This window comes from Faecalibacterium prausnitzii (genome assembly GCF_003287495.1).
In the GTDB taxonomy this organism is placed as follows: Bacteria; Bacillota; Clostridia; order Oscillospirales; family Ruminococcaceae; genus Faecalibacterium; species Faecalibacterium prausnitzii_I.
Genome location: NZ_PRLE01000007.1, coordinates 56,420 through 114,090 on the forward strand (window position 1 = coordinate 56,420; position 57,671 = coordinate 114,090).

Sequence of the window (57,671 nt, forward strand, 5' to 3'; positions counted from 1 at the left end):
ACGCCCAGAAGGATGACTACCTGAACAAGATCGACACCAAGGCCCGGCAGCTCAAACAGCTGTCCGATAACCTGTTTGAGTATGCCCTTGTCACCCGGGACACTGTCGTTACATTGGACCCGCCAGCTTACTTCTCCCGCATTTTCGAGGAACCGCTGGCTGAGATGGTGGATACATTGCAGCAGCGTGGCTTTGCCTGCGCGCTGGACCTTGGCAGTGAGGACCTGATGCTGACGGTCAAGATGCAGTATATCCGCCGTGTTTTTGATAACATCACGTCCAATGCCATCAAGTATGCCGACCCCGGCCGGGAGATCTCCGTTACCTTTCGAAAGGAAGAAAAGTGGGTGGGCCTGCGTTTTGCAAACCATGTGCTGCCCGGCCAGCACCGGGAGGAAAGCACCCAGGTGGGCTTGACCAGCATTGAGACCATGATGGAAAAGATGAACGCGGTCTGCCGGGTGGAGCAGGGGACAGAGCAGTTTGCGATCACGCTGCTGTTTCCCATCACCTGAGAGCGCCGGAAACGGGTGTCAGCGCGGTTTCTGACGCGCTTTCATAAATTGTTCACGATTCTTAAGCCAAATTTAAGAAAATCCTCGGGAATTTCTGAAGAAAAGCCTGCTATAATTCCGTTGTATCATATAGAGGGGCATTTTGGAAGCCCCATCCCCCCGAAAAAAACCCAGGAGGCCAATGTTTATGCTATTTAGAAAAAAGCCAGCGGAGGAACGCTCCCCGCAAGAACTGGAAATCGCGCTACAGGAAGCGGAAATGCCGCAAAAGGGCCTGAAGCCATTCCTGCACAAAAATGGGAAGAAGCTGGTGGCCGTTCTGGTCATCGCGGCCATCCTCGTTGTGCTGCTGGTGCCCAAGGGCCAGAAGAAAGCGGTCAACGCGGAGACCGCGTATACCCAGGTGACGCCCGAAAACCGGGACATCACCAATGTGTACAGCGAATCAGGCGTGCTGAACGCCGCCAACAGCTACACCGTCAAGGCGACGGTCAAGGGCGATGTCCTGACCGCGGATTTTGAGGTGGGCGATGTGGTGGAAAAGGGCGCGGTCCTTTACACCATCGACAGCTCCGATGTCGTCAGCGGCGTGGAAAAGGCAGAGCTGAACCTCGGCCAGGCCCAGCGCAGCTACGATGACGCTGTGGACGCCCAGTACATCCGCACCGACATTGCCGGCACCGTCGCTTCCTTTAAAGTGCGGGTAGGCGATGTGGTCAACGCAGGGCAGGAAGTCGCCACCATCCGGGACGACACCACCCTGCTGCTGGAGCTGGAGTTCCCGGCGGCGGACGCCGCCAACTTTGCCGTGGGCCAGAGCGCGGAGGTGCTGCTGGACAGTACCTTTGAGGCCATCACCGGCAGCGTGCAGTCCGTCTCCGGTGCGGATACCCTCAGCAGCGGCAACCTGCTGGTCCGCACCGTGACCATCGCGGTCCGCAACACCGGCAACCTGACCGCTTCCCAGGCGGCCACTGCCACCATCAACGGCGTCAGCGCCCTGTCTTCCGCCCGGTTCAGCTACCAGCGTGAGCAGAGCGTTACCGCCCAGAACAGCGGCACCGTCTCCGCTCTCTGCGTCAAGGAGGGAGCTCAGGTCAGCGCCGACACGGCCCTGCTCCAGCTCTCTGGCAATAACCTGACCAAGCAGGTGCTCAACGCCTCCGACAACCTGCGCAGCGCCGAGCTCTCTGTGGAAGACACCCAGAAGCAGGTGGACGATTACACCATCACCGCCCCCATCAGCGGCACGATCATTTCCAAGGATGTCAAGGTGGGTGATACCGTGGGCACCAGCACGGCAACGGCCGATACCATGTGCGTCATCTACGATATGAGCTACCTGGAAATGACCCTGAACGTGGACGAGCTGGACATCCTCAACATCAAGGAGGGCCAGAAAGCCACCATTACCGCCGATGCCGTTTCCGGCCAGACCTTTGAGGGCGTTGTTACCAGCATCTCCAAGGCAGGCACCACCACCGGCGGTACCACCACGTACCCCGTTACCATCCGCATCGACGAGATGGGCGACCTGCTGCCCGGCATGAACGCCACGGCAGAGATCGTGACCGAGAGCGCCGACAATGTTCTCTCGGTGCCCAATGCGGCCATCACCCGCGGCAATTACGTCCTTGTAACCAAGGATTCGCCCAGCGCCGCCAACGCGGATGACAGCATGACCGCTCCGGACGGCTACGTTTACGTCAAGGTGGAGACCGGTGTCAGCGATGATGACTACATTGCCATCACCAGCGGCCTGACCGCGGAAGACACCGTGGCCTATGATTCCAGCTACAGCACCACCACCCTCGCCGGGGATGTACAACTGGTGATGGACGGCGGTGATATGGGCGGCGGCCCCGGCGGTGCTCCTGGCGGTGGCGGCCCGGGAGGTGGCCAGTAATGAGTGCACTCATTGAGTTTGACAACGTGTGCAAGTATTACCAGATGGGTGACACGACGGTCAAGGCTGCCGACCATATCTCCATGAAGATCAACAAAGGCGAGTTCGTGGCCATCGTCGGCCAGTCCGGCTCGGGCAAATCCACCTGTATGAACATCATCGGCTGCCTGGACGTGCCCACGGCGGGCACCTATCGGCTCAATGGCCGGGATGTGGGCAAGATGAACAAGAACGAGCTGGCCGAGATCCGCAACGAGATGCTGGGCTTCATCTTCCAGCAGTATAACCTGCTGCCCAAGCTCAGCCTGCTGGAAAACGTGGAAGTGCCGCTGGTGTACGCGGGCGTCCCCCTGGCTGAGCGCAAGCGCCGCGCGACCGCCTCTCTTGAGCGGGTAGGGCTGGGCGATAAGCTCAAGAACAAGCCCAACCAGCTTTCCGGCGGCCAGCAGCAGCGTGTCTCCATTGCACGTGCTCTGGCGGGTAATCCGGCGGTCATTCTGGCCGACGAGCCCACCGGCGCGCTGGACAGCCACACCGGCCGCGAGGTGCTGGGGATGCTGCAGGAGCTGCACCGGCAGGGGAACACCGTGGTGCTCATCACCCACGACAACTCCATTGCGGTGCAGGCCCAGCGGATCATCCGGCTGGAGGATGGGCGTGTCGTCTACGACGGCGACGCCCACGCCCCGGAGGCGGTGGTCCAGCCCAACCTGGTCATCCCGGATCCGGTAAAACCACAGAATGAAACCAAACAGGAGGGCAGCGTATGATCTACGAAACCTTCCGTGAAGCCATCCAGAACATCTGGAGCAATAAATTCCGTACATTCCTTACCATGCTGGGCATCATCATTGGCGTGATGGCTGTTATGGTCATTGTGGGTCTGGGCAACGGTATGACCACCAGCATCCAGAACGAGTTTGCCGATATGGGCACCAACCTCCTGACCGTGCAGATCATGGGCTACGGCTCCCGTTCTGTCAAAGTCAAGGACTTCTATGAACTGGTGGAAAAAAACTCGGATGTCCTCGGGGCTGTTTCGCCCTCCATCAGTATGAGCGGAACAGTCAAAGTCGGTACGGACGATGACAGTTACAGCAGCACCTCCGTCAAAGGCGTCAGCGAAGTGTATCTGAACATGGGAGGCTACACCATCGCGCAGGGCCGTCCCCTGAACTACGTGGACATGGACGCCAACAAAAAGGTCTGCATTGTAGGCGATTACATCAGCCGGGTGGGCTATGGCGGCGACGCCATTGGCCAGAGCATCAAGATCGGCAGAGAGTGGTACACCATTGTGGGCGTGCTGGAAGCCAAGATCGACGACCCCTCCAATCAGGAGGGCAGCAGCGACGACTGCATTTTTGTGCCCTACACCACGGCCATGCGTGTCTCTGGCATCAGCACGGCCAGTTCTTACGCGGTCCTTGTGTCCGATGAGGAGAATATCTCCAAGGGCAAGGCCATCATTGAGAATGGCCTGCAGGAGCTGCTTCACTCGGATAGCGGCTATATGGTCATCAGCCTGAGCGAGATGCTGGATATGATGACGAGCATGGTCAACATGGTGGTCACGGTCCTGACGGCCATTGCGGCCATCTCGCTGCTGGTCGGCGGCATCGGCATCATGAACATCATGATGGTCTCTGTTACCGAGCGCACCCGTGAAATCGGCATCCGCAAGGCACTGGGTGCCAAGGAAAGAACGATCCTGAGCCTGTTTGTGGTGGAGGCGGGCACAACGTCTGCTCTGGGCGGTATCATTGGCATTGGCCTGGGGTACATCGTCTCAACCATTGTCACCAAGGTCCTGGCCGTCATCATGACCGATATGCCCATTACGGTCACCCCCACCGCCGGCTCCATTGCCGTGGCCTTTGGCATCTCGGTGGGCATTGGCGTGATGTTTGGCTACCTGCCTGCAAAACGTGCCGCACGCCTCAACCCCATTGAAGCTCTGAGATATGATTAACGCGCCCTCTCAGGCGCTCACGCGCCAGTTTTCCCCTTGGGAGAACCAAGCATACTGATTAAGGAGTGAAACTATGAAGAAACGCATTCTTGCGCTGCTGTTGGCGGTCTGCGTGGCCTGCTCCATGCTCATCCTGCCCGCCTCGGCCAGCGGCTCCAACACGGCAGTCCAGACAGCCGTTACGCTGGGCGGCCTGACCTCCGACCAGACGGCAAACCTGGCCGCACCGCTTACCCGTGGCGCGCTGACCAAACTGATGGTGGCGTTCTCCGCCTACCGGGAAAGCGCCAAGACCCAGGGCTCCACGGGTACCCTCTTTTCGGACGTGGGCAGCGGCTCCGCCTATGCGCCCTACGTCCGCATTGCGGTCCAGCAGGGCTGGATCAGCGGCTATACGGACGGCAGCTTCCGCCCGGACAATGCTGTCACGCTGGAAGAAGCCTGCACCGCGGTCCTCAAGCTGCTGGGCTATGACGTGACCACCCTCAGCGGTACGTTCCCGGCCGCACAGCTCAACAAGGCAAACGAGCTGGGCCTGCGGGACAACCTGACCAAGACCCAGGGCGAGGGGATGACGCTGGAAGACGGCGCTGTCCTGCTCTACAATGCTCTGACGGCCACCACCGCGGAGGGCAAAGTCTATGCCTCTTCGCTGGGTTTTACCGTGAACAACGGCGTGGTGGATGTCTCTTCCATCCTGCTCAGCAATGTCAAGGGCCCCTTTGTGGCGGGCCTGGGCACCCAGCTGCCCTTTGCACCCACGGCGGTCTACCGCAACGATACCGTGACCACGGACGCCACCCTCAACGCCTATGACGTTTACTACTACAACGAGACGGCCCAGACGGTATGGATCTACACCCGCAAGGCCGCAGGCCGCATCACGGCCGTGGCTCCCTCGGCCAATGCCCCCACTTCTGTTACCGTGGCAGGCACCGAGTACACCATCGCTTCCTCCTCTGTGGCGGCACAGCTCTCCGCTCTGAACGGCGGCGGCGTGGGCCAGGTGGTCACCCTGCTGCTGGGCATGAACGATGAAGCGGTTTCCGTTCTGACGGGCGACGCCGCCAACGAGGTGTTCTACGGCGTGGTCCAGACCACCAGCCGCAGCCTGGTGGAGAACAGCGGCCCGGATGTGCAGCAGACCGTGGCCGTTGCCTGCACCGATGGCGTGACCCGCAGCGTGAACGTGGACAAACAGTTCAACTATCCGGCAGGCAAGCTGGTGGCCATCACCGTGGATGAAAACGGTGAGAGCATCCAGAGCCTTGAGACCAAATCCACCAGCGGCACCGTCAACGCCGAGGGCACCGCCCTGGACAATACGGCCCTGGCCAGTAACGTGGAAATTCTGGACACGACTTCGGAGGGTTTGGCTGGGGCAGTTCGCCCCAGCCGCCTATCGGGGGTCACTCTGAGCGGCACGGACGTCAAATATTATACCACCAATGAAAAAGGCGAGATCGACCGCCTCATCCTCAGCGACGTGACGGGCGATCTGTGGGAGTACGCGGCACTGGATGGCATCCAGGCAGCCACCGATTATGCGGGCAGCAAGATCGACGAGAAAATCAACGAGAAAGTTTCCTCTTCCTCTTCGACAAGCTCGTCTCTGGCAGGCATGACCACGACCACCGAGGATGACGACCAGAAAGCCAAGCAGACCGCGCTGGATGTGCGCAACATCCTGCTGCCCAGCACCAGCGATGTGCTGTATGGTCTGGTGGATGGCAGCATCGTCAGCACCACCTGGAACCAGCTCACCGGCAGCACCGACCGGCTGGCTGCCTACGTGCTGAAAAAGGTGGGCGACAATGTAGGCGGCGTGGCAGGCAATATCATTGATTACTTTGCCTCCGGTGCCAACTATGTCTGCTATGTCAACGGCAAGCAGGTCACCTATACCACTTCGGTCAAGTACCCGGTCATCGCGGGCGGCGTGGCCATTGGCAAATCCGCCGACGGCAAAAAAGTCAACGCGATGGTCCAGCTTTCCCCGGTGGTGGTGGATAAGCTGGGCGCCGGCTGGGTCATGAAAGGTGATACCCGCTATGAGACCGCCGACGACATCCAGGTCTATCTGTGGAACCAGGGAACTTATTACAAAGTTTCTCTGGCCGACCTCAATACCCAGGATTACAAACTGATCGGCTGGTACGATAACCAGGGCCATTCCGCAGGCAATAAGATCCGCCTGCTGGTAGCCGTGCGCACCAACTAAAAGCGAAACAGAACCAAAGCCCCTGCGCAGGAGTTTCTCTTGCGCAGGGGCTTTTTGGCATTGGGGAGCTTGAGCGAGCGACAACCACCAGCTCCGCTGGTGGAATAAAAACGGCTTTAGCGCTCGACAAAGAGAAACCTCCCCGTAGAATAGAGTGTGGGCTTGCCAACCACATTCTAGGAACAGGGAGGTTTCTCTTTGAAATCTTTACTTTGCCGCTGACGATCTCGGAGGCCGGCAGATCGTTCAGGATGCGGAGCGCAAGGAGAGCCGAAAATCCGCATGACACGGACGGTTAGTAGCAGCTAATGTGCAACAAGCACAAAAATAATTCAATAACATTGGTAAGTAGTAGATTAAAAAATGATGTTAAAGTATTGACAATTTGCTCCGCACGGCGCTATAATGCAGGTACAGTAATTGATTAACACTTTTAATCAATTAAAGATTTTTTACCGGATGAGATTTGAAGCTTGATAAAAAATGACGAATCTCAAACAAAAAACGATTGCTTGCTTGAAGAACGAATTGATTAACACTTTTAACTAAAAGGAGAAAATGATTATGAAGTACTTCCTGGACAGCGCAAAACTCGATGAGATCAAGCTCGCTTACAACACCTTTGGCATTGACGGCGTTACCACCAACCCCCGCCACATCATGCTGAGCGGCAAGCCGTTCCTGACGGCCATTACCGACATCGCCAACTGGATCAAGGAAGAGGGCCTGGAGGGCTACGAGAAGTTCCCCGTCTCCGTGGAGATCAACCCCCATCTGGACGACACTGAAGAGATGATCGCCGCCGCAAAGAAAGTCTCCGCCATCAGCGAGAACTTCGTCATCAAGATCCCCTGCACCGAGGCTGGTGTGGCTGCTGCCCGCCGCCTGGAGAAAGAGGGCATCCGCACCAACGTGACGCTGGTGTTCAGCCCGGCACAGGCCATCTGGCCCGCAAAGAACGGCTCCCTCTTCGTTTCTCCGTTCCTGGGCTGGAAAGAGGCCAACGGTGAGGACTGCAAGCAGTACATCAAGGACATCGTGGATATCTATAAGAACTACGGCTTCTACGGCAAGACCCAGATCATCTGCGCAGCCATCCGCACCCCCAAGCAGATCGTGGACTGCGCGGTGGCAGGTGCCGACATCGTTACCACCGGCCTGGCCGTCTATCAGGACGCCATCAAGCACGCTTACACCCGCCAGGGCATTGAGACGTTCATCAATGCATGGGATAACACCGTGACGGAGTAAGCGGAACACAAAGCAGCGAGTGAGCAGGAGCAAAAGGAGAAGCACTATGAAAATCGGCTTTATCGGTCTGGGCATCATGGGCGAGTCCATGTGCGAAAACATTGTCAAGAAGCATGACGACACCGTCTACTGCTTCGATTTCATCCCCGCAAAAGTGGAGCTGCTGGCCTCCAAGGGCGCGGTTCCCTGCAAGGACTCGGTGGAGCTGGCCGAGAAGTCCGACGTCATCATCTCGATGGTGCCCAAATCCGAGCACTCCATGAGCGTGTACAAGACCATCCTCCCGGTGCTGGGCGCGGGAAAGACCTGCATTGATATGTCCACCATCGATCCCAGCGTCTCGGTGGAGATCAGCAAGATGGTCAAGGCCACGGGCGCTGCATTCATGGACGCTCCTGTCGTCAAGAGCAAGCCCGCCGCCATTGCCGGCAAGCTGGGCATCTACATGGGCGGCGACGAAGCCACCTGCGAGGCCATGCGCCCCATCCTCGCTTACATGGGCGAGAACATCATCCGGATGGGTGATAACGGCAAGGGCCTGGTCATGAAGATCTGCCACAACGCACTGGTCACGCAGATCCAGAACGGCGTCAACGAGACCCTTTCTCTGGCACAGCTCAACGGTATTTCGGTGGAAGACTATGCAACGGCTATCTCCTACGGCGGCGGCCAGAACTTCTATCTGGACGGCCAGTGGCAGAAGCTGCGGGATGAGGACTATACCACCGCGTTCTCTCTGGCCAACGCCGCCAAAGATGTGGGCATCTGCATGAACCTGGCGAAAGAGTGCGGCCTGGACATGCCCGGTGAGGCAAACGTCAAGAAAGTTTACGACAAGGGCATGGAAGCCGGAATGGGCGGCGACGACTGGCGCTCGACCTTTAAACTGGTCCGGGGCCACTGATAAAAGGGGAGTGCAGTGATGGAAAATCGGTTAGAGCATCTGAATCAGGTCAACGATGTCCCGGTGCACAGCGTGCTGGATCCGGAATTCGTCTCCTATGGCCGGGTGGTCACGGGCTATGATTTCAGTGAGATGATCGCCTACATGGAGCAGAACACCCCCATCCCGGAAAATGGCAACACCTATGTTGCAAGCGTGCCCGAGATGGAAGCCCTGGCCGTGAGTGCCGAGGTGCAGAAAAAATTCTACGGCGACATGCCCATTGAAGTGGGCTACTGCAATGGCCGCAATACCACCTGGAACGGCTTTGAGTATCACAAGGGCAGCGAGATCAATGTGGCTGTCACGGATTTCATGCTGATTTTGGGCCATGTGTGGCAGATCGAGGACAACACCTACCGGTTTGAGAACGCAAAAGTCTTCTTTGTGCCCAAGGGCACGGCGGTGGAGATGTACCAGACCACGCTGCATCTCTCGCCCTGCCGGGTCTGCGATGCAGGCTTCAAGGGCGTGGTCATCCTGCCGCGGGGCACGAACACCCCGCTGGACGAGAAGACCCCTAACGGCGACCCGGAGAGCAAGCTGCTGCTCCAGCGAAATAAGTGGGTCATTGCACACCCGGAGCGGGAGCCGCTCATCAAGCAGGGCGCTTACCCCGGCCTGCTGGGCGAGAACAAGGAGCTCCACTATTAAAGGGCCGAATGGCTGAGAAAGGGCAACCATGGAGATCATTTGCAAAGACCGGGTCTTTACCCTGAAAAACGGCGGCGATGTGCTGCTGCATACCGACGCCAACACCCCGATGGTTTATGTCGGCTACGGCGAAGAGCGTGTGGAGATGTACCGCGGCAACTTCAAGCTGGAAGATCACCTGCTGGAGCGCCGCCCCCTGACCCTGACTTCTGCCCGGGTGACAGAGCAGGGAATAGAGCTGGATCTTGAGGGCCAGCTCAAGCTGCTGGTCACCGAGAAAGAGGGCGCTGTCACCCTGACGGTGGCGGAAAAAGCCGAGGGCATCAACCGCTTTTGGCTGCATGTGGAAGCGGCCGAGGACGAGCATGTCTACGGCTGCGGCGAGCAGATGAGTTACTTTGATCTGCGGGGCCGCCACTTCCCGCTGTGGTCCAGCGAGCCGGGTGTTGGCCGCGACAAAACGACCTACGTTACCTGGCGCAGCGACGTGGAAAACGGCGGTGCGGGCGGTGATTATTACAACACCAATTACCCGCAGCCGACCTACGTTTCCAGCCGCCATTATTACCTCCACATGGATACCACGGCTTACGGGGATTTCGATTTCCGCAACCCGCGCTACCATGAGCTGCAGTGCTGGAATGTGCCGGGCTTTATCCGCATCGAAGCCGCCCCCACATTCGTGGAGCTGCTGGAAAAGCTGACCGCGTTCCTGGGCCGCCAGCCGGAGCTGCCGGAGTGGATCTACAACGGCCTCATCATCGGTGCCCAGGGCGGCAACGAGCGTAGCTTTGGCATCGTGGACAAGAGCCTGGAGCACGGAATCAAGGTCTCCGGCCTGTGGTGCCAGGACTGGTGCGGCAAGCGGGTGACGAGCTTTGGCAAGCGCCTGCAGTGGGACTGGCATTTCCACAAGGAAATGTACCCCGACCTGCCCAAACACATTGAAGAACTCCACGCCCGGGGCATCAAGTTCCTGGGTTACGTCAACCCCTACCTCGTCAACGATGGCGAGCTCTACGCCGAGGGCAAAAAGCGGGGCGTCTTCGCCAAAAAGGCGGATGGCTCCGATTACCTGGTGGACTTTGGCGAGTTCTACTGCGGCGTGGTGGATTTCACCAACCCCGAGGCCTACAACTGGTTCAAAGATGAGGTCATCAAAAAGTATACGCTGGACATTGGCATCGACGGCTGGATGGCAGACTTTGGCGAGTATCTCCCCACCGACGATCTGGTGCTGGCAAACGGCGTCAGCCCGATGATCGAGCACAACCACTGGCCGGTGCTGTGGGCAAAATGCAACTACGACGCCGTCAAAGAGAGCGGCAAGCTGGGGCAGGTGGTCTACTTCATGCGGGCCGGCGGCACGGGCAGCCAGAAATACTGCACCCTGCTGTGGGCCGGTGACCAGAGCGTGGATTTCAGCCGCCACGACGGCCTGTGCACCGTCATCTGCGCGGCACTGAGCTCCGGCATGGTCGGCTGCGGCCTCAACCACTGCGACATCGGCGGCTACACCTCGCTGTTTGACAACTGCCGCACCAAGGAGGTCTTCCTCCGGTGGGCGGAGATGGCAGCCTTTATGCCCGTGATGCGCACCCACGAAGGCAACCGCCCCGACACCAATTTCCAGTATTACGACGATGACGACTGCATGAAGCAGCTGGCACGTCTGGTGGATATCTACACCATGCTGGCACCCTACACCAAAACGCTGGTGGCGGAAAACGCCGCCAAGGGCACCCCGGTCATGCGGCCCCTCTTCCTCCAGTACGAGGACGACCCCCGCAGCTATACCGAGCAGTTCGAGTACCTCTACGGTCCGGACCTGCTGGTGGCTCCGGTGTGGCAGAGCGGCAAGACGGAGTGGGAGGTCTACCTGCCCAGCGACGAGTGGACCCATCTGTGGACGGGCGAACACTACGCCAAGGGGACCCATATCGTTCCGGCGGAACTGGGCGATACCCCGGTGTTCTGCCGCAAGGGTTCCCAGTGGGCGGAGCTGTTTGACAGCATCCGTGCAAAGTACGGGAAGTAAGCTATGCGGAATCAGATCCTGTTTTACATCGTCATTCTGCTGACGAACATCATCCACGGCATCACGGGCTTCGCGGGCACCATCTTAGCCATGCCGCCCAGCCTGATGCTGGTGGGCTACGATATCGCAAAGCCAATTTTAAATGTGCTGGCCATCTTCTCCGGCGTGTATGTTTTTGTGGGCAACTACAAAAAGATCGCCTGGAAAGAGCTGGCCAAGATCGTGGTGGTCATGGCACTGGGCATCTTTGGTGCCGTGTTCATCAAAGGGCTGTTCGTTGGCAAAGAGCACCTGCTCTACAAACTGCTGGGCCTGCTGGTCATCGGGCTTTCGGTACAGGGCTTTTACAAGCTCGTACACAAGCCGGACGCCAAAACAGAACCGCCTGCGGAGGAGCAGGGAAGCAAAGGCAATGTCGGCACCTATGCACTGCTGGTGCTGGCCGGTATCATCCACGGGCTGTTCGTCAGCGGCGGCCCGCTGCTCACCGGTTACATGACCAAGCGCATCAAAGACAAAACCGTCTTCCGCGCTACCATTTCCACAGTGTGGGTCTTCCTCAACACCCTCGTCTTCCTGGAGGATGTCCAGGCGGGGCTGTGGGTACCCTCCACGGTGAAAATGCTGGCCATCTCGGTGCCGTTCCTGCTGGCGGGCATGTTCATCGGCAGCAAGCTGGTGGCCCGCATGAGCCAGCTGGTCTTTATGAAGCTGACCTATATTCTGTTGTTTATTTCGGGGCTTTCGCTTCTGGTGAAGTGACCCCCCGTGAAAAGCGCAAACCGAACATCTACAAACAAGAAAAAGAGAAATGTGAAGGAGAACACTACTATGAAACGTCGTGAATTTCTGTCCATGAGCGCTGTTCTGGCTGCTTCCGGTATCCTGGCAGGCTGTGCCGCTTCCAATGCAGGCAGCACCAGCACCGCGGCTTCCACGGCTGGCTCTACCGCGGCTTCCGAGGAGCCCAGCAACGGCGGCGAGACCATTAAGATCATCTGCCCCTACGGCGTCGGCGGCACCGCTGATATCGTGGCCCGCAAATATGGACAGGTGGCAAACCAGACCCAGAAGAAGTACAACTTCATCGTGGAGAACATGACCGGCGGCGACGGTTTCGCCGCAGCCACCTACTTTGCTGATGACAGTACCTCCGTGGCAAAAGAGCTGCTGGTCTTTGGCTATGGCGTCTGCTACCGCCATGATCTGGGCAAAGAGTTCGGCACCGAGGAAGTGGATTTTGACCGTGATGCCATGTATCCCATCGGCACCATTGATGACCGTACCTGGATCGTGTACACCACGCCCGACCAGACGCTGGCTTCCATTCTGGAAAAGGCCAAGAACGGCGGCATCAAGATGTCCGGCGGCAACCCCCTGTCCGACTGCCATCTGTCCTGGGGTTCCCTGATCGCCATGGAGGGCGGCAAGGTATCCGTGGTTCCGTATGACGGCGGTGCAAACCAGAAAAAGGGCCTGACCGACGGCGAGGTCGATGTCTTCGTCGGCACCACCCAGGCTGCCAAGGACGAGGTCGAGGCTGGTACCCTGATCCCCATTCTGGCCATGAACGACCGCGCGTTCGAGGGCTTCGTCACGCCGTCCGGCCCCATTACCGTCCCCACCTGCGCAGGCGATTCCAAGGCTCCGGAACTGAACCCGGCCAACGATTATGAGTCCTGCATCCTGCCCGCTGGCGGCGTGCTGGCAGCCCACAAGGGCGCCGACCAGACATTCATCGACGAGATGATTGAGATCACCAAGGATGTCTGGAATGAACCCGAGTTCAATGAGTGGATCGCTTCCATCCTGTTGAACCGCTTTGAAGTTTATGGCGACGAGGCAGAGGCTTTTATCAATGAGGCTTGCGAGAAAGCCATCAATGCTTACAAGAACCTGAGCGGTCAGGCCTAAACCTGAAGCATAGAAATAAGTGCCGCATCGGTCACGTTTCGCATGAACCTTGTGCTGACGGGCTGCCGGTGCAGCTCGTCGGCACTTTTTATTAATTGGCAAAGAAACTTGGGAAACCGATGTCGGTTTACCGTACGAAAGGAGAACGAATTTCGATGAAGAAATTCAAGATCAAGACCAATCTGGTCTCGGGCGTTATTATGGGAGTGGCCGCACTGCTCCTCATTATCCTGCTGCCCAGTCAGGTCCGCGTGCCGGCCTTTGATTCCGGTGCCCCCAGTCCCCGCATCATCCCCGGTATCTGCCTGGCGATTATGCTGGTTTCGTCCATCGCCCTCATCATCCAGAGCCTTGTCCTCAAGCAGGAAAAGATCGTGGAATTCGACTGGGCAAAAGAAAAGCCCGCCATCCTCCTCATTCTTGGCATGTGCGTGTATATCGGCCTGATGCTCTGCATTGGCTATGTGCTGGCGTCTCTGATCGTTTTCCCACTGGCGCTGTTCTACGTGGGCGAGCGCAAGCCCGGCCCCTACATCGTGGTTTTGGTTTCGGCCTTTGCCATCTTCCTGCTGTTCAAGAACGTCTTTAACATTTCGCTGCCCGCTCTGGGCCTGTTGGGAGGGATCATCTGATGTCGGATTTTGCATTGATTTCGCAGGCTATCCCGCAGGTGTTCACTGTTTACAACATGCTGCTCATCTTCGGCGGCCTGATCCTGGGCATGGTCATTGGCTGTGTGCCCGGCCTGAGCGTTACCCTGGGCATCATCCTGATGCTGCCCCTGACCTATACGTTCGATGACCCGGCTTCCGCCATCATCCTGCTGCTGGCCGTTTACGTCGGCGGCATGTACGGCGGCTCCATTTCCGCCATTACCCTGAACACCCCGGGCACCAACTCCGCCATCGCCACCACCTTCGATGGCTACCCTCTGGCGAAAAAGGGCAAGGTCAAAAAAGCTCTGGATACCTCGCTGTTCGCTTCCGTGTTCGGCGGCCTGTTCTCGGCAGTGTTGCTGCTGCTTTGCGCTTCCCTTATCACCAAGCTGGTGGCAAACTTCACCTCCGTGGAGTACTTCTCCCTGGGCATCATGGGCATCAGCCTGATCGCCGGTGTTTCCGGCAGCAGCCTGCCCAAGAGCCTCATCTCTGGTATGATCGGCCTGCTGATGGCCTGCATCGGTATGGATGCCGTCACCGGCGTCACCCGCTTCTCCTTTGGCTCGGCAACTCTGAAATACGGCATTGATATGCTGCCCGCCATGATCGCTCTTATCGCTCTGACCCAGGTGGTGCAGAAACTGCGTGATTTCAAAGTCGCCGGCGGCAAGCTGGACGACGCCCGCAAGATCGACAAGCAGGGCATCACCAAGAAAGAAATGGTCAGCATCCTGCCCGCCTGCCTGCGTTCTTCCACGATCGCAAGCGTTCTGGGCGCAATGCCCGGTGTCGGCGGCGGTGTGGCACAGTTCCTCTGCTACAACGAGGTTCGCCGCACTTCCAAGCACCCCGAAGAGTTCGGCAAAGGCTGCCTGGAGGGCATCGCTGCCGCCGAATCTTCCAACAACGCGGTCGTTGGCTCCGCTATGATCCCTCTGCTGACGCTGGGCATCCCCGGTGATGGCGTTACCGCTCTGCTGCTGGGCGCGTTCGTGCTCCACGGCATCCAGCCCGGCCCCACCATGTTCACCAAGCAGGGCGTCATGGCCTATACCATTATCATCGGCTGCCTGGTCGCTAATGTGTTGCTGGCTCCTCTGGGCCTTGGCATGACCCGTCTGGTGGCCAAAATCGTGCAGGTGCGCTACACCTATCTGGCTCCCGTCATCATCATGTTCTGCTTTGCAGGTGCATTTGCAGCCACCGGCAACACCAAAGAGCTGATCATCTGCGCAGGCATCCTGATCTTCAGCTACATCCTGACGGTTCTGGACATTGATAACACCCCGCTGATGCTGGGCATGATCCTGGAAGACATCATGGAGCAGAACTTTGTCACCGCTTCCATGAGCTATGACCGCAACTACAGCATCTTCATTACCCGCCCCATCTCCGCAGTCATCCTCATCATCACCGTGGTACTGCTGGTCTCCATGATCCGGGTCAACCGCCGTGTGGCCAAGCTGAACGAGCAGCAGGAGGCCCAGATGGCCGCCGAGCACGCAAAGATGGAGAACGCATAAGCAAATCTTAACATACGACAATTTCTCTCTCCTTCCATTGGCGGGGCCGGGAACGCGCCCGGTCCCGCATTTTTTGGGAGAGAACATCAAAAACAAAACCAGAAATTAAGAGAGTAAAAAGCAATAAAAGGAGTAATTGATTATGAGTTTTCAGGTAGCTTATGTGCCCATCGGTGTTGGTACGTTCCATCTGGAGAGTGCACAGGATCAGTTTGAAAAATCCATTGCCATGCTCAAGGGCCTGAATGCGGACTGCACCGTGCCCGAGAAAATGCTGCTGACCATCAACGATCTAGACGCATACCTCGATACCCTCAACCCCGACCTCATCGTGCTGCAGAACATCACCTTTGCCAACGCCGCTTACGCCAGCGAGGTGCTCAAGCGCTTTGCCTGCCCCATTGTGCTGTGGACCCTGCGGGAGCCGGTCATCGACGGTACCCGCCTGCGCCTCAACAGCCTGACGGGCGCTTACTCCGCCGGCAACGCCATCACGGCGTTCCGGGGCGAGGGCAAGTTTGAGTATATCTTTGGTGCCCCCGGCGAGGCCGAAGTGGATCGGGAAGTGGGCGCTGCCATCCGTGCCGCCAAGGTCAAGTACGACCTGCGCCGCCTCAAGATGATCTCCATTGGCCACACGCCCCAGGGCTTCGGCTTTGGCCGCGCGCTGGACGCTGAGATGATGAGCACCTTTGGCACCACGCTGGATTCCATCGAGGCCCGTGAGCTCATCAACAAGGCCAAGGGTTACACCGAGGAGGAGCTGGCCGACGAGCTGGCTGAGGCCCGCAAGACCATTGTTGGCCTGGAGGCCATCCCGGAAAACAACGTGGTCAACTTTGCCCGCCTCTATAAGGCTTATAAGAGCTATGTGGGCGAGAACCACATCGGGGCCCTCTGCTCCCGCTGCTGGCCGGATTTCTTCACCGAGTTTGGTACCCCCGTGTGCAGTGTGCTCTCCCTGCTCAACGCCAACGGCGTTTCCGCCAGCTGCGAGTCCGACGCCTACGGCGCCCTCTCCATGTTCATTGGCAGCGACCTGACCAGCCGTTCCTGCTTCTTCGGCGACCCCGTCTCCATGAACGAGAAAGAGGGGACCATCACGTTCTGGCACTGCGGCATGGCTGCCTGTGACCTGGCCCGCAAGGATACCGGCGCGCAGGTGGGTGTCCACCCCAACCGCAAGATCGGCCCCGTTATGGACTTTGGCTGTGAGGCCTGTGAGCATGTCACCATCTTCCGTGTGGGCCGCAAGCCGGACGGCAGTTTCCGCTTCTTCATCGCGGAGGGTTCCGCACTGGACAAGCCCAAGCAGTTCAACGGTACCTCCGTGGTCGTCAAGACCGTGGAAAGCGCCAAGGATGTCGTCTATGGCACCGTCAAGGGCGGCTGGGAGCCCCACTTTGTGGTGGTGTACGGCCAGGTGGCCAACGAGCTGGAAAAGCTGGGCAACATGCTGGGCGTGGAAGTCTGCAAATTCTGAAATCCTAAAACAGAAAACAATCGCCTTGAAATAAGCAACTTTCTCTTGCTACTATGAAAAACACGGAGTATACTTGATTTAAGTAAATTTAAGCAACTGAGAATGCTTGATTTAAGTGAATTTAAGGAACGGAGAATGCTTGCCAGATGTACAGGGAAAGAGGTGTGGAGATGGCATACAGCGGCCTGAACCTCGGAAACGTCAAAAACCAGAACCGCAGCTCCATTTTAAAGCTGCTGAACGACCACGGCCCCATGCCGCGCAAGGATCTTTCGGCCCGGCTGGGCCTGACCCCGGCTAGCCTGACTACCCTGTGCGGAGAGCTGCTGGCCCAGAACATTCTGTTTGAGCTGGGCGAGGTACAGCAGGAGGATAAACGCGCCGGGCGGCGCAAGATCCTGCTGGGCATCAATTACGCCTACCGCCATGTCCTCTCCATCAGCATCGAGGCCCCCGCCACCAGTGTCACCCTGTGTGACCTGCGGGGAGAGCACTGCATCACCCGCCGTATCCCCACGGATACCAGCGTGGAGCCGGAGTTGTTTTTAAAGCGGGTGGCCAATGTGGGCAAAGCCCTGCTCTGGGAAAACAGCATCGGCAGGGAAGAGCTGCTGGGGGCGGGCGTTTCGGTGCCCGGCCCGGTGGACCGGGAAAAGGGCGTCAGCACCCACGCTTACCGCGTCTGGGATCAGCCCGTGCAGGTAACTGCCCCGCTGGCTGAGGCACTGGAGTGTACCGTGCTGCTGGAAAACAACGTCAAGGCCTTTGCCCAGGCCGAGCTGACTTATGGCCTGGGGCGGACGGAGGAAAACCTGCTGCTGCTCAAATGGGGCCCCGGCGTGGGCTCCGCCATCATTGCGCAGGGCCGTATCTATGAGAGCCGGATGTACAAATCGGCGGAGATCGGCCATGTGCGGGTGGAAAAGAACGGCAGGCTCTGCCGCTGCGGGCGGCACGGCTGCCTGGAAACGCGGGTGGCCAGCCACCCCATTGCCCGCCATCTGCGGCAGGTGTGCAGCCCGGAAACGACCCCGCTGCTGTGGGCTGCCGTGGGCGGCAGGCCCGAGAACATTACCGTGCACAATCTGGACACCCTCGCCGCGCTGGACGAACCGGCCATGTGGGAGGCGCTGGATGCGGACATTGAGGTGCTGGCCGATGTGGTGGGCGGCTGCCTGACCATGCTCACGCCGGATCATCTGATCCTGTACGGGTATATGTTCAAGCTGCCGCACTTCCGGGAAAAATTCCTCGCCGCCTGCAAGCGGTACGACCCCGCCTACGACGAAAATTATATCCGTGTCTCAGAACTGGCTGAAAAGCTGGAATACATCGGGCCGCTGGCGGTTGTGACCAACGAGCTGTTTTATCAGGGCTGAAAATTTTATCAGGCAAACAGGCAAAAAGCGTGCTGTGGAGCAAGAGAGCGCAAGGGCTTTGCAAAGTTCTGGGCGGAGCTTGCCCCACAGCTTTTATTTTTACCAGAAAAGGAGAGTTTCCCCATGTCATACATCATGGCACTGGATGCCGGAACCACTTCCAACCGCTGCATCCTGTTCAATGAAAAAGGCGAGATGTGCAGTGTGGCACAAAAGGAGTTTACCCAGTATTTCCCCAAACCGGGCTGGGTGGAGCACGACGCCAATGAGATCTGGACCACCCAGCTGGGCGTGGCACTTTCGGCGATGAACCAGGTGGGAGCCAGCGCGGCGGACATTGCGGCCATCGGCATCACCAACCAGCGCGAGACCACCATCGTGTGGGACCGTGACACCGGCGAGCCCATTTACCACGCCATCGTCTGGCAGTGCCGCCGCACCAGCGCCTACTGCGACGAGCTCAAGGCCAAAGGCCTGACGGAGAAATTCCGCCAGAAGACCGGCCTTGTCATTGACGCCTATTTCTCCGCCACCAAGCTGAAATGGATTCTGGACAACGTGCCCGGCGCGCGGGAAAAGGCCGAGGCGGGCCAGCTGCTGTTTGGCACCGTGGAGACCTGGCTCATTTGGAAGCTGACCTGTGGCAAGATCCATGTCACGGATTATTCCAACGCCAGCCGCACCATGATGTTCAACATCCACACCCTGCAGTGGGACGATGAGATTCTGGAAGAGCTTGATATCCCCAAATGTATGCTGCCGGACCCTATGCCCTCCAGTTGCTTTTATGAGTGGGCCGACCCCATGCACTTTGGCGACGGCATCAAAATCGCGGGTGCGGCAGGCGACCAGCAGGCGGCGCTCTTCGGCCAGACCTGCTTTACCCCCGGCGAGGCAAAAAATACGTTCGGCACCGGCGGTTTCATGCTGATGAACACGGGCGAGCAGCCGGTGTTCTCCCAAAACGGCCTGGTCACCACCATTGCCTGGGGTCTGGACGGCAAAGTGCATTACGCGCTGGAGGGCTCCATTTTCGTGGCCGGTGCCGCCATCCAATGGCTGCGGGACGAGCTCAAGCTGCTGGAAGAAGCCCGGGACTCCGAGTATATGGCCGGCAAGGTCAAGGACACCAACGGCTGCTATGTGGTCCCGGCGTTCACGGGTCTGGGCGCGCCCCACTGGGACCAGTACGCCCGCGGCACCATTGTGGGCCTGACCCGCGGCTGCAACAAGTATCACATCATCCGGGCCACGCTGGACAGCCTGTGCTATCAGGTCAACGATGTCCTCCACGCCATGGAGGCGGATTCCGGCATCCAGATGAAAGCCCTCAAGGTGGACGGTGGCGCTTCCGCCAACAACTACCTGATGCAGACCATGGCCGATGTGAGCAATGTGCCGGTGCAGCGCCCCTCCTGCGTGGAGACTACGGCATTGGGTGCCGCCTATCTGGCAGGCCTGGCGGTGGGGTACTGGAAATCCACCGACGATGTGCTGCAGAACTGGTCGGTGGATCGCACCTTTACGCCCAACATCACCCCGGAGGAGCGCAAAAAGCGGGTCAAGGGCTGGAACAAGGCCGTCCGCTGCGCCTACCACTGGGCCAAAGACGAAGAGGACGAGTGACATGGACCGTGCAGAAGACGGACGCCTCCGGTTTTTCTCGGAGCTGTCGGAGCACCAGATCTCAGCCGATGAGTTTTTCAACGTGGTCCTGCTGGACTCGCTGGCCCGGAATTTCGGGCTGCAAAATGTGCTCATCTCCTACTTTGATCCGCAGGGCAATTTCCTCTCCTGGACCCACCGCAACGGGGTGCTGGCCGATTGCGAGGAGCACCCTTACCGCCGCTGCCAGCCGGCCGACGTGGTGCGCCAGACGCTGTACCGGGAGGCCGTGCAGGATAAACTGACCTACAACAACGTCACGCCCCGGCTCTACCACTCCACCAAACTCATCCCGCCGGAGGATTATGAGCAGAGCAGCTATGTGCGTTTTCTCGAAGAAAATTTTGGGGCCCTCTACAGCGTGACCATGGCCTTTGGCATCAACGCGTATATTCAGGTGGCGTTTTTCAAGAGCCGGGAAGAGGGCGATTTCACGCCCGAGGAGCTGAGCCAGCTGGAACAGATTTACGTTTACATCGCCAACGATTACAAAAACTTCAAGAAATACGAGCAGGCCAAGATCATCTCCAACATCCAGAGCGAGATCATCCTCTCGGGGGAAAAAGCCTATCTCGTCACGGACGATTTCATGCACATCATGAGCTGCAACCACGCGGCAAAGGTCTGCCTGGATGATATCCTGGGCGGGGCTGCCGATGGGTTGGATGGAAGCAGGCCCTGCAGCTGGCTCCCGTTTTTGCTGGGCAGTGAGCTGGGCCACGCCGAAAACCGGGTGCAGACCCGGGTCATCCGGGACTATATTTTCAAAATTTACACCTACGACCAGCGCTATTCCAACGGCATTGTGGACCGCTACCACTGGATCACCATTGCCCGGGCGGAGCAGCCTGCGGCAGCTGGCAAAAACAGCGAGGCCCTGCCCGCGGGCACCGGACAGCCCCTGACCAAAGCGGAGCTGCGGGTGGCCCGCCTGCTGGCCAAGGGCCTGACCTATCAGGCGGTGGCGGATAAGCTGGTGGTGAGCTACCACACCGTGAAGAAACATGTGCAGAATATCTACCTCAAGTGCGGGGTGAACTCCCGGTTCCAGCTCTACCGCTGGATGGAACAGAACGATCCGAAAAAGTGACTCCTGAGACAGAAAAGAAGATCTCCCGTAAAATGCTGGGTGGAGCGCCGGAAACGGCTGCTCTGCCCGGCATTTTTTGTGCCATAAAAATAGGGAATGTTCCCTATATAAAATCAGCCTGTTGTCCACTGTTTCTGAGAGGCGGCATCTGTTAGAATCAAGCCAGAAACGATCAGAGAAATAAACTGGGAAAGGAGGCTGGCAATGTGACGGAAACGGGCATCGTGTTCAACGTCCAGCGTTTTACCATTCACGACGGCCCCGGGATGCGGACGGAGTTCTTTTTAAAGGGCTGCCCGCTGCGGTGCCAGTGGTGCTCCAACCCCGAAAGCTGGGCCCCGCAGCCCCAGGTGGGGGTTTACCGGACCAAATGCATCGGCCGCAAAGTCTGCGGCGGGTGTGAGGACAGCTGCCCGGAGGGAGACATCTTCCGCTTTACGGCGGGCAAGCTGGCGGGCATTGACCGGACAAAATGCACGGACTGCCTGGCCTGCTACGAGGAATGCCCCTCCGACGCGCTCAAGCAGTGGGGCAGGCAGATGACGGTGGAGGAGTGCATGGAACTCATCCGCCGGGATCAAGGCTACTACGAGCGCTCGGGCGGCGGCGTGACCGTCTCGGGCGGGGACCCGCTGGTCCAGAGCGATTTTGTGGAGGCCCTCTTCCGCGCCTGCAAGGCGGAGGGCTACCACACCTGCTGTGAGTCCACGTTCTGTGCCAGCTGGTCGGAGGTGGAAAAGGTTCTGCCCTATACCGACCTCATCATCTCGGACCTCAAGCTGATGGATTCTGCCCTCCACCGCCAGTATACCGGGGTGGGCAACGAACTCATTCTGCAAAACCTCCGCCGCCTGGCACAGGAGGGGCGGGAGCTCATCCTCCGCATCCCGGTCATCCCGGGGGTCAACGATGGGCGGCAGAACATCGAGGCCAGTGCGGATTTTATCCTCAGACAGCTGGGCGGGCAGGTGCGAACCCTGCAGCTTTTGAGTTTTATGCGGCTGGGCGAGGAAAAATACAAATCACTGGGGATCCCGTATCAGATGGAAGCTGTGCGCCTGCAGCGCCGGGCGTTCCAGCGGCGGGTAGAAGAAATTGCAAGGTATTTCAACAGCCGGGGCATCCACTGCCTCGTAGGCACCAAAGAAAAAGAAGAGAGTCAACCGGAATAAATCATCACACCAAGGAGGAACATCCATGGCAACTGTCCACACCACCGCACGCGGCACCGAGCCGTACGATAAAGTTTACTGCCTGGGCTATCAGGTCCACCACGAGGACTGGTCGCCCTACCCCCGCATCAACAAGCTGCGCCAGACTTTTCTGGACCGTGGTTATGATGTGGATGTAGAGCGCCTGCGCCTCGTCACCGAGAGCTATCAGCAGCACGAGCACCTGCCCGAAAAGCTCAAAGTGGCCTATGCCTTTGAGAATGTGCTGCTGCACTGCGGCATTGAAATTTACGACGATGACCTCATTGTGGGCGAGATCGCTTCGCCCGTCAAATCCGCGCCCATCTACCCGGAATTTTCCGTCAACTGGATCCTGGACGAGGTGCAGAACCACCCCTTTGAAGAGCGGGAGCATGACCAGTTCTATATCCGCAACGAGAAAGAAAAGCAGGAGATTTTAGACCTGTGCAGCTGGTGGAAAGGCCGCACGCTGGACGATTACATCAACGTCCGGCTGGACGATGACCAGCTCAAGGGCTCCGAGGCGGGCAAGAAGATCTACCAGACCAACCTCTATCACTATGCGGGTACCGGCCACCTGGCCGTGGATTACGCCCGCCTGATGCGGCTGGGCTTTGACGGTCTGCTGGAGCGGGCCAAACAGAAGCTGGCCGCGCTGGATATGCACGACCCCGAGTTCTGCACCAAGCGGGAATTCTATCAGGCGGTCATCATCATGCACAGCGCCGTGAAGAAGTACATTGAGCGGTATGCCGTGCTGGCCGAGGAAATGGCCGCCAAGGAGCCGAACGCCAAGCGGAAAGCAGAGCTGGAGCAGATCGCCGTCAACTGCCATGCCGTGGCAGGCGGCACGCCCAAGACATTCTGGCAGGCGCTGCAGCTGTTCAACTTTGCCACCATGCTCATCTGCGTGGAGTCCAACGGCCACTCCATCTCCTATGGCCGGATGGACCAGTGGCTTTACCCCTACTACGAAGCCGACAAGAGCATCTCCAAAGACTTTGCGCTGGAGCTGCTGGAAGTGGAGTACGTCAAGCTCAACAACCCCACCAAGCTCAAAGACCGGGGCAGCATGGCCCTGCGCAATGGCCGCGGCTTTGGCGGCGAGAGCCTGACCATTGGCGGTGTGAAGCGGGACGGCACCGATGCCACCAACGACCTGACCATGCTGATGCTGGAAGCCTCCGCCCACACCCGGATGATGAACCCCTGGGTCTGCGTCCGGATGCATGAGGGCACCCCCGAAGAGCTGCGCGTCAAAGCCGTGGAGTGCATCCGGGCGGGCTATGGCCACCCCAAGCTCTTCAACGATGGCCCGGCCATCAAAGGCATGATGCGCAAGGGGATGACGCTGGAAGAAGCCCGGGATTACTGCGTGGTGGGCTGCGTGGAGATCAGCCTGCCCGGCAAGGAGTATGGCTGGCACGATGCCGCCTATGTCAACACCGCCAAGATGATGGAGATGGTGCTCAACGGCGGCCGCTGCATCGACTGCGGCCCCCACTGCCCCCGCTGGAGCCAGTGCGGCGCGCTGGGCAAGCATCTGGGCCCCGACACGGGCAGTCTGGACCGCTACGCCAGCTTTGAGGAAGTCAAACAGAGCGTGGACACCCAGTTTGAGTACTGGACCAACCAGATGTGCTCCAGCCTCTGCGTCATCGAGAACGCCCACCGTGCCCTCAAACCGCTGCCCTATGTCTCAGCTCTGTTTGAGGACTGCATGGAGTCCGGCCACGACCTGACCGAGGGCGGTGCCAAGTACAACGGCATCGGCCCCCAGGCCAGCGGCATGGCCACCTGTGCGGACTCCTTGGCCGCCATCAAGCAGCTGGTCTTTGACGAGAAACGCTGCACGGGTGCCGAGCTGCTGGAAGCCGTCAAGCACAACTGGAAAGGCTACGAGAAGCTGTATGCCCTCGTCAACAGCTCCAAAGTTCACCACTACGGCAATGATGACGATTACGCCGACGAGCTGTTCAAGTTCATGTTTGAGACGTACTGCAAGCACATTGCAGGCCGCAAGACGCCGCGCGGCGGCATCTTCAGCCCCGGTGTCTACTCCGTCAACGCCAACGTTGCCATGGGCCTGAACACCAATGCCTCGGTGGACGGCCGCAAGGCAGGGGAGGCCATCTCCGATAATATGGGCCCGGTCCACACGGATTTTGGCTCCCACGATATCAACGGCCCCACGGCCATCGTCAACTCGCTGACCAAAGTGGATCACAGTCTCGCCACCAATGGCACCCTGATGAACCTCCGCTTCCCGCAGGAAGCTGTGGCGGGCATTGAGGGCCGGGACAATCTGGCAAGCTTTATTGAGGAGTATATCCACAAGGGCGCCATGCATGTCCAGTTCAACATCATGAGCGCCGCCACCATGCGGGCCGCCCAGAAAAAGCCCGAGGATTACAAGGACATGCTGGTCCGCGTGGCAGGTTACAGCGCCTACTTTGTGGAGCTGGGCAAGCCCCTGCAGAAAGACCTGATCCAGAGAACCGAACTCCATTTTTAACGGGTAACGATAGAAAGGAAGAGCAGCCATGAAAGACTTCAACTTCAAAATTCCGCAGAACATCCAGTTTGGCATGGGCAGCCTGAAAAAGCTGCCGGAGATCCTGGCCGAGAACCACTCTGACAACATCCTGCTGGTGTCGGACCGCGGGCTGGAAAAGATCGGTGTCGTCAAAAAAGTACAGGATATCATTGAGGCGGCCGGACTCAAGTGCACCAGTTATCTGGACGTGGTGCCCAACCCCACCGTGGCCGTGGTCAATGAGGCAACAGCCCTGTACAAGGAGTGTGGTGCTACCAGCATCGTGGCCCTGGGCGGCGGCAGCTCCATGGATGTGGGCAAGGCCGTGGGTGTGCTGGTCAACTATGGCGGCAAGATCACCGATTACGAGGGCAACCACAAGGTGCCCGGCCCCATCGTGCCCATGATCGCCATTCCCACCACGGCAGGTACCGGCAGTGAGGTGACCGCCTCTGCCGTCATCACGGACACGGAGCGCAACTACAAGCTCTCGGTCTTCAGCTATGAGATCCTGCCCAAGTACGCCGTGCTGGACCCGGAGCTCATCATGACGGCCCCGGCTTCCATTGCCGCTTCCTGCGGTGTGGATGCCCTCATCCACGCCATGGAGGCTTATGTTTCCCGCAACGCCACCCCGTTTTCCGATGCCATGGCGGAAAAGGCCATGGAGCTGATTGGCGGCAACCTGCGCCGCTTTGTGGCAAACCGCCAGGATGAAGAGGCAGCCTGTGCCATGATGCTGGGCTCCAACTTTGCGGGCATCTCCTTTGCCTGGGCCCGTCTGGGCAATGTCCACGCCATGAGCCACCCGGTGAGCGCCTACTTCAACGTGCCCCACGGTGTGGCAAACTCCATCCTGCTGCCCAATGTGGTGGAGTACAACGCTCTGGCCGACCATGGCCGCTATGAGGTCATCTACAACTACATCCGGGAGGGCAATGGCCCCATCGAAAACTTTACCCCGGATATGCTGGTGGAGGAGCTGCGCCATCTGAACGAACAACTGGGCATCCCGGCTACCCTGTCGGAAGTGGGCGTGACGGCGGATAAGATCCCCGCCATGGCCGAGGACGCCATGAAGAGCGGCAACATTCCCGCCAACCCCCGCCAGAGCACGGTGAAGGATATCATCAAGCTGTACGAGAAGACCATGTAAAAGGAGGCGTTTTCCATGCAGGCAGTGCTTCGGAACGAATTCTTTACCCTGACGGTGGACACCCTTGGTGCAGAAGCGGTCAGCCTGAAAAACGCAGCCGGGGAGGAAGTGCTCTGGCAGGCTGACCCGGAGGTCTGGCCCCGTCACGCGCCCATCCTCTTCCCCTGGACGGGGGAACTGCCCCAGAGCTCCTACTCTCACAAGGGCAAAACCTATCATGTGGTCAAGCAGGGCTTTGCCCGGGATGTGGAGCACACATTGGTGCGGGTGGATGAGCACGAGATCGTCATGGAACTGCGGTCCAGCCCGGAGTTGAAAGAAACGTGGTTCCCGTTTGAGTTTGTTCTGACCAGCATGTTCCGGCTGGAGGGCAAGACCATCCACCATACCCTGACCGTGGAAAACCCTGGGCAGGAGGAACTGCGTTTTGGCATCGGCTTCCACCCGGCATTCAACATCCCATTTGACGATTGCCATACCACAGAGGACTATGAATTCCGGTTCGACCAGCCGGAGAGCCCCGTTATCATCGATGCGCGGCCCCATGGTCTGCTCAGCGGGCGGTGCTATTACCAGTGGAAGAACACGGAAAAGATCCAGCTGACAGATGAGTTGTTCTCCAACGACAGCTTCTGCATGGCAGGTCTGCGCACCAAAACGCTGGGGATCTATGAAAAAGATACCGGGCGGCACATCGTCTGCAATGTGGAGGGCTTCCCGTACAAACTGATCTGGAGTGCCCTGGCAAAACCAGTCCGTTTTGTCTGCATTGAACCGTGGCACTCTCTGCCCAGTGCAGAAAACGATCCCCAGGAGTGGAACGAGCGGGCAGCAGCCGTCTGCCTGGCGCCCGGCAAGCGTTGGAGCACCACCCTTTCTACTACCGTGGAGCGATAAAGTTCCGACACAAGAAAACCCCGGACAGCAAGCGTTTGCCTGTTGTCCGGGGTTTTGCGCGTATCGGGAAGAGCGGTTTTATTCCGACCGCAGGGCCTTGACCGGGTTGCTCTTGGCGGCACCCATGGCCGGGATGAGGCCCGCCAGAATGGTGAGGAGGGTGGCCAGCACAATGAGGAACGCGGCGGCATCCAGCGGCAGGATGGCTGTCAGGGTGTCGCTGCCAGAGACCTGCCGGATGAGCATGTTGCCCGGGATGAGCAGGATCTCGCTCAGCACGATGCCCATGACGCCCGAGCACAGGCCGATGATGAACGTCTCGGCGTTGAACACCTCGGAAACGTTCATCTTGGAAGCGCCAATGGCGCGCAGAATGCCGATCTCTTTCCGGCGCTCCAGCACGCTGATATAGGTGATGACGCCGATCATGATGGAGGAGACCACCAGCGAGATGGAGACGAATGCCACCAGCATACTGCTGATCATATTGATGATCTCCGTCACGGAGGTCATCAGGGTGCCCACCAGGTCGGTGTAGCGGATGGTCTTGTCTTCCAGACCCTGTGCTTCCATGGAGGCGTTGTAGGCGTCCAGCTTTTCCAGGATCACGGCCTTGCTGTCGAAATCGTGGGGGTAAATTTTGATCTGGCTCGGGGAGGCAAGGTCTGCATAGCCAAAGGCGGAGAGGTTGCCCTCATAACTGGATTTGGAAGAGCGCAGTGTGGATTTCATCAGCTCCGTGAGGTCGTCGGTGCTCATGTTGAGCTGGATGGCACTCTGGAACGTCTTGGTGTCGATCTTGATGGCGTTTTCCATCTGGCTGCCAAGCTGGGCCAGATTCTTTTCCAGCATCGTTTGCAGGTTCTGCTGGAACGACTGCATCAGCGGGCCCATGGCGGACTGGATGGAGGACTCCAGTGCGGCAGAGATCTGTGTCTGGAGCGCGTCGGTGATCTGGTCGGAGTAGCTTTCCAGTACAGTCCGCAGCACGCCGGAAACGGCCTCGGTCAGCTGGCCCTGAATGGCGTCGGTGTCCACCAGATCCGGCAGGGATTCGGCCAGCAGCTGCTGGAACTGCTCCGACTTCAGGTAGGCGGAAAAACTCCACTTTTTAAAGTTGAGGATGCCGTTGCCGATGATATAGTTTTTGTATCCCTTGAACACTTTCTGCACAAAGGCCTGCAGGGCGTCCGGGGAGATGGAGAGGTCCAGCCCGGCAAAGGCCTCGCTCAGGTCAATGTCCGGCAGGTTCTCCATCCCGCCCAGGCTGTCGGCCAGAGCGTCCAGATCAAGCTTGAAATTGGATGCGTCTATGAGAGAGGAGAGGTCGAACGCCCCGCCGCTCAGGTCAAAAGCACCGTCCAGATCAAAGTTCAGGGCGCTGGAATCAATGGAGAACGCGTGTTTGAGCGCGTCGGTATCCACAGAGAAAATCGTGGAAAGGTCCAGCGAATTGACCAGACCCTTGGAATCGCCAAAGGGTTCCCCGGTCAGCACATTGGTGGTGGGGTCGGCCATCTGCTGCTGAACGATGGCGCTGGTCTTGGCCTCCTCGATGACATGCTGCGTCAGGGCAGCAGGGTAGGCGATGCCGGAGGAGAGCATGGCGGCGGAAGCATCCGCCTTGGGCTGAACGATGCCCACGATGGTCAGGTCTTCGCCGCCTGCCACCAGCTGCTTCATATAATCGCTGTCCTCGGATTTGTCTTTCCAGATGTTGTACGTCTCATCGTACTCGTAGCAGTCCGCGCCGCGCACCACCTTGAAATTCAGGCCCAGGAAATCCTCGTAGGAATAGGTGCGGAAATCCTGCGGCAGATCGACGTTCTGGTTCTGCGCAAACTGCTGGATCATCTTGTCCAGCTCGGCGCTGTCCCGCAGGCCCATGGCGTAAAGCACATAGTCAATGATACTTCCGTCCTTGCCCAGCACCGCCACGCACTCGTTGGCGGTCTCGGGCCAGCGGCCTACTTTGACATCGTACTGGGAGCTGTAGAGATCACTGCTCTCGGGCAGCTGGTAGAAGACGCTGGTGTCCATCATGCTGGACATGAGGCTGTTAGTGGAGGACGAAGAGCTGATGCCCAGTGCTGAGAGCGTGGAATCCGGGTTCACTTTGCGGATGCTGCCGTCCGCGTCCTGCCGGTAAATTTGGGGTGACACATTATAGGAATACTCAATGGAAGTGGCGTCGCCCCGGATGGTGCACTCGTCGCTCTCGAGATATTTTTTGAGAGAGGTCAGGTCGTTGGAACTGATGCCGGACACCATCTTGGTCACAAGCTGCTTGACCGGGATCTTGCCCTCTTCGGCTACGGTCATGGAGGTGTACTGGGTGCCCGTCAGGGTGGTGAACGCGTTGCTGGACGAGAGCAGGGAGGTGATGTCCATGCCGCTGCTCAGAATTTGCAGCGGGTACTCGCTCAGGGTGGAGCGCTCCATATCGTCGATGTAATCGTTGACACCCTGGGACAGGGAGATAATAAGAGCAATGCCAATGATGCCGATGGACCCTGCAAAGGCAGTGAGCAGGGTGCGGGCTTTCTTGGTGCGCAGGTTGTTGAAGCTGAGAGCCAGCGAGGTCCAGAGCGACATGGAGGCCCGGCCCATGTTCTTGTAGACGGGCGGGGCCAGTTGGGCATCGTCCGGGGCGTAGGGCTGGGTGTCCGAGATGATGACACCATCCCGCAGCTTGACGATGCGGGTGGCGTACTGCTCAGCCAGTTCCGGGTTGTGGGTGACCATGACCACCAGCCGGTCCTTGGCCACTTCTTTTAAAAGCTCCATGACCTGGAGGCTGGTCTCGCTGTCCAGCGCGCCGGTGGGCTCGTCCGCCAGCAGGATGTCGGGGTTGTTGACCAGCGCGCGGGCAATGGCTACCCGCTGCATCTGGCCGCCGGACATCTCGGTGGGGTGCTTGTGCAGCTGGTCGCCCAGACCCACCTGTTTGAGGGCTTCCACGGCCCGGCGGCGACGCTCGGCCCCGGACACGCCAGAGATGGTCAGTGCCAGCTCCACGTTGGAGAGCACCGTCTGGTGGGGGATCAGGTTATAGCTCTGGAACACGAAACCAATGGTGTGGTTGCGGTAGGAGTCCCAGTCGCGGTCGGTGTACTGCCTGGTGGAGATGCCGTTGATGATCAGGTCACCGCCATCATAGCGGTCAAGGCCGCCAATGATGTTGAGCAGTGTGGTTTTGCCGGAGCCGCTGGGGCCCAGGATGGCGACAAATTCATTGTCACGGAGGTTCAGGCTGACATCGTTGAGGGCGACTTGTTCCAAATCGCCTGTTTTGTATTCCTTGCGGATTTCTTTAAGCTGAAGCATATACCTGCCTTTCTGGGCAACGGCCCGGAGCCGGATGCGTGTTTCCGGCCCTGCAAACCGGGCTGCCCGGAGGTCTGCCGGACGCGCGCCGACAGAAAAATAACAAGATAACCGTCTTATTTTATCAAATGAATGTGAACAAACCATGGATTTATCACAGGAAAGTTTTGCGCGGCTGAAATTTGACAACAAAAGTTTGAAAACTGCGAAGAAGCGCTTGCTTTTGCGGGTGGGTAATGTTATTCTTGGTGTAGAGGCGGGGCATTATACCCGCTGACGGAAAACACCGGACACGCCCCAAACTGCATTGTTGCGATTCACAAAGCGTCGATATGCGTCAACAAATGCGGAGTTTCGACACTTTTTGACGCTTTTTTGGGATTGAATCTTCTCCCCCTGCTTTATAGAATTATAAAATGTAGAGACACATTTCGACGCAAACCGCAAGCAGGGAGGAATGGAATATGAGATCGACAAAAACGGCGGAAACGCGGTATTTTTGGCGGCCGGAGGGAGGCGCGGCGGGTGAGCAGTGAGCGGAAGAACACCGGGCTGCGCGTTGCACTGGCCAGCTATGATGTACATCAGCTGCGGGTGTGGCACCAGTATATCGCGGAGCAAAGTGCGGAGATCCTGTGCAGCGAGTACCGCAGCGGCGAAGAACTGCTGCAGAGCCTGAAACAGGGCCGGAACACGGAGGTCGTGGTGCTGGGCGGCCCGCTGGAAGATATGGACAGCCGGGAATTTCTGGAGCGGATGAGCCGCCTGCAGCAAAAGCCGCTGCTTCTGCTGCAGGACAATGCCCGGCGGGAAAGAACCGCTGTGTCCAGCCTCTCGCCGGACGGCCCCTGCTACCTCATCCGCCAGAGCAGCCTGAAAGAGCTGCTGGCAAGTTTGCTGACGGCGGCCGGGCAGGAGTCTGGAACCCTGGAGCAGCGCTTTGGCCGGATGTATCAGGAGTGGGGCATCATCCAGCCGGACAGCAACTGTGATTACCTCACCGAGGCGGTGCTCATTGCCAGCCAGTCCAAAGGCAAGCTGGCCATCCGCAAGGAGATCCTGCAGGGGGTGGCCGAGCACCACAATGTGACCGTCGCGGCGGTGGACAGCGGCCTGCGCCGTTTGATCGACGCGCTGGAAACGCGGCAGATGCCCGCGTGGAAAGCATTCAAGGGGAAAACGCATCTGGCAGGGCAGAAAGTGACCGCAGGTAAGCTGATCTATACCCTGCGGGCAATCAGCCAGGAATACGGATACTGACACAAAGGCAGGAGGCGATGGGATGCGCCAGACACCACAAGAGCAGCCGGAGAGCATGGAGTTCCCGCGCAGGGAGTTTGAGTCTGTCTGCTTTCATGCGATTGGGCTCGTGGACCAGAACCGGGAATATCTGCAGATGCACCTGCGGGAGAGCGGCGATGCGCCCACCCGGCAGGCGCTGGCCGATATGGAGCTGCAGACCGTCCGGCTGGAGCGCACCCTGAGCGAGATGATGGACCTGATGGCGCTGGAAGAGGACCCGGTGCCGTCCCGCCGCGGTTTTGATCTGTGCAGTGTTCTGCGGCAGGCAGCGTCCCTGCGGGAGGAAATGGCCCGGCAGGCAAAAGTGCACCTGACCGTATCCTGCGAGCCGGACACCTGCCCGGTTTTGGGCAGTCCGGAAGAAGCCGAGCTGATGGTCTTCCATCTGCTCTCCAATGCGCTGCGGGCTTCTGCCCCGGGCGGAAAGATCGTTCTGCGTCTGTGCCGGGCAGAGGACGCCTGGCAGCTGACGGTCACGGACCATGGCTGCGGCCTGCCAGGCCCGGCCAACTGGCAGGAGAACCGCCGCCGTTTCCTGGGCGGTGCGGGCGCTGGCCTGAAGATCTGCCGGGCGGTCTGCCGCCGGGCGGGCTGGGGCTTTGCGCTGGAAGCCGGCTCCGGCGGCGGCGCCGAGGCGGTTGTGACCCTCCCCGTGGAGCCGGAAACAGCAGCTTCCGGCGATACCATCGCCCTGCACGCGGCAGGGGAGGTGCTGCCCTCCCGGCTGCGCTGGCAGCTGGAACGGGAGTTGCATCTGCTGGCTGGGAATGCCTGAAAGCGGGATTTTCAGAATGCTGGAGAATCTCTTGAGCAGAATCAACAGTTTTTTGCGCGGCAGACTGTGAATGTTGTACCGGGGAATCTTTGCAAAACCTCTTGCAAAAAAATGGCCCCCTGATTATAATACCACTCATGGAAACCGAGACGTCCTGCCCTTTTTCTGCGGCAGGGCGTTTTTATCGGCAAAAATTTAGCAAAGAAAACCGCCCATGGGAGGGGCTATGGTATGACAAAAGATATGACGCAGGGCAGCCCGCTCAAGCTGATCCTTGCCTTTGCGGTGCCGCTGATGCTGGGCAGCCTGTTCCAGCAGTTTTACAACCTGGCCGATACCATCATTGTCGGCCGCTTTGTTGGCGTGGAAGCGCTGGCGGCGGTGGGCAGCGTGGGCGGCCTGAACTACCTGGTGCTGGGCTTTGTCAATGGCATTGCCTGCGGCTTCTCCATCCCCGTCTCCTGGACGTTTGGCGCGAAAGATTACAGCCAGATGCGCCGTTACACGGCCAACACGGTCTGGCTGAGCATCATCTTTGCGGTGGTGCTCACCATCGTGACCGTGGCACTCACCCGGCCCATCCTGGTCTGGACGAATACCCCGGCCAATATCATCGACCTGGCGGACATCTACGTCCGCACCATCTTCTGGGGCATCCCGTTCACCCTGCTTTATAATGTTACCAGCGCTCTCATGCGCGCTCTGGGCGACAGCAAGCGCCCGCTGTATTTCCTGCTGATGGCAAGCTTTCTGAACATCGGCCTCGACCTGCTCTGCATCATCGTCTTCAAAATGGGCGTGTTCGGCGCTTCGTTTGCCACGGTGTTCAGCCAGGCCGTGGCAGGCTTTGGCAGCCTGTGGTACATTGCCCGGCATTACCATGAGCTGCGCTGGTCCAAAGAAGAGGGAAAACTCAGCCGTGATCACTGCCTCAAGCTCTGCAATATGGGCATCCCCATGGGCCTGCAGTGCAGCATTACGGCCATTGGCAGCGTGGTGCTGCAGGGTGCCGTCAACGGTCTGGGCAGTGATATCGTGGCCGCCCAGACGGCCGGCGGCAAGGCCGCACAGTTCCTGTCTGTCCCGCTGGAGAGCATCGGCACGGCCATGACCACCTATGCCAGCCAGAACCTGGGTGCCCACGACCTCAAGCGAGTGAACCGCGGCGTCAACACGGCGCTGGGCATCGGCTGTGTGTACAGCATTGCTTCCTTTATCATCCTCCGCTTTGCGGATAAGCTGCTCATTGGCCTCTTCCTGGACGCCGGCGAGGTGGAGATCATGGCAAACGCCCAGAGCTTCATCTTCTGGAACAGCGTCTTCTACATCCCGCTGGCGGTGCTCATCATCTACCGCTACACCATCCAGGGCCTGGGTTATTCGGGTCTTGCCATGTTTGCGGGCGTTGCTGAGATGGTGGCCCGTGCCATGGTGGGCTTCCTCTTTGTGCCGCTGTGGGGTTACTTTGCTGCCTGCATCGCCAACCCGGTGGCCTGGTTCTTTGCCTGCTTTTTCCTCATCCCGGCGTACTTTGTGGTGCGCAAAAAGCTGATGAATGAAAAAGAAAATCAGCAGGGACACGCGGTGCGGAACAATCTGTAAACCATAAAATCAAGCCGTTCATCCTCCGGGGTGAGCGGCTTTTTGCTGTGCCGGATTTACAAATCGCCTCAAAAACGTTATACTATAAATAATTATGCCAGAAACAGGGAGGTGAGCCAATGGAGCAGGAGCTGGAACAACTGGAAGGCACCGTGGAGGACATCATTTATGAAAACACGGACAACGGCTATACGGTGTTCGAGGTATCCGGCGGCGGTGTCATGACCGTGGTCTGCGGCGTGGTAGGTGAGCTGCACGCGGGCGAGACGGTCATCTGCCGGGGCAAATATGAGAACCATGCCACCTATGGCCGCCAGTTCCATGCGCAGGAGTGCGAGACGGACATGCCCAAGGATCTGGAAGCCGTGTATGCGTTCCTGGCCAGCCGCTCACTGCCTTATATCGGTGCCCGGACGGCGGACAAGATCCTTGATAAATTCGGTGCCCAGGCGCTGGAAATCATCGCCAATGACCCGGCCCAGCTCACCACGATCCCAGGCATCTCGGCGGATAAGGCCGACCGCATCCAGCAGGAATTCAAGCGGATGTTCGGGATGCGAGAGCTCATCGCCTATCTGGCTCAGTTTGAGATCAGCCCCCGGCGGGCTATGGAGGTCTTCCGCACCTTTGGCCCCGGTGCCATGAACGCCATTGCCCAGAACCCCTATCTGCTCTGCGGGGAGCCGCTGCAGCTGGATTTCCGCCATGCGGACAGCATTGCTCAGTATTACCACATGGCAGGGGACTGCGCCCAGCGGCTGGAAGCTGCCCTCCTGCGCACCCTGCGCCACAACGCGGGCAACGGCCATACCTGCCTGCCTCGGAGCCAGCTGCTGGACACTGCCTCCAATTTCATCCACCAGCCGCCGGAAAAGCTGGCGTCTGCTCTGGACCGCTGCTTGCAGACCGAAGAGCTGCGGGTGAAACTGTACGAGGGCGTGCCCTATATCTACCTGCCAGACCTGCTGGACGCCGAGCAGGACATTGCCGACCGGCTGGCCATGCTGACCCGGCGGGGGAAGAATACCGCCCGTGATCTGGATAAAAACATCCAGATTTTGGAGCTGACACAGGGCTTTGCCTATGCACCGCTCCAGAAAGAGGCCATCCGCAAGGCCATGACCGAAAACTGTCTGGTGCTGACAGGCGGCCCCGGCACCGGCAAGACCACCACCGTGAACGCTATTTTGCAGCTGCTGGAAAATCAGGCCGAGCGGGTGGCCCTCTGCGCCCCTACCGGCCGTGCCGCCAAGCGGCTGAGTGAGCTGACGGGCCGCAAGGCTTCCACCATCCACCGCCTGCTGGAGGTGGACTACACAGGCGGCGTGGTCAGCTTTATCCACAACGATAAAAACCTCCTCAAGTGTGACGTGGTCATTCTGGATGAGATGAGCATGGTGGATGTCAAGCTGTTTCAGGCCCTTATTGCGGCGCTGCGGTACAGCTGCCGCGTCATCATGGTGGGCGACGCCGACCAGCTGCCCAGCGTGGGCCCGGGCAACATTCTGGGGGAGGTGGTCCGCTCCGGGCTGGTGCCCACCGTCTGCCTGAACGAGATCTTCCGGCAGGCCAGGCGGAGCCTCATTGTGGAGAACGCCCACCACATCATCTCCAACGAGCCGCTCCAAAAGGGCGGCAAGACGGACGATTTCTTCTTTCTGGAGGCGGACGGCGATGCCGCCCAGAAGCTGGTGTGTGATCTGGTCACCACCCGGCTGCCCCGCAGCTACGGGTTTGACCCCATCCGGGATATCCAGGTGCTCTGCCCTACCAAGCTGGGCCCCACCGGCACCCAGGCGCTGAATGTGGAGCTGCAGAACCTGCTCAACCCGGCCCAGAAAGGAAAGCCCCAGCTGCAGAGCGCGGCCCGGGTGTTCCGGGTAGGGGACAAAGTGATGCAGGTGCGCAACAATTATGAGATCGTCTGGCAGAGAGTCGGCGGGGAACAGGGTGTGGGTGCCTACAATGGCGATATCGGCATTGTGGAATCCATCAACACCCGTGACCGCTCGATGGTGGTTCGGATGGATGACCGCCGTCTGGTCTACCCGGCGGAGAACCTCAATGAGCTGGAGATCGCCTACGCGATCACGGTGCACAAGAGCCAGGGCAGTGAGTTCCCGGCTGTCATCCTGCCGGTGGCGCAGGTGCCGCCAAGGCTGTGTTACCGCAACCTGTTCTACACCGGTGTTACCCGCGCCCGCAAATTGTGCATCGTGGCCGGGCGGCGGGATGTCGTCAACCGGATGATGAGCAATGTGCGCCAGAACCTGCGGTACAGCGGCCTTGCCAAACTGTTGGAGGAAGCCCTGCCGCCGGAGCAAGTTACAGTGGAAAAAGCGTAAGCACTATGTTATACTATAAGATGATTTGATTTCCCGGCCCGCGAGGGCGTTTTGATACAGAAAAAGGATTTTTGGGGACGAGAGAAAGGACTTTTGGATTATGGCACAGACAGATATCGGCATTGACCTTGGTACTACCACCATCATCATTGCGCAGGCAGGGCAGGGCGTTGTGCTCAACCAGCCCAGCGTGGTGGCCGTGGATACCCGCAAGAACTCCGTGTTGGAGGTGGGCGACAAGGCACTGGCTATGGTGGGCCGCACGCCCAACTATATTTCCGCGATTTTCCCGCTGAAAGACGGCGTCATCAGTGACCACACCATGACCCGTGAGCTCATCTGCCGCTTCGTCAATCAGGTGTACAGCTCCCACATGGTCAAGCCCCGGGTGGCGGTCTGCGTGCCGGCGGCCATCACCGGCATTGAGAGCGACGCCGTGGTGGAGGCGGTCGTGGCCGCCGGTGCCCGGCAGGTCTACCTCATTGATGAGCCCATTGCCGCGGCCCTCGGCTCCGGCATCGACATTACCGTGCCCGATGGCCGGATGATCATTGATATCGGCGGAGGGACCACGGATATCGCGGTGCTGTCGCTGGGCGGCAAGGTCAAGGCCACCAGTGTCCGGGTGGCGGGCAACCACTACGACGACGAGATCCTGAAGCATGTCCGCAGCAAGTTCAGCATTGCCATTGGCCAGCGCACGGCTGAGGAACTGAAAAAGCATGTGGCCTGCTGCCCCCAGAAAGCGGATTTCAACGAGACGATGGAGGTCAAGGGCCGCAGCCTGCTCACCGGCCTGCCCGTCCGTGTCAACGTTTCCACCAGCGACCTGTACGAGCCGGTCATGATGCTGAGCGAGCAGATCGGCACGGCAGCCCATCAGGTGCTGGAGAAGACCCCGCCCGAGCTGGCCGGTGATATCTACCGCAACGGTGTGGTGCTGACAGGCGGCGGTGCCCAGCTGCACGGCCTGACCGAGTACCTGAGCCAGGAGCTGAAAGTGGAAGTGACCGTCTCGCCCGACCCCGTCAACTGCGTGGCACTGGGCACGGCCATGAGCCTTGGCATCGGCGATAAACTGGAGACCGGTTTTACCGATGCAACGCCCCGGATCGGCCGCCGCTGAGAGCCGCTGAGATTGGACAAGATCTTAACAATCCCTTAATATTGAGCATGATTTTTGTTCATAGTTGTTGAATCGGCCCGGAAAATAATGTATAATAAGTTCAAATCGCTTTTGTGATCCGGTTGGCTCCGGAGGACAAAAATACAAACAAAATAGGAGGAAGACCATGGATTTAGGTTTTGATGTGGTCGTGACTATCACCGGTATCGTTCTGGTGTTCGCGATCCTCGTGCTGCTAATGGCCATCATCACGCTGGAGGGCAAGATCTTTGACGCCATGAATGGCAAAAAGGCTGCTGCCAAGGCCGCTCCCAAGGCAGCTGCAAAGCCTGCAGCGCCTGCCGCAAAGCCCGCTGCCGCACAGGCTCCTGCTGCACCCCAGGTGGAGCAGGGCATCCCCGCCGATGTTGTGGCCGCCATTATGGCTGCCATCTACTCGATGGGCAACGGCAAGTATGTGCTCAAGGCAGTGCGCCGCGGCAAAAACGGCTGGGGCAAGGCTGGTGTCAACGACACCACCGCACCTTTTTAACACGGGAGGAAAAATATGACACAGTTTATCAATACTCTGGTCGGTATTTTCCAGAGCTCCGGTTTCGCGCGGTTCGGCGAGCCGGGCGGCTGGCTGTACGCGGTGATGATCTGCGTGGGCTGCTTTTTGCTCTACCTGGCCATTGTCAAAGAGTTTGAGCCTCTGATCCTGCTGCCCATGGCATTTGGCATGATCCTGGCAAACCTGCCCGGCAGCGGCGTGATCCACATGCAGTATTTCGTCGGTGACGGCCTCGAGCACCCGATGTGGGTCGAGATCCTGAACAACGGCGGCCTGGCCGATATGCTCTACATGGGCGTCAAGCTGGGCATCTACCCGCCGCTGATCTTCCTGGGCATCGGCACCATGACCGACTTTGCCCCGCTGATCTCCAACCCCAAGAGCCTGCTGCTGGGCGCTGCCGCTCAGTTCGGTATCTTTGGTACTTACATGGGCGCCCGCCTGCTGGCTGCTACCGGCCTGGTGGACTTCACCCAGAAGCAGTCCGCTGCCATCGCCATCATCGGCGGTGCAGACGGCCCTACCGCCATCTTCGTCACCTCCCGTCTGGCTCCGGAGCTGCTGGGCTCCATCGCCGTGGCAGCGTACAGCTACATGGCTCTGGTGCCCGTGATCCAGCCGCCCATCATGAAAGCGCTGACCACCAAGAAAGAGCGTACTGTCGTGATGAAGCAGCTGCGCTCCGTGACCAAGACCGAGAGAATCATCTTCCCCATCATGGTCGCCATCATCGTTTCCCTCATCGTGCCGGATGCCGCCGTTCTGGTCGGTATGCTGATGCTGGGCAACCTGATGAAAGAGTGCGGCGTTGTCGATCGTATCCAGAAGACCGCTGGTAATGAGCTGATGAACATTATCACCATCTTCCTGGCACTGTCTGTCGGCTGCACCACCTCCGCCAACACGTTCCTCAACTCCCGCACCCTGTTCATCATCGTGCTGGGCCTGATTGCTTTCTCGTTTGGTACCGCTGCAGGTGTCCTGTGCGGCAAGGTGATGTACGCCCTCACCGGCGGCCAGGTCAACCCGCTGATCGGTTCCGCAGGCGTTTCCGCCGTGCCTATGGCTGCCCGCGTTTCTCAGAAAGTGGGCCAGAGCGAGAACCCCTCCAACTTCCTGCTGATGCACGCCATGGGCCCCAACGTGGCCGGCGTGATCGGCTCTGCCGTTGCTGCTGGTATCCTCATCAACATCTTCGGTTAAGAGCTTCCTGAAAAAATATTTTCCGCCTACCCATGGCAGCGCTGTGGGTGGGCGTTTTTTGTGCCCAAAGCACTGTCAAACCAGGCACTTTTGTGTTATACTATATCTTGTATGATTCTGATGAAATGAACAGGTGAAACCATGGCAACCAATCTTCAACAGGAATTTTGTAAACTGCGCGATACCTACATTGAAAAGCAGTTTGGCCGCCTGAACGAGATGCAGCGCGCGGCGGTGTTTACCACCAGCGGCCCGCTGCTGATCCTGGCAGGCGCAGGCAGCGGCAAGACCACGGTGCTGGTCAACCGCATTGCAAACCTCATCCGGTTTGGCTCGGCCCACGGCTCCAGCTGGACGCCCCGTGAGGTAACGGAGGATGATGTAAAAGCCCTGCGCACCGCCCTTATGACGGGCACGGATGCCCCCGGCTGGCTGGACGGGATGCTCCGCAAGGACGCGGTCCACAGCTGGAACGTGATGGCCATTACCTTTACCAACAAGGCGGCAGGCGAGCTGAAAGAGCGCCTGCGCAATATGCTGGGCGGGGAAGAGGGCGATGAGGTGTTTGCCTCCACGTTCCACTCCGCCTGTGTCCGCATCCTCCGCCGCTGGGCCGAGGAGATCGGCTATCCCCGCAGTTTTACCATTTACGACACGGACGACTCCCAGCGGGTGATGAAGACCGTGTACAAAGAGCTGAGCGTGGACGATAAGTTCTTCCCGGTCAAGAGCGCCATCAACCAGATGAGCCGCTGGAAAGACCAGCTCGTCAGCCCGGCCGAAGCACTGCAGACCCCGGCAAAGGACACCAAAGGCACTCTGGCGGCCCGCGTTTATGCCGCCTATGAAAAGAAACTGAAAGAGGCCGGCGCGTTCGACTTTGACGATCTGATTTATCAGACCGTCCAGCTGCTGGCCGAGCACAAAGAGGTGCGGGACTTCTACCAGAACAAATACCGTTACCTGCTGGTGGACGAGTATCAGGACACCAGTGTGGCACAGTTCCGCCTTGTCAGCCTGCTCACCGGCCCGGAGAAGAACATCTGCGTTGTCGGCGACGATGACCAGAGCATTTACCGTTTCCGGGGGGCTACCATTGAGAACATCCTCAACTTTGAGCGCGTTTACCCGGGCACCAAGACCATCCGGCTGGAGCAGAATTACCGCTCCACTTCCAACATCCTCAACGCCGCCAACTGCGTCATCCAGCACAACACGGAGCGCAAGGGGAAGACCCTTTGGACCCAAAACGGTGAGGGCGACAAAGTGCAGGTCTACACGGCAGAGAACGAGCAGGACGAGGCCAGCCACATCGCGGACATCATCGGCCAGCACCTGCGGGCGGGCGGCCATCTGGCCGACCACGCCGTGCTCTACCGGATGAACGCCCAGTCGGCCCCGCTGGAAAGCTACTTCACCCGCGCGGGCATCCCGCACAAGATCGTGGGAGGCCAGCGGTTCAACGACCGCAAAGAGGTCAAGGACATCCACTCCTACATGTCCATTGTGGCCAATCCTCGGGATGATGTGCGTCTCCGCCGCATTATCAACGAGCCTGCCCGTAAAATTGGTGCGACCACCATTGACGTCATCGCTGACCTGGCCGGGCAGGAGGGCGTGAGCATGTTGGAGATCATCCGCCATGCGGACCAGTACGCGAAGCTCAGCCGGGCCATTGCACCACTGTATAAGTTCTATCAGATCTATGAGCGGTTACAGGACTCGCTGGAGAATAAGACGCTGGACGAGTTTGCCAGCGACGTGATTGAGATCACCGGCTACAAGGCGATGCTGGAAGCCGATGCCGCCAAGGGCCACGAGGACGCGGCAGACCGCCTGCAGAACCTGGGCCAGCTGGTCAACAACGTGAAAAACTACTGTGACCAGCAGGGCGAGGAGGCCTCGCTGGAGGGCTATCTGGAAGATATCGCCCTCATCAGCGACATTGACAACTACAACGAGAGTGCCGACCAGGTGGTGCTGATGACCATTCACTCGGCCAAGGGCCTGGAGTTTCCGTATGTATTCCTGATCGGCATGGAAGAGGGCGTCTTCCCCAGTGAGATGAGTAAATACTCGGAGGCTGATCTGGAAGAGGAACGCCGCCTGGCCTACGTCGGCATCACCCGTGCCAAGAAAGAGCTGTACATCTCCAACAGCGTCACCCGGATGTTGTATGGTCGCACCCAGCGCAATGAGCCCAGCCGCTTTTTGCGGGAGATCGAGCCGGAGTATCTGGAAGAGACCCGCAGCCCGGTGCTGGAACAGCGCAGCCGTCTGGGCGGCTGGGGCAGCAGCTACAGCGACACGGTGCCCGGCGGTGCCTCCGGTTATTCCGGGGCTTCGGGCTGGGGCCGCGGTTCGTCTTCTTACGGCAGCTACGGTGGCAGTACAGGCTATGGAAACCGTTCCGGCTACCTGAACCGGGAGTACAACGCCGGGGAGAGCCGGGGCTTTGGTTCCGGCTACGCCGGGCGGGGGAGTTCTTCAAGCGGTTACGGCAGCAGTTATGGCTCCCATAGCGGCAGCGTGGGCGGTCCGGGCGGCTTTGGCAGCGGCTACAGCCGCCCGGCAGTACCCAAAACACCTGCAAAGCAAATCAACTTTACAGGCACGCCTACTGCAAAAATAAACGCAAACACGAAAAAACACTACGAGCCCGGCGATGTGGTGGAGCACAAAGTCTTCGGGCGAGGCACGGTGGTGGCGGTCAAGCCTGCTGCCGGGGACCAGATCGTGGAGATTCGTTTTGAAAAGGTCGGCATCAAAAAGACCATGGCAAACTTTGCGCCGCTGACCAAGATTACGGAGGAATGAGAGTATGATGACCGTTCGATTGATCGCCCACACCCCGGAGCCGGAAAAGGTGGTGGCCGCAGCGGCCAAGCTCTGCTACTCTGATGCCCATATCACCGACCTGCTGGACGGGCTGGACGAGGAAAAGACCGCCCGTTTCCTGACCATGCTCAGTGACTTGGGCCACGCAAGCCCCATTGAGCACGCCAGCTTTACCTTTGGCATTGAGGGAGTCAGCCGCACCCTGCTGGCACAGATCACCCGGCACCGCATTGCGTCGTTCAGCGTCCAGAGCCAGCGGTATGTCCGGCTGGACGATTTCCGCTATGTCATCCCGCCCGAGATCGAGGCCATCCCCGAGGCAAAGGCAGCGTTCATCGAGAGTATGAACGAGGACGCCCAGCGGTATCTTGATCTCGTGCAGAAGCTGGAGGACGGCCACACCGCCCGCCTCATGGCCGAGGGAATGCCTGAGAAGCAGGCCCGTGCTAAGGCCTCCAAGCAGGCCAACGAGGACGCCCGCTTTGTGCTGCCCAACGCCTGCGAGACGAAAATGGTAGTAACGATGAACGCCCGCAGCTTGCAGAACTTCTTCCACCTGCGGTGTTGCAGCCGTGCCCAGTGGGAGATCCGGGCACTGGCCGAAGAGATGCTCCGGCTGGTCTACCCGGTGGCACCCCATATCTTTGCCAAGGCGGGCCCGGCCTGCGTTTCCGGCCCCTGCCCGGAGGGAAAAATGTGCTGTGGCCGCACGGCGGAAGTCCGTGCCCGGTATGCCGCGCTGAAAGGGGAACCGCAGAATGGTTGATGCAAAAAAAGGCACCCTCATCGTGCTGGAAGGACTGGACGGCAGCGGCAAGGCGACTCAGGCTAAACTGCTGGCCCAACACCTGAAAGAAGCAGGCAAAAATGTCCAGGAGATCACATTCCCGGATTATGCCAGCGATTCCAGCGCCCTGGTCAAGATGTATCTGGCCGGACAATTTGGGGACAAGCCCGATGATGTGAACGCCTACGCGGCGTCAAGCTTCTATGCAGTAGACCGCTACGCCAGTTACAAAACCAGCTGGGGCAGCTTTTACGAGGCGGGCGGCGTCATCATTGCGGACCGCTACACCACATCGAATGCCGTACACCAGTGCTCCAAGCTCCCGCCGGAGCAGTGGGAGAGTTTTTTGCAGTGGCTGTTTGATTATGAGTTCCGGCTGCTGGGACTGCCTGCCCCGGATGAAGTCATCTACCTGCAGGTAGACCCCGCCGTGAGCCAGAAGCTGATGACGGGCCGCTACCATGGCGACGAGAGCAAAAAAGACGTCCACGAAAAAGACGTGGAGTACCTGGCCCGGAGCCGGAACGCGGCGGAATTCTGCGCGGCCCATCTGGGCTGGGAGACTGTCCACTGCACCCAGGGCGATGCCATGCGGAGCATCGAGGACATCCAGAGCGAAGTGCGGAAATTGGCCCAGCGGGTTATTTGAGAATAAAGGAGGCATCCTATTCATGTATCGTTTGATGCAGCCGTCGGATCGTGCGGCGGTGGTGGCACTCTGGCAGAAAGAGCGGGGGGATACGGCGGAGTTTATCAACACCGCCATGGACCGTTTTGCCGGGGAACAGAATGTTTACGTGGCCGAAGAAAACGGCCAGATCGAGGCTGCGGCATTGGCGGTGCCGGTCACGCTGCAGGGCCGCCCGGGCAATTACCTGTTTGGCCTGTGCGGGCAGGGCAACCTGATTTTGGCGGGTTTGGTGGATACTCTCTGCGCCCAGCAGAAGCTGCGGGGCGCGGGCTTTACGGTGGCCGCGCCCACCAGCCCGGAGCGGGCAGCGCTGCTGCAGGATAAGGGGTTCCAGAAAGCTTTTGCCCTCCGCTGCCTGCCCCGGGAAGTGGAGCGCAACCTGTGGAGCCAGGCTGAGTTTGACTCGGTGACCGCCAAAAAGCTCTGCGAGCTGCGGGAGCGCTTCTGGCCGGATACGGTCATGCTGACGCCGGAGAAGATGGCCGTGGTGCTGGGAGACCTGTACTCCCGCGGTGCCACCATCGTGTCCAGTGAGCAGGGCTACGGCATCTATTTCCGCAAGGAGGATACTCTCTATTTTGTGGAGCTGATGGCCGAGGATGACCGCTCTGCCGAGAAACTGATGGAAGCGGCCCGGGAGAAAGAGGTCATCGTGGAAAAAGCTGTTATCACGGTGGGTGCTGCCCAGAACCTGTTCCTGGGCGAGGGCACCCGGCAGGACTACGGCATGATCCGCTTTGAGGGCGAACCCTTTGATGTGAGCGAGAGCTACATGCGGTTGATGCTGGAAAACGGTTAAAGGAGTGGGTATGGCACACAAAAATTCCCACAGTGCTCCCCGCAAAAAGGGCGGGGCACTGAAAATAGTTCTGGTGCTGCTGGTACTGCTGCTCGTGGTCGCGGGCGGCGGTGTCTGGATGGCAAAGCGGGAGATCGACGGCGGCACGCCGGGCGAGAAAGTCCCCGTGAGCATCCAGCAGGGCAGCGGCGTGGGTACCATTGCCAACGCGCTGAAAGAGGCGGGGGTGATCAAATTCCCGCGCCTGTTCCGCTGGTATGTGGGCAAACAGGGAGCTGCCGCAAAATTGCAGTACGGCGAGTTTACGCTTGCACCCGGCAGCTCCTACAACGACCTGATCGAGGTGTTGTCGGAGTATGCCAAGGCCGAGAGCGTCCGCCTGACGTTCCCCGAGGGTACCACCGCCATCGCCATGGCCCGGAAGATGGAGGATGCCGGCCTCTGCACGGCTGAGGAATTCCTGAAAGAGGCCAACAACGGCGATTTCAGTGAATATAAGTTCTGGCAGTATGTCCCGGACGACAAGGACGCCCCGGACCGCTTTTTGAAGTGCGAGGGCTATCTCTTCCCGGATACCTACGAGTTTTTGAAAGATGACACCGTCCACCATTATGTGGCCACGTTCTACGCCCACTTTGACAAGCAGATCACCGACGCCATGTACAAGCAGCTGGACGAGCAGGGGATGACCCTGCCGGAGCTGATCACGCTGGCATCGTTCGTGCAGGAGGAAGCGGGCAACGACCAGGACGATAATGTGGCCCAGGTGTTCCGCAACCGGCTGGCGGAGGGTTCGCCCTACCCCAAGCTGCAGAGCAACGCCTCCAGCCATGTCCAGAGCGATGCCGACAACAACTATCTGTGGAACTGGGTGGCCCCCTATTACGGCGGGTGGGACAGCATCCCGGCCAATATCCGGGACGCCTACGACACCTACAACTGCACCGGCCTCCCGGCGGGCCCCATCTCCAACCCCGGCCTTGCGGCCATCCGGGCGGCGCTGAACCCTCAGTGTGACCCGGAAGTCAAGGACTGCTATTTCTTTGTGACAGACCAGAGCGGTCATTATTACTACGCCAAGACCTACGCGGACCACCAGAAAAACTGCGCCGAGGCCGACAGCGTGAATCAAAGCCTGAAGTAAATGCAATAAGCTCCCCGGCAAGGGGAGCTTATTGTGTGAACCAGAACGATAAAAAGAGAGGATAACGTTATGTTGCAGATCCCGGAACTGCTGGCCCCGGCGGGCGATTTGGAGCGCCTGCGGTACGCCATCAACTACGGCGCGGACGCTGTGTATTGCAGCCTGCCTGAATTTGGAATGCGCTCGGCTCCGGCCAACTTTACGCCGGAGCAGCTGGCGGAGGGCGTCATCTATGCCCACGCCCGCGGTCGCAAGGTCTACCTGACCATGAACACCCTGCCCACCAATGAGGAGGCCGACCGCCTGCCCGAGGCCATCAAGTCCGCCGCGGAGGCGGGCGTGGATGCCTTTATTGTGGCTGACCTGGGTGTGCTGGACGCCTGCAAGCACTTTGCCCCGGACATTGATGTCCACATGTCCACCCAGACGGGCATCACCAACTGGGCTGCTGCCCGCGCTGCCTACAACATGGGTGCCAAGCGGGTGGTGCTGGCCCGGGAGATGACCCTGCAGGACATTGCTACCCTGCGGGACAAGACCCCGCCGGAACTGGAAATTGAGGCCTTTGTCCATGGTGCCATGTGCATGAGCGTCTCGGGCCGGTGCCTGCTCTCTAATTACATGGCAGGCCGTGACGCCAACCGAGGGCAGTGTGCCCAGCCCTGCCGCTGGAAGTACTATCTCAGCGAGGAGACCCGCCCCGGCCAGCTGTATGAGATCGGCGAGAACGAGAACGGCAGCTACATCCTCAACGCCAATGATCTGTGCACCGCCCCGTTCCTGGACCTTATCTGCAAGGCGGGTGTGGACAGCCTGAAGATCGAAGGCCGCGCCAAGACGTTCTACTATGTGGCCAGCGTGACCGCTGCTTACCGCAAGGCGCTGGACCAGTACCTTGCCGACCCGCTCAACGATGATTTCGCTCTGCCGGAGCAGGTGCTGGAGGAGCTGACCCGCACCAGCCACCGCCACTATTCGCCCGGCTTCTATTTTGGCCGGGAGCAGGCCCGTCAGGCCACCGACAGCGCCACCTACATCCGCGAGTGGGAGTTTGTGGGCACGGTGGACGGCTGGGAGAATGGCATTGCCAGCTGCCAACAGCGGGGCAAGTGGAGCCTGGGAGATACGCTGGAAGCCCTCTGCCCGGATGGCCGGAGCATTCCGCTGACCCCGGAGTGGATCAAAAACGAGGCCGGGGAGGCCATGGAGTCCACCCCGCACGCGATGGAAAAATACACCATCCCCACCCCGCAGCTGCCTCCCATGAGCCTGCTTCGCCGGAAAGTCTGAGATTATTATACGGATCTACACAAAAAGAAGCTCTCCTGCACGGAGAGCTTCTTTTCTTATGCAATCGTATCCAAAATCGTTCGTACTTCCCGGATGGTGGCTTCATCGGTCTGCCAGATGTCAAACTCGGAGAAGCCGGGCAGGCCCATGGGCACGCCCTCGCGGCGGAATATCATCCGGCTGTCAAGGACTTTTTTGCCCGAGAGATGGAACGCCCTGGCACCCGTCTGGGCGGCAAGGTCCGGGAGGTTGGCGGGGCCGACGCCAGCACCCACCAGGATCTCAATGTCATTCCCGGCGGCCTGCACCAGCTGGTGGAGCAGGGACGCTCCCTGCGGGGCACTGGCTGCCTGCCCACTGGTCAGGATGGTGGCAAGCTGCAGCTCTTTGGCAGCTTCCAGCGCCGCAAACGGGGCCCGGCAGACATCAAAGGCGCGGTGCAGCGTGCAAGCTGCCGGGCGTCCGGCCTCCCGCGCGGCACGGCGGGCAGCGGCATAGATGGGCCGCAGCGCCGCTGTATCCAAATCTCCCTCCGGTGTCAGGGCACCGGTCACGATGCCGTCAGCCCCGGCGGCAACCAGCTCTGCGGCCAGCTGCTCCATCTGGGCCAGCTCATAGCGGTCGTAACAGAAATCGCCAAAACGGGGGCGGAGCAGTGCCCGCACGGGGAGGCCGGTTTCGGCCTTGACCTGCCGCACCAGCGCAAGGCTGGGGGTGGTGCCGCCCACAATGAGGTCGGCACAGAGTTCCAGCCGGTCCGCCCCGCCGCGTTTGGCTGCAAGGGCGCTGGCCGTGCTGTCAACACAGACTTCCAGGATCATCTTACACACTCTCCAGGAAGCGCACAAAGCCTGCACGGCCTGCCTCGTCCAGCTTGTAGACACCGGCATCGGCCAGCACCTGTGCGAACACATGGCCTACCTCGTCCTGCAAAATCAGGTGCACATTGTCGGCGTTCAACTCCGGGTGCTTTGCAAGGATCTCCTCTGCCCACGCAGCGTGCTTTTGCAGGGCTTCGGGGTACTCTGCGATGGGCAGGTGTGCCATCAGCACATCAGCAAGGTCGAACAGCTCCTGCTTCAGGCGGCTGGGCAGCACGGCCAGACCCATGACCTCGATCAGGCCGATGTTCTCTTTTTTGATGTGGTGGAGCTTGGCGTGGGGGTGGTAAACGCCCAGCGGATGCTCCGGGGTGGTGATGTTGTTGCGCAGCACCAAATCGAACTGGAACTTGCCGTCCCGCATCCGGGCAATGGGGGTGATGGTGTTGTGGGGTTCGCCGTCAGTCTCGGCGTAAACGAAGCACTGTTCGTCCGTGTAGCCGCGCCATGCTGTCAGAATTTTATCTGCCAGCTCCACCAGCCGGGCATCATCGGCGCAGGTGAGGCGGATGCAGCTCATGGGCCAGTGGACGATGCCCGCTTCCACATCCTCAAAGCCGGGGAAGACCCAGGGTTTCTCGATGGGGGCTTTGGCCATGGCGAATTCATAATGGCCGCCCTGGAAATGGTCGTGGCTCAGGATGCTGCCACCCACAATGGGCAGATCGGCGTTGCTGCCCACGAAATAGTGGGGGAAGAGGGCCACAAAGTCCAGCAGCTTGCGGAACGTGGCCCGCTCGATCTTCATGGGGGTGTGGTTGTTGTTGAAGACGATGCAGTGCTCATTGTAATAGACATAAGGGCTGTATTGCAGATTCCACGCACTGTCGTTGATGGTCAGCGGGATGATGCGGTGATTCTCGCGGGCGGGGTGGTTCATCCGGCCCGCGTAGCCCTCGTTCTCCACGCAGAGCTGGCACTTGGGGTAGGAGCTCTGGGGGGCCAGCTTGGCTGCTGCAATGGCTTTGGGGTCTTTTTCGGGCTTGGAGAGATTGATGGTGATATCCAGATCGCCGTAGGGGGTCTTGGTCACCCACTTGAGGTCCCGCTTGATGCGGTAACGGCGGATGTAGTCCGTATCCTGGCTGAACTGGTAGAACCAGTCGGTGGCGGCCTGCGGGCCCTCATTTTCGTACCGCTCCTCAAAGTTGGCGCGGACGATGCTGGGCCGGGGGGTGAGCACGCCCATGAGTTTGGTGTCAAACAGGTCGCGGGCCGTGGAGTTGTCCGCGCAGACACCGCGGGCGACGGCGTCGTCCAGCAGTGTTTTCAGGATGGATTCCAGGTCGGTGTAGCACACTTCGCCCTCAGGCGCGGTGAAGCTGTCCAGCTGCATGGTCATGAGCAGCTGGTTGCGGATGTAAATTTCATCGTCCGGCAGAATCAGGCCGGTGTCCAGGCCGTAGTTGACGAGCTGCTGGATGGCAGTAGAGATATCGCTCACAGGACTGCGCCTCCCTCCGGGCGGATGGAGAGGACATGGCAGCGGCCCTCACCCAAAATGGCCTCCATGTTGGCTTTGAACCCCGCCAGAAGCTCCACGGGCACAAAGGCCTGTACGGTGCCGGCAAAGCCGCCGCCGTGGACGCGGACAGCGCCCTTGCCGCCCAGGAAATGTTTGGCCGCCGCAATGGTCACGGCCACCTCCTGGTGCTCCTTGTAACCGGCGGGGATCACGTTCTGCAGGTACTCCCAGCTGCTCTGGCCGGATTCGCCCACCAGATTGAGGAATGTGGTAAAATCGCCCTCCCGCAGGGCAGTGACCTGTTTTGCCACCCGGTCATTGTCCGCATAGATATGGAACGCGCGGAGGACAGCCCGGTCGCCGCACTGTTTACGGCACTCCGGCAGCTTGGCGATAAACGTCTCAAAGGGAACATCCCGCAGCACCTCGCCGCCGCAGACAGCGGCCACGGCGCGGCACTCATTGGGGATGGCGGCATATTCGTCGGTCAGGTCGGCGTGGTCGGCACCGGAATCCAGGATGCAGAGGGCGAGGCCCGCCTGAGAGAAGTCCACGGGCACAGGTTCCACGATGGGCTTGGCGGGGTCGGCAAAATCAATGGTGATGATGTTGCCCACGCTGGAAGCCATCTGGTCCATCAGGCCGCAGGGCTTGCCAAAGTAGACATTCTCTGCCCACTGGCCGATCTGTGCAATGGCGATGGGGGAGACTTTCTCGGCCAGGAACAGATCGTTGAGGATGACACCGATCAGCACCTCAAAGGCGGCAGAGGACGAAACGCCGCTGCCCTTGGGCACGTTGGAAGAGATGTAGACGTCCAGGCCGGAGAGCTTGGCCCCCCGCTGGCGGAACGCCTCGCACTCGCCGCGCAGGATGGCGGCACTGGTGTTCTCCTCTTCCTTGCGGGCGGCCAGATCATTCAGGTCGATGACGCACAGGTCATAGCCCTCGCTCTGGACACGGAGCTGGCCCAGCGTGTTGGGACCTGCGGCGGCGATCATATCAATGTTGACGCTGCCCGCCAGCACTCGGCCATGCTGGTGGTCGGTGTGGTTGCCGCCGATCTCGGTACGGCCGGGGGCGCTGTACAGCCCTGCCTCAGCATGGGGACCAAACGTTGCTTCCAGCCCGTCCAGCACGGCCTCGTACCGGGCAGCCTGTGCGGGGGTCTGCTCGGGAGCGCAGCAGTAGAGCGCTGCCAGCCGGGCAGCGTGAGCCCCACCGGACAGCTCCTGCTTCCAAACGGAAATAGGCTTCATCATGGCGTGTTCCTCCTCTGAACAAATGGTGCAAATTGCAGCCGCAGCCCACAGAGCGGGCCGCGTGGAAATCTTTCTGACTCTATAATAAAGAATCCGCGCCCAAAAGACCATGCGTTATTGTTGCATCTGAATGCAAAGTTGCCAAAAATTTGCGGCGGATTTTTGTGCATAAATTCCTGCAAGTGGGCCAAAAAAATCCTCCAAACCGGAAAAGCACTGGGCACAAACCACAAAGAACCGTTCTTTGCGGTGACACGGCGCAGGGCCTGCTGATATGGAGGATTGGATTTTATACGGTCGTGTGGAGAACACGGGGACAAAAAAAGCCGCGTTCCGCTTTCTGAGAGCGGAGCACGGCCTTTTTGGAAAAGGAAATCGTTCTTTTGTTGGGAGTACCAGTATGAGTATGAGGGGGAACGGGGAAGAGCGCAAGGGAGCAGCACTCTTCCCCGGAAATTCAGGGGGATTACTTCATCAGGCTGCAGACGGCCTCCGCGTAAGCGGCGGGGTCATCCACGGGCAGGCCCTCAATGAGCTGTGCCTGTGCGTAGAGCAGGGCACTGTACTTGCTGACCTTGTCGGCATCGCCAGCCTCCTGGGCGGCTTTCAGCACCGCGAAGACAGGGTGGTTGACGTTCAGCTCCAGGACTTTATCGCTCTTGACGTCCTCGCTGCCGGGCTGCTTGGAGAGCACTTTCTCCATCTCGATGGAGAGGGGACCCTCGGCGGACAGGCAGACGGGGTGATCTTTCAGGCGGGTAGAGACTTTGACCTCCTTGACCTTGCCGTTCAGGGCGTCTTTCATGGCGTCGAACAGAGGCTTGTTCTCGGCGGTAGCATCTTCCGCGGCTTTCTTCTCTTCCTCGGTCTCAAGGCCCAGGTCGCCGCTGTTGACGTTCTTGAACTCCACGGTGCCGTCCTTGCCTTCGGCATCCTTGCGGGGATAGGTGCGGAGGATCTGCAGGCAGAACTCATCCACATCCTCGGTCAGGAGCAGGACATCATAGCCCTTGTCCAGTACCAGCTCGGCAGCAGGCAGCTTGGCCAGACGGTCGGTGGAGTCACCGGCGGCAAAGTAGATGTACTTCTGCTCGGCAGGCATCTTGTCGATGTACTCCTGGATGGTGACCATCTTCTGCTCTTTTGCAGACCAGAACAGCAGCAGGTCGCGCAGGAGCTCGGCGTGCATCCCGTAATCCGAGTAAGCGCCAAACTTGATCTGGCGGCCAAACTCTTTCCAGAATGCCTCGTACTTCTCACGGTCATTGGCCAGCATGGCGTGCAGCTCGTTCTTGATCTTCTTCTCCAGAGCGTTGTGGATAAGCTTGAGCTGGTTGTCTTTCTGCAGCATCTCACGGCTGATGTTCAGGCTCAGGTCCTGGCTGTCCACGATGCCCTTGACGAAGCTGAAGTAATCGGGCAGCAGGTCCGCGCACTTCTCCATGATAAGCACGCCGGAAGCATACAGAGCCAGGCCCTTTTCGTAGTCCTTGGTGTAGAAATCATAGGGGCGGTGGCTGGGCACGAAGAGCAGGGCGTTGTAGTTGGCGGTGCCCTCGGTGCGGCTCACGATGACGCGGGCGGGGTCGGAGTAATCGTTGAACTTATCCTTATAGAAGCTTGCGTACTCTTCATCGGTCACTTCGCTCTTCTGCTTCTTCCAGATGGGCACCATGCTGTTCAGCGTTTCCAGCTCGGTGTAAGTTTCCCACTCGGGTTTGTAGTCGTCCGGCTTGGGATCGGGTTCGGGCTTCTGGCGGCTCTTCTCCCGCTCCATCTGGATGGGATAGCGGACGTAATCGCTGTACTTCTTCACGATGGCCACGATGCCGTACTCATCGAGGTAGTTCTCGTAGTTGTCGGTATCGGTGTTGTCCTTGATGTGCAGGATGATGTCGGTGCCCACAGTGTCTTTCTCGGTGGGCTCCAGCTCATAGCCGTCCGCGCCAGAGGAAGTCCACTGCCAGGCCTCATCGGAGCCGTAGGCCCTGGAGATGACAGTGACCTTATCGGCTACCATGAACGCGGAGTAGAAACCCACGCCGAACTGGCCGATGATATCGATGCTCTCGTCCTGATTGTCTTTCTTGAAATCAAGAGAACCGGAGTGGGCGATGGTGCCCAGGTTCTTTTCCAGCTCGTCTTTCGTCATGCCAATGCCGTTATCGGAGATAGTCAGCAGACGGTTCTCCTTATCACGGGTGATCAGAATGCGGAAATCGCCCTTGTTCATCCCGACAGAAGTGTCGGTCAGGCTCTTATAGTAAAGCTTGTCGATGGCGTCCGAAGCATTGGAGATGAGCTCACGCAGGAAGATCTCCTTGTTGGTGTAGATGGAGTTGATCATCATGTCCATCAGCTTTTTGCTTTCGGCCTGAAATTCTTTTTTCGCCATAATCCAAAACCTCTTTTATATCAGATTAAGCACTGCGGGCAACAAATTGCTTTTGAAACCTTAGCACTCATAACTTTCGAGTGCTAATATACACCGCGGCGGCCCAAAAATCAAGGGGTTTCATAAAATGTTCAGAATTATTTGAGGCTGGCTTTACTTCTCTTTGTTAAAGCGCTATAATGAGCAGGTGCAAACCACATCCGCTCTGCAAGGAGCAGAGGAAAGACAAGGAGGAACCGCCATGCGTCTGGAACAATGCTCGCTCCCCGGCGGCGGGAGTCTGACCGTCTATCTGCGGGACGCTGCCCAGGCCATGCCCAATGCGCTGCGCCGCCCGGTGGTGGTCGTGGTGCCCGGCGGGGGCTATAACCATGTCAGCGCCCGGGAGGCGGACCCGGTGGCCCTGCAGTTCGCTGCGGCGGGATACCACACGGCCATCCTTACTTATCGTGTAGGGGAGGGCGCGCGGCATTACCAGCCCCTGCGCCAGCTCAACGCGGCCATTGGCCTGCTCCGTTCCCGTGCGGAAGCATGGAACCTGCTGCCGGAGAAGATCGCGGTCTGCGGCTTTTCCGCGGGCGGACACCTGGCTCTTTCCGGCGCGGTGCTCGATTTGCCAGATGGCACCCCGATGCACCGCCCCAATGCGGTGCTGCTGGCCTACCCGGTCATCACGGCAGGAAAATATGCCCACCGGGGCAGTTTTGTCCAGCTGGCGGGCAGCGAAGACCCTGCCGCCCAACAGCCGTTCACGCTGGAGGACAAGATCACACCCGCCACACCGCCGGTCTTCGTCTGGCATACCATGGAGGACCAGACCGTGCCCATGGAAAATACCCTCCTGCTGCTGACCGCTCTGCGCCGGGCAGGCGTGCCCTGTGAGGCCCATCTGTTTGAGAAAGGGCGGCACGGCACCAGCATCAGCACGGCTGAGGTGGATGCTGCCAGCGCGCACCGGCATCACTGGGTGGAGCTGGCGCTGGAATGGCTGGGAGAAACCTTTGATTTCGATTTGAAGGATAACCTCTCACCGTTCCATCCCGCGGATGCGGGCGTGTCGCGGAGCTCCCCTCAGCAGGGGGCTAAAGATTGGCTCTGATAAAAATTCACAAAGAAACCGTTGATTTGTCACGGCGGCTGCCGTATACTGGTCAGCGGAGACAAACAGGAATGAGGGAATGAATATGGAAACCAAAATCTCGGTCAAAGATTTGATGATGCAGGCGTTTCTCACCGGCTGGGAGCTCTCGGATAAGAGCATCTCCCAGGACGAGTATCTGCAGAGCTCCATTGATGTGATCGAAGTGCTGCAGGTGGAACCGGAGAATGTCTACGCCGAGGAGGGCCTTGGCCTGCCGGACGGCGAAGAAGTGGACCATCTGGACGACCTGCTCCGTGCCGACGGCCAGTGGCTGTACTACGGCGTGGAGGAAGAAAACTTCTTCCTCATCCAGTGGTACCCGGATGTGGAGTCCGCCAACGCAAAGCTGGCAGAGCTGGAAGCCATGGGCGACGGCAGCAAGCAGTATCTGGTGGATTTCAGCCTCAAGCGGGAGAACCCCACGCGGGCCGAGAACTTTGGAAACTCCAACCCTGTGCAGCTCCGGTCCTGATTTGATTTTTTTTGGCTTTACAGCGAAAGGGAATTTGCCACATGCAGCTTTCTGAATTGGAACGGGAACGGCTTGCCGCCATCCTGGAAAAATACGACCGGCACCCGGAAGTGCAGCGGATGCGGGAGTTTATCCAGCATGGCGATGTGACGACCTACCAGCACTGCAAAAACGTGGTGCTGGTCAGCTTCTGGCTCAACCGCCGCTTTCATCTGGGGGCCGATGAGACCTCTCTGGCGGTGGGAGCTTTCCTGCACGATTTTTATTTGTACGATTGGCACAAGCGCAAAAGTTTCCAGGGGCTGCGCCGTCTGTTTGAGATGCACGGCTTCTCCCACCCGGGGTCTGCCTGCGTGAATGCCCGTAATTATTTCCAGATCACCAAAAAGGAGCAGAACATCATCCGGAGCCACATGTGGCCGTTGACGTTCCGCCACATGCCAACCTGCCGCGAGGCGGTCATCGTCTGTCTGGCCGACAAATACTGTGCTGTGGTGGAGAGCATGTTCCAGCGCGCCCGGGTGGCCGACGCGGAAGCTCCGGACAATGAGTGGTAAGAAAGGACGTAAAACCAATGTCTCAGGAAATTACAAAAGAACAGATCGCAGCCTTTGACGCCGATTTCAGCGCCCAGCGCGCCAACCGCGTGGCCATGAACGCCGTGACGAACAACGGCCTGCTGGCTTCCGCCATCCGCCGCGAGGCTGTGGAGCAGGATGTCCATGAATACTCCATCAGCCTGGAGCAGGGCGAGATCTGCAACCAGAAGCAGAGTGGTCGCTGCTGGATGTTTGCGGCCCTCAACACCCTGCGCTATCAGGTGATGAAGAAGTACAACCTCAAGACCTTTGAGCTCTCGCAGGCCTACCTCTTCTTCTGGGATAAGCTGGAAAAATCCAACTACTTCCTCGAGAGCATCCTCGACACGCTGGACGAGCCCGCCAATGGCCGTCTGGTGTCCTATCTGCTGATGGCCCCTGTGAACGATGGTGGCCAGTGGGATATGCTCTGTAATCTGATCGAGAAGTACGGCGTGGTGCCCAAGACCGCTTACCCAGAGTCCAAGGCTTCTTCCGGCAGCCGCGAGATGGATATGACGCTGACCGAGAAGCTGCGGGAGGATGCCTGCATCCTGCGCAAGCTGCACAAGGAGGGCAAGGGCCTGGACGAGCTGCGCGCCCGCAAGACCCGGATGCTGGGCGAGATCTACCGCCTGCTCTGCATCTGCCTGGGCGAGCCTCCCAAGACCTTTACCTTTGAGTACCGCGATAAGGACAACAACTTCCACCGTGAAGAGGGCCTGACCCCCAAGAGCTTCTTTGAAAAGTATGTGGGCGTTGACCTGAGCGACTATGTCAGCCTCATCAATGCTCCCACCGAGGATAAGCCCTACGGCCGCAGTTACACCGTGCAGTACCTGGGCAACGTGAAAGAGGGCAACGCCGTGCGCTACCTCAACCTGCCCATCGAAGAGCTGAAGAAGGCTGCCATCGCCCAGATGAAAGACGGCCAGCCCGTCTGGTTCGGCTGCGACGTGGGCAAGTACTCCGAGCGGGATTCCGGTATCATGGATCTCGACATCCGTGGTCTGGAAGATCTGTTGGATACCCGGTTCACCATGACCAAAGCCGAGCGCCTGGACTATGGCCAGAGCCTGATGACCCATGCCATGGTCTTCCAGGGCGTCAATCTGGATGAGAACGGCAAGCCCAACCGCTGGCGTGTGGAGAACAGCTGGGGTAAGGAGCCGGGCAAGGACGGTTACTACCTGATGACCGACCGCTGGTTCGATGAGTACATGTATCAGGTCGTGGTCAACAAGAAGTACCTGACCGCCGAGCAGATCGCGGCCTACGAGGCAGAACCCATCGCTCTGGAGCCCTGGGACCCCATGGGCTCTCTGGCTGTGGTGCGATAAATGCGGGAAATGACCTGTAAAGTAAAAATACAGTACAGATAAAAAATACCACTGTGCGTCAAAATGTGCACAGTGGTATTTTTGCTTGTGTGGCTTATAATTTTTTGTATCCCGTCGGCTCGTCCTCTTTGCAGCGGTGCTCCATCAAAAATGTATCCAGCCAGCGGCCATGGCAGTCGCGGGCAATGCGTTCCCGCCGCCCCACCAGACGGAAGCCGCACTTGGCGTGCAGGCGGCGGCTGGCCTCGTTGTCCTGCAATACGGTGGATTGCAGGGTCCAGTAGCCAGACGCATCGGCAGCGTTGCACAGAGCCGTGAGCAGGTGGAAGCCGACGCCCCGGCCCCGGAACTGCTCGCCCACATAGATGCTCACTTCCACCACGCCCCGGTAGCACCAGCGGGGGTCTACCCGGTGCAGGGCGGCCCAACCGGCTACCACGCCGTCGTCCAGCACCACCAGACGGCAGTCCTTGGTGTGGGAGGCGTCCCATGCGGTATAAGGCGGGCAGGTGGTCTGGAACGTGGCATGTTCCGTGGCGATCCCCTCTAAATAGATTTTGGATACATCCGGCCAGTCTTCCGCAGTCATGGGCCGTGTCGTGATCTCACTCATACTTCTTTCCCTGATTTCTCACGCAATTCCAAAAGAGCTCTCCTGCCATGGAGAGATGCTTTTTCGATATGGCAAGTATAGCAAATTTCGCCTCAAAGCACAACACTCAGACAAGGCCGGGGCGTGGGCATCGCAGCCCAGGATGCAGATTTATTTTGACAATACAGACGGTTGTGATACAATAGAAGAAATCAACCGCTGTCGGACAGGCTCTTATTATAGACCTCTTTGGCAAAAAACGCAATCACTGTGGGGCTTGTCGGCTCCGGTATCATACCGGAAAAGGAGAACACACGGGAATGAAACTGAAACGGGTCCTTGCGAGCGCACTGTTACTGGCCACCCTGCTCACCCTGCCGGCACGGGCAGCCCAGGCATCTGGAGCAAAAGGGGAGGCCAACATCACACCGGACACTCCCATGGCCAAGATCCGGTCGAACCCCAGCGTCATGGGAGCGGGACTGTATACGTACAATCAGGAGCAGGACACCCCCCGGGATATCCGCAAGTGGAAAGATACCACCCTGCGGGAGTATGTCAACGATTGCACCGCTGAGGACTGCGCCAAGGGCCTGAACCGGATGATCGAAAACTACAACTCCGGCATCCAGATCACCTATAAGCTCTACACGGACGAGGAGATCGCCGCCGTGCCCACCCGCCAGAAAGCGGAGATCTATTATTTCCCGGGCAGTGATCCTGGCGGCAAGTTCGTGCTGGTCATCGGCGGCAACGCCATCCACACCA

At 59.1% G+C, this 57,671-nt stretch carries 45 protein-coding genes (2 of these 45 running past the window's edge); 39 read left to right on the forward strand and 6 right to left on the reverse strand.

What is annotated here, in order from left to right:
- The 21 genes from C4N22_RS11550 to C4N22_RS11650 all read left to right on the forward strand — a co-directional run.
- Positions 1-515: the 3' end of a HAMP domain-containing sensor histidine kinase gene (locus C4N22_RS11550; protein WP_112149074.1), read on the forward strand. The gene continues 835 nt to the left of window position 1, outside the view; 515 of the gene's 1,350 nt are visible here — the last part of the coding sequence; its start codon lies off the left edge, out of view; the stop codon is at positions 513-515.
- A gap of 187 nt (positions 516-702) precedes the next feature.
- The gene (locus tag C4N22_RS11555; RefSeq protein ID WP_112149075.1) at positions 703-2,421 is read left to right on the forward strand and encodes an efflux RND transporter periplasmic adaptor subunit; all 1,719 of its coding nucleotides are present in this window, start codon (positions 703-705) and stop codon (positions 2,419-2,421) included.
- A complete protein-coding gene (locus tag C4N22_RS11560) occupies positions 2,421-3,191 on the forward strand; it encodes an ABC transporter ATP-binding protein (RefSeq protein ID WP_112149076.1) in 771 nt (256 codons plus the stop codon). Before C4N22_RS11555 ends, C4N22_RS11560 begins: the two co-directional genes overlap by 1 nt.
- Entirely contained in the window at positions 3,188-4,393 is a 1,206-nt protein-coding gene (locus C4N22_RS11565) for an ABC transporter permease (RefSeq protein ID WP_112149077.1), read from the forward strand. Before C4N22_RS11560 ends, C4N22_RS11565 begins: the two co-directional genes overlap by 4 nt.
- 73 nt (positions 4,394-4,466) lie before the next feature.
- The gene (locus C4N22_RS11570; RefSeq protein WP_112149078.1) at positions 4,467-6,614 is read left to right on the forward strand and encodes an S-layer homology domain-containing protein; all 2,148 of its coding nucleotides are present in this window, start codon (positions 4,467-4,469) and stop codon (positions 6,612-6,614) included.
- 564 nt (positions 6,615-7,178) lie between these two features.
- Positions 7,179-7,865, forward strand: a complete 687-nt coding sequence (locus tag C4N22_RS11575; RefSeq protein ID WP_022256291.1) for a transaldolase family protein — start codon at positions 7,179-7,181, stop codon at positions 7,863-7,865.
- A gap of 46 nt (positions 7,866-7,911) precedes the next feature.
- Complete coding sequence (locus C4N22_RS11580) at positions 7,912-8,769, forward strand: NAD(P)-dependent oxidoreductase (RefSeq protein WP_112115388.1); 858 nt, start codon at positions 7,912-7,914, stop codon at positions 8,767-8,769.
- A gap of 18 nt (positions 8,770-8,787) precedes the next feature.
- Complete coding sequence (locus C4N22_RS11585) at positions 8,788-9,462, forward strand: DUF4867 family protein (RefSeq protein WP_112149079.1); 675 nt, start codon at positions 8,788-8,790, stop codon at positions 9,460-9,462.
- Positions 9,463-9,490: 28 nt separating this feature from the next.
- A complete protein-coding gene (locus C4N22_RS11590) occupies positions 9,491-11,500 on the forward strand; it encodes an alpha-glucosidase (protein WP_112149080.1) in 2,010 nt (669 codons plus the stop codon).
- Between the two features lie 3 nt (positions 11,501-11,503).
- Positions 11,504-12,262 carry a sulfite exporter TauE/SafE family protein gene (locus C4N22_RS11595; protein ID WP_022256287.1) on the forward strand — a complete coding sequence of 253 codons (759 nt, stop codon included), beginning with the start codon at positions 11,504-11,506 and terminating at the stop codon, positions 12,260-12,262.
- 69 nt (positions 12,263-12,331) lie between these two features.
- On the forward strand, positions 12,332-13,414 hold the full coding sequence (locus C4N22_RS11600; RefSeq protein WP_112149081.1) for a substrate-binding domain-containing protein: 1,083 nt from the start codon (positions 12,332-12,334) through the stop codon (positions 13,412-13,414).
- A 155-nt stretch (positions 13,415-13,569) separates the two neighbouring features.
- A complete protein-coding gene (locus tag C4N22_RS11605; RefSeq protein ID WP_112149082.1) occupies positions 13,570-14,046 on the forward strand; it encodes a tripartite tricarboxylate transporter TctB family protein in 477 nt (158 codons plus the stop codon).
- A complete protein-coding gene (locus C4N22_RS11610; RefSeq protein ID WP_112149083.1) occupies positions 14,046-15,596 on the forward strand; it encodes a tripartite tricarboxylate transporter permease in 1,551 nt (516 codons plus the stop codon). Before C4N22_RS11605 ends, C4N22_RS11610 begins: the two co-directional genes overlap by 1 nt.
- 142 nt (positions 15,597-15,738) lie before the next feature.
- Complete coding sequence (locus tag C4N22_RS11615) at positions 15,739-17,079, forward strand: fucose isomerase (protein ID WP_112149084.1); 1,341 nt, start codon at positions 15,739-15,741, stop codon at positions 17,077-17,079.
- A gap of 170 nt (positions 17,080-17,249) precedes the next feature.
- Complete coding sequence (locus C4N22_RS11620; RefSeq protein WP_112149085.1) at positions 17,250-18,458, forward strand: ROK family transcriptional regulator; 1,209 nt, start codon at positions 17,250-17,252, stop codon at positions 18,456-18,458.
- 123 nt (positions 18,459-18,581) lie between these two features.
- Entirely contained in the window at positions 18,582-20,084 is a 1,503-nt protein-coding gene (gene glpK, locus C4N22_RS11625; protein ID WP_112149086.1) for a glycerol kinase GlpK, read from the forward strand.
- Position 20,085: 1 nt separating this feature from the next.
- Positions 20,086-21,213 (forward strand): helix-turn-helix domain-containing protein, encoded by a 1,128-nt coding sequence (locus C4N22_RS11630; RefSeq protein ID WP_112149087.1) that lies wholly within the window; start codon positions 20,086-20,088, stop codon positions 21,211-21,213.
- A 206-nt stretch (positions 21,214-21,419) separates the two neighbouring features.
- Positions 21,420-22,385 (forward strand): (2S)-3-sulfopropanediol dehydratase activating enzyme, encoded by a 966-nt coding sequence (gene hpfH / locus C4N22_RS11635; RefSeq protein ID WP_022256279.1) that lies wholly within the window; start codon positions 21,420-21,422, stop codon positions 22,383-22,385.
- Between the two features lie 25 nt (positions 22,386-22,410).
- A complete protein-coding gene (hpfG, locus tag C4N22_RS11640; RefSeq protein ID WP_112149088.1) occupies positions 22,411-24,921 on the forward strand; it encodes a (2S)-3-sulfopropanediol dehydratase in 2,511 nt (836 codons plus the stop codon).
- Positions 24,922-24,949: 28 nt separating this feature from the next.
- On the forward strand, positions 24,950-26,098 hold the full coding sequence (locus C4N22_RS11645) for an iron-containing alcohol dehydrogenase (RefSeq protein WP_022256277.1): 1,149 nt from the start codon (positions 24,950-24,952) through the stop codon (positions 26,096-26,098).
- Positions 26,099-26,113: 15 nt separating this feature from the next.
- On the forward strand, positions 26,114-26,995 hold the full coding sequence (locus tag C4N22_RS11650; protein WP_112115399.1) for an aldose 1-epimerase family protein: 882 nt from the start codon (positions 26,114-26,116) through the stop codon (positions 26,993-26,995).
- Between the two features lie 78 nt (positions 26,996-27,073).
- On the opposite strand, the gene C4N22_RS11655 is transcribed toward C4N22_RS11650, so the two are convergent.
- Complete coding sequence (locus tag C4N22_RS11655; RefSeq protein WP_112149089.1) at positions 27,074-30,322, reverse strand: ABC transporter ATP-binding protein/permease; 3,249 nt, start codon at positions 30,320-30,322, stop codon at positions 27,074-27,076.
- A gap of 525 nt (positions 30,323-30,847) precedes the next feature.
- On the opposite strand from C4N22_RS11655, the gene C4N22_RS11660 reads away from it, so the two are divergent.
- The 13 genes from C4N22_RS11660 to C4N22_RS11720 all read left to right on the forward strand — a co-directional run bounded on the left by C4N22_RS11660 (position 30,848) and on the right by C4N22_RS11720 (position 46,777).
- Complete coding sequence (locus tag C4N22_RS11660; RefSeq protein ID WP_112149090.1) at positions 30,848-31,582, forward strand: response regulator; 735 nt, start codon at positions 30,848-30,850, stop codon at positions 31,580-31,582.
- 22 nt (positions 31,583-31,604) lie between these two features.
- Positions 31,605-32,399, forward strand: coding sequence for a sensor histidine kinase (locus tag C4N22_RS11665; protein WP_112149091.1), 795 nt, complete (start codon positions 31,605-31,607; stop codon positions 32,397-32,399).
- Between the two features lie 231 nt (positions 32,400-32,630).
- Complete coding sequence (locus C4N22_RS11670) at positions 32,631-34,001, forward strand: MATE family efflux transporter (RefSeq protein ID WP_112149092.1); 1,371 nt, start codon at positions 32,631-32,633, stop codon at positions 33,999-34,001.
- A gap of 119 nt (positions 34,002-34,120) precedes the next feature.
- Positions 34,121-36,346: an SF1B family DNA helicase RecD2 gene (recD2, locus tag C4N22_RS11675; RefSeq protein ID WP_112149093.1), complete on the forward strand. Its 2,226-nt coding sequence runs from the start codon at positions 34,121-34,123 to the stop codon at positions 36,344-36,346.
- 100 nt (positions 36,347-36,446) lie between these two features.
- Entirely contained in the window at positions 36,447-37,472 is a 1,026-nt protein-coding gene (locus C4N22_RS11680) for a rod shape-determining protein (protein ID WP_022256270.1), read from the forward strand.
- Between the two features lie 166 nt (positions 37,473-37,638).
- Complete coding sequence (locus tag C4N22_RS11685) at positions 37,639-38,004, forward strand: OadG family transporter subunit (protein ID WP_022256269.1); 366 nt, start codon at positions 37,639-37,641, stop codon at positions 38,002-38,004.
- Positions 38,005-38,019: 15 nt separating this feature from the next.
- Complete coding sequence (locus tag C4N22_RS11690) at positions 38,020-39,228, forward strand: sodium ion-translocating decarboxylase subunit beta (RefSeq protein WP_112149094.1); 1,209 nt, start codon at positions 38,020-38,022, stop codon at positions 39,226-39,228.
- A 141-nt stretch (positions 39,229-39,369) separates the two neighbouring features.
- On the forward strand, positions 39,370-42,045 hold the full coding sequence (locus C4N22_RS11695; RefSeq protein WP_112149095.1) for an ATP-dependent helicase: 2,676 nt from the start codon (positions 39,370-39,372) through the stop codon (positions 42,043-42,045).
- A gap of 4 nt (positions 42,046-42,049) precedes the next feature.
- Positions 42,050-42,832 (forward strand): FAD-dependent thymidylate synthase, encoded by a 783-nt coding sequence (gene thyX / locus C4N22_RS11700; protein ID WP_112149096.1) that lies wholly within the window; start codon positions 42,050-42,052, stop codon positions 42,830-42,832.
- Positions 42,825-43,502, forward strand: coding sequence for a dTMP kinase (locus C4N22_RS11705; protein WP_112149097.1), 678 nt, complete (start codon positions 42,825-42,827; stop codon positions 43,500-43,502). Before thyX ends, C4N22_RS11705 begins: the two co-directional genes overlap by 8 nt.
- A gap of 22 nt (positions 43,503-43,524) precedes the next feature.
- Positions 43,525-44,343 (forward strand): hypothetical protein, encoded by an 819-nt coding sequence (locus C4N22_RS11710; RefSeq protein ID WP_112149098.1) that lies wholly within the window; start codon positions 43,525-43,527, stop codon positions 44,341-44,343.
- 10 nt (positions 44,344-44,353) lie between these two features.
- Positions 44,354-45,487, forward strand: a complete 1,134-nt coding sequence (gene mltG / locus C4N22_RS11715; RefSeq protein ID WP_112149099.1) for an endolytic transglycosylase MltG — start codon at positions 44,354-44,356, stop codon at positions 45,485-45,487.
- Positions 45,488-45,556: 69 nt separating this feature from the next.
- Positions 45,557-46,777, forward strand: coding sequence for a peptidase U32 family protein (locus C4N22_RS11720; protein ID WP_022256262.1), 1,221 nt, complete (start codon positions 45,557-45,559; stop codon positions 46,775-46,777).
- 56 nt (positions 46,778-46,833) lie between these two features.
- Here C4N22_RS11720 and C4N22_RS11725 read toward each other — a convergent pair whose 3' ends face one another.
- The 4 genes from C4N22_RS11725 to htpG form a co-directional block, all read right to left on the reverse strand.
- On the reverse strand, positions 46,834-47,598 hold the full coding sequence (locus C4N22_RS11725; RefSeq protein WP_112149100.1) for a copper homeostasis protein CutC: 765 nt from the start codon (positions 47,596-47,598) through the stop codon (positions 46,834-46,836).
- Between the two features lies 1 nt (position 47,599).
- A complete protein-coding gene (gene galT / locus C4N22_RS11730) occupies positions 47,600-49,102 on the reverse strand; it encodes a UDP-glucose--hexose-1-phosphate uridylyltransferase (RefSeq protein ID WP_112149101.1) in 1,503 nt (500 codons plus the stop codon).
- Positions 49,099-50,385 (reverse strand): galactokinase, encoded by a 1,287-nt coding sequence (locus C4N22_RS11735; RefSeq protein WP_112149102.1) that lies wholly within the window; start codon positions 50,383-50,385, stop codon positions 49,099-49,101. The genes galT and C4N22_RS11735 overlap by 4 nt, the downstream gene beginning before the upstream one ends.
- A 466-nt stretch (positions 50,386-50,851) precedes the next feature.
- Positions 50,852-52,780, reverse strand: a complete 1,929-nt coding sequence (gene htpG / locus C4N22_RS11740) for a molecular chaperone HtpG (RefSeq protein WP_112149103.1) — start codon at positions 52,778-52,780, stop codon at positions 50,852-50,854.
- A gap of 241 nt (positions 52,781-53,021) precedes the next feature.
- Between htpG and C4N22_RS11745 the strand changes: the two genes are divergently transcribed.
- The 4 genes from C4N22_RS11745 to C4N22_RS11760 all read left to right on the forward strand — a co-directional run bounded on the left by C4N22_RS11745 (position 53,022) and on the right by C4N22_RS11760 (position 56,311).
- Positions 53,022-53,879, forward strand: a complete 858-nt coding sequence (locus C4N22_RS11745) for an alpha/beta hydrolase (protein WP_112149104.1) — start codon at positions 53,022-53,024, stop codon at positions 53,877-53,879.
- 85 nt (positions 53,880-53,964) lie between these two features.
- Positions 53,965-54,393 (forward strand): hypothetical protein, encoded by a 429-nt coding sequence (locus C4N22_RS11750; protein ID WP_112115430.1) that lies wholly within the window; start codon positions 53,965-53,967, stop codon positions 54,391-54,393.
- Positions 54,394-54,434: 41 nt separating this feature from the next.
- Positions 54,435-54,950, forward strand: coding sequence for an HD domain-containing protein (locus C4N22_RS11755; protein WP_112149105.1), 516 nt, complete (start codon positions 54,435-54,437; stop codon positions 54,948-54,950).
- A gap of 17 nt (positions 54,951-54,967) precedes the next feature.
- Entirely contained in the window at positions 54,968-56,311 is a 1,344-nt protein-coding gene (locus C4N22_RS11760) for an aminopeptidase C (RefSeq protein WP_112149106.1), read from the forward strand.
- A gap of 94 nt (positions 56,312-56,405) precedes the next feature.
- On the opposite strand, the gene C4N22_RS11765 is transcribed toward C4N22_RS11760, so the two are convergent.
- Positions 56,406-56,924, reverse strand: coding sequence for a GNAT family N-acetyltransferase (locus C4N22_RS11765; RefSeq protein WP_112149107.1), 519 nt, complete (start codon positions 56,922-56,924; stop codon positions 56,406-56,408).
- Positions 56,925-57,223: 299 nt separating this feature from the next.
- On the opposite strand from C4N22_RS11765, the gene C4N22_RS11770 reads away from it, so the two are divergent.
- Positions 57,224-57,671, forward strand: the start of a protein-coding gene (locus tag C4N22_RS11770) for an alpha/beta hydrolase (RefSeq protein WP_112149108.1). 662 nt of this gene lie beyond the right edge of the window; only the first 448 of its 1,110 coding nucleotides appear in the window; its start codon is at positions 57,224-57,226; its stop codon lies off the right edge, out of view.

Coding starts and splice junctions, on each gene's coding strand:
- C4N22_RS11555 (WP_112149075.1), top strand. CDS start 703: ATGCTATTTAGAAAAAAGCCAGCGGAGGAACGCTCCCCGCAAGAACTG.
- C4N22_RS11560 (WP_112149076.1), top strand. CDS start 2,421: ATGAGTGCACTCATTGAGTTTGACAACGTGTGCAAGTATTACCAGATG.
- C4N22_RS11565 (WP_112149077.1), top strand. CDS start 3,188: ATGATCTACGAAACCTTCCGTGAAGCCATCCAGAACATCTGGAGCAAT.
- C4N22_RS11570 (WP_112149078.1), top strand. CDS start 4,467: ATGAAGAAACGCATTCTTGCGCTGCTGTTGGCGGTCTGCGTGGCCTGC.
- C4N22_RS11575 (WP_022256291.1), top strand. CDS start 7,179: ATGAAGTACTTCCTGGACAGCGCAAAACTCGATGAGATCAAGCTCGCT.
- C4N22_RS11580 (WP_112115388.1), top strand. CDS start 7,912: ATGAAAATCGGCTTTATCGGTCTGGGCATCATGGGCGAGTCCATGTGC.
- C4N22_RS11585 (WP_112149079.1), top strand. CDS start 8,788: ATGGAAAATCGGTTAGAGCATCTGAATCAGGTCAACGATGTCCCGGTG.
- C4N22_RS11590 (WP_112149080.1), top strand. CDS start 9,491: ATGGAGATCATTTGCAAAGACCGGGTCTTTACCCTGAAAAACGGCGGC.
- C4N22_RS11595 (WP_022256287.1), top strand. CDS start 11,504: ATGCGGAATCAGATCCTGTTTTACATCGTCATTCTGCTGACGAACATC.
- C4N22_RS11600 (WP_112149081.1), top strand. CDS start 12,332: ATGAAACGTCGTGAATTTCTGTCCATGAGCGCTGTTCTGGCTGCTTCC.
- C4N22_RS11605 (WP_112149082.1), top strand. CDS start 13,570: ATGAAGAAATTCAAGATCAAGACCAATCTGGTCTCGGGCGTTATTATG.
- C4N22_RS11610 (WP_112149083.1), top strand. CDS start 14,046: ATGTCGGATTTTGCATTGATTTCGCAGGCTATCCCGCAGGTGTTCACT.
- C4N22_RS11615 (WP_112149084.1), top strand. CDS start 15,739: ATGAGTTTTCAGGTAGCTTATGTGCCCATCGGTGTTGGTACGTTCCAT.
- C4N22_RS11620 (WP_112149085.1), top strand. CDS start 17,250: ATGGCATACAGCGGCCTGAACCTCGGAAACGTCAAAAACCAGAACCGC.
- glpK (WP_112149086.1), top strand. CDS start 18,582: ATGTCATACATCATGGCACTGGATGCCGGAACCACTTCCAACCGCTGC.
- C4N22_RS11630 (WP_112149087.1), top strand. CDS start 20,086: ATGGACCGTGCAGAAGACGGACGCCTCCGGTTTTTCTCGGAGCTGTCG.
- hpfG (WP_112149088.1), top strand. CDS start 22,411: ATGGCAACTGTCCACACCACCGCACGCGGCACCGAGCCGTACGATAAA.
- C4N22_RS11645 (WP_022256277.1), top strand. CDS start 24,950: ATGAAAGACTTCAACTTCAAAATTCCGCAGAACATCCAGTTTGGCATG.
- C4N22_RS11650 (WP_112115399.1), top strand. CDS start 26,114: ATGCAGGCAGTGCTTCGGAACGAATTCTTTACCCTGACGGTGGACACC.
- C4N22_RS11655 (WP_112149089.1), bottom strand. CDS start 30,322: ATGCTTCAGCTTAAAGAAATCCGCAAGGAATACAAAACAGGCGATTTG.
- C4N22_RS11665 (WP_112149091.1), top strand. CDS start 31,605: ATGCGCCAGACACCACAAGAGCAGCCGGAGAGCATGGAGTTCCCGCGC.
- C4N22_RS11670 (WP_112149092.1), top strand. CDS start 32,631: ATGACAAAAGATATGACGCAGGGCAGCCCGCTCAAGCTGATCCTTGCC.
- recD2 (WP_112149093.1), top strand. CDS start 34,121: ATGGAGCAGGAGCTGGAACAACTGGAAGGCACCGTGGAGGACATCATT.
- C4N22_RS11680 (WP_022256270.1), top strand. CDS start 36,447: ATGGCACAGACAGATATCGGCATTGACCTTGGTACTACCACCATCATC.
- C4N22_RS11685 (WP_022256269.1), top strand. CDS start 37,639: ATGGATTTAGGTTTTGATGTGGTCGTGACTATCACCGGTATCGTTCTG.
- C4N22_RS11690 (WP_112149094.1), top strand. CDS start 38,020: ATGACACAGTTTATCAATACTCTGGTCGGTATTTTCCAGAGCTCCGGT.
- C4N22_RS11695 (WP_112149095.1), top strand. CDS start 39,370: ATGGCAACCAATCTTCAACAGGAATTTTGTAAACTGCGCGATACCTAC.
- thyX (WP_112149096.1), top strand. CDS start 42,050: ATGATGACCGTTCGATTGATCGCCCACACCCCGGAGCCGGAAAAGGTG.
- C4N22_RS11705 (WP_112149097.1), top strand. CDS start 42,825: ATGGTTGATGCAAAAAAAGGCACCCTCATCGTGCTGGAAGGACTGGAC.
- C4N22_RS11710 (WP_112149098.1), top strand. CDS start 43,525: ATGTATCGTTTGATGCAGCCGTCGGATCGTGCGGCGGTGGTGGCACTC.
- mltG (WP_112149099.1), top strand. CDS start 44,354: ATGGCACACAAAAATTCCCACAGTGCTCCCCGCAAAAAGGGCGGGGCA.
- C4N22_RS11720 (WP_022256262.1), top strand. CDS start 45,557: ATGTTGCAGATCCCGGAACTGCTGGCCCCGGCGGGCGATTTGGAGCGC.
- C4N22_RS11725 (WP_112149100.1), bottom strand. CDS start 47,598: ATGATCCTGGAAGTCTGTGTTGACAGCACGGCCAGCGCCCTTGCAGCC.
- C4N22_RS11735 (WP_112149102.1), bottom strand. CDS start 50,385: ATGATGAAGCCTATTTCCGTTTGGAAGCAGGAGCTGTCCGGTGGGGCT.
- htpG (WP_112149103.1), bottom strand. CDS start 52,780: ATGGCGAAAAAAGAATTTCAGGCCGAAAGCAAAAAGCTGATGGACATG.
- C4N22_RS11745 (WP_112149104.1), top strand. CDS start 53,022: ATGCGTCTGGAACAATGCTCGCTCCCCGGCGGCGGGAGTCTGACCGTC.
- C4N22_RS11750 (WP_112115430.1), top strand. CDS start 53,965: ATGGAAACCAAAATCTCGGTCAAAGATTTGATGATGCAGGCGTTTCTC.
- C4N22_RS11755 (WP_112149105.1), top strand. CDS start 54,435: ATGCAGCTTTCTGAATTGGAACGGGAACGGCTTGCCGCCATCCTGGAA.
- C4N22_RS11760 (WP_112149106.1), top strand. CDS start 54,968: ATGTCTCAGGAAATTACAAAAGAACAGATCGCAGCCTTTGACGCCGAT.
- C4N22_RS11765 (WP_112149107.1), bottom strand. CDS start 56,924: ATGAGTGAGATCACGACACGGCCCATGACTGCGGAAGACTGGCCGGAT.